The following is a 40902-nucleotide window of genomic DNA, read 5'->3' as shown; positions in this document are numbered from 1 at the left end:
CCGCCGAACCACCCGAAAGCACTGGGCGCCACTGGCCTTCGATACCGAGAGGCCGCGCAGGTGAACTCCGCGCTGCGGGCGGGGGAGCGGGCCGGATTGGCCCGCGCCATCACCCTCGTCGAATCCACCCGCAGCGACCATCGGGAGCTGGCCCAGCAGCTGCTGCTGCGGCTGACCCCCGACGCGGGGCGGGCGCTGTCCAATCGCGTGGGCATCACCGGTGTTCCGGGCGTGGGCAAGTCGACGTTCATCGACGCGCTCGGCATGTACCTGATCGGGCAGGGTCACCGGGTGGCGGTGCTCGCGGTGGACCCGTCCTCGACACTGACCGGCGGCTCGATCCTCGGCGACAAGACCCGCATGGAACGACTGTCGGTGCAGCGCGCCGCGTTCATCCGGCCCTCACCGACCGCGGGCACCCTCGGCGGCGTGGCGAAGGCGACCCGCGAGACCATCGTGCTGCTCGAGGCCGCGGGTTACGACGTGATCCTGGTGGAGACCGTCGGCGTCGGCCAGTCCGAGGTGACGGTCGCCAATATGGTCGACGTCTTCTGCTTCCTCACCCTGGCCCGCACCGGTGATCAGCTCCAAGGCATCAAGAAGGGCGTCCTCGAACTCGCCGACCTGGTGGCCGTGAACAAGGCCGACGGCCGGTACGAGCTCGAGGCCAAGGCCGCGGCCCGGGAACTGCAGGGCGCCATGCGGCTCGTGCACCCGCGCGAATCCCTGTGGCGGCCACCGGTTCTCACCATGTCGGGGCTCAACGGCACCGGCCTGGACACGTTCTGGGACACCGTGCTCACCCACCGCCGGGTGCTCACCGAGGCCGGCGAGTTCGCCGAGAAGCGCCGTCGCCAGCAGGTCGACTGGACGTGGACCATGGTCCACGACAACCTCCTGCGGCGGCTGTCCGACAACCCGAACGTGAAGGCCCTGCGCGCTCCGGTGGAGCAGCAGATCCGCGACGGCTCGCTCACCCCGGCGCTGGCCGCGGAACAGATCCTGCGGGCCTTCGACGAACGGGACTGACGGCCATGACCGTCCGGATCCGCCCCGGTCTCGGCTCCGACGCGGAGGCGGTCGCCACGCTGCACACGGCCAGCTGGCGCACCGCGTACGCGGGAATCATGCCCGCGGCGTATCTGGACGGGGCTCTAGCGGGCGACCACCGGAGGATGTGGCACGCCCGGCTCGCGGGCGATGCTACGCCGGGCAGTCTGTTCATCGCGGAATCCGGTTCCGGGCTCGCCGGATTCATCTATCTGGCCGCACAATCCGATGGCCGGATCCTCATCGACAACCTGCACGTCAGCCCGGCGTTGAAGCGCGGCGGCATCGGGACCCGGCTGCTGCGCCACGGATTCGAATGGGCCGCGGCCGAATTCCCCGGGCGTCCGGTCTACCTCGAAGTGCTGGAGGAGAATACGGCCGCCATCGCGTTCTACGAGCGTCATGGCGGGCGCGCTGGGACACCTCGCACCTTCCGTTTCCCGCAGGGCTTCGAGGTCCGGGACCTCGAGATCACCTGGCCCACCGGTGCGGCTGTCTAAACTCCCAGGGCGCCCGCGATGAGCGGCCACGAATCGTGCATGTCGTCCTGCCAGTACGGCCACGCGTGCGTCCCGTCGCGGTAGGCGACCTGCGCCGGAATCCCCAGCGCCGCCAGCCTGCCGACCAGCGAGTCCGTACAGCCGCGCACCACCGTCTCCATGATCCCGCCGACCGCCATGCGATCGGCCAGCGTGGCCGGGTTCCCGCCGATACTCGGATCCGCGAGGGAATCGTGCACGCCGGGTGCGCCATTGCCCGCCGAGATGTAGAGCGCCACCCCGCGCAGCCGGTCCGCGTTGATCACCGGATCGTGGGCGTCCCAGGCCGGATTGTTGTCCGGCCCCCACATATTGGCGGCGTTCGCGCTGAACAGGCCGAGTTCGGACCGCACGAAATTGCGGGCCACCGCGTCGGTGGTGCGCGGGCAACCGCTGTAGGCCCCGACGGCCTGGTACATGCCGGGCGCCTCGATGGCGAGATTCAGCGCCGAGGTCGCGGACATGGACGCGCCCGCGATGGCGTTGCGCCCGGTCATCTGGAAGCGCGATTCCAGCAGCGGCGGCAGTTCGTGGATCAGGAAGGTGGACCACTTGTTGCGGCCCAGCGTCGGGTCGTCGGAGATCCAGTCGGTGTAGAAGCTGGCCCGTCCGCCGATCGGGGTGATGACATTGACCGGTTTGTCGGCGAAGAACTGGGCGACATCGGTGCGATTGGACCAGGGGCCGCCGGATTCGCCGCCGTCGACCGCGTTCAGCAGGTACAGCGCGGGCGCCGGGCCGTCCGGGTGCGACACCCAGATCGGGATCGTGCGGCCCATGGCGGCGGAGTAGACGGTCACCTCGTATTGGCGGCCGCCGAGCGGTCGCACGTCGACGATGCCGGAACCCCCGCCCGGGTCGGCGTGCGCGGATGCTGGCACCAGGGCGGCAACTATGGCGATCAAGGCAACGAGGGAACGCGTCAGCCGATGCATGACAGCGAGTATCCCGCTGTTGACGTCGAATTTCTGGCATCAGCACGCGTGTTCGCCGCGAGCGGGTTTCGCCGCGGCGAAAAGGGGTAGAGATCGCGTGGTCCGATAGCCGCGGCTTCGCGGCTATCGGACCGCACACCCGGCTCGGTCAGATCATCATGCGCAGCGGGCCCTCGGGTTCCAGGCCCATGGTGGTCAATGTGGTCGAGTGGTAGATCGATCCGGGCGTGTGGATGGCGTGCTGCAATCCCACGTGCGTGTCACGCCAGAACCGCTGCATGACATTCTGCCGCCGCGCCGCGTTGCCGCCGGACCGCGCGAAGATCTGGTCGACCGCCGCCACCGCCCGCCAGGCGCAGCGAACCTGATTGCGGCGCACCACGGATCGGTCCTCGAAGGAGATGGGCTCGCCCGCGTCGGCGAGGTCGTAGAGGCGGCTGATGCCGTCGAGCAGCTGAGTGCGCGAGGCGGCGATATCGGCGGCGGCCTCGGAGATGGCCGACAGCACGATCGGGTCGTCCTTGATCATGGTGCCGGTGGCGGTGACGCGATTGCGCTGGTAGTCCAGGTGGGCCGCGAGCGCGCCCTCGGCGATGCCGATGACCGCGGCGGTGATGCCCAGCGGGAACATCGACCAGAACGGCAGCTTGTAGACGGTGTCGGTGCGGCCCGCCCGCTCGGCGGCCAGCTCGCCCTCGGCGACCGCTTCCATCTCGATGGTCCGGTAGGCCGGAATGAAGGCGCCGTCGACGATGATGTCCTTGGACCCGGTGCCCTGCAGCCCGATGACGTCCCAGGAGTCGTCGACGATGGTGTAGTCCTCGCGCGGCAGCACCACGTGCAGCACGGTCGGCGGCATCACCGGATTGCCCTCGGGGTCGGCGAGCAACGCGCCCAGGAAGATCCAGTCGCAGTGGTCGGTGCCGGAGGAGAAGGCCCAGCGCCCGTTCAGCGTGTACCCACCGTCGACCTGCTTCGCGACGCCCATCACCGCGTACGGCGAGGCGATCCACGCTTCGGGGTTCTCACCCCACACCTCGTCCTGCAGCCGGCGATCCATCAGCGCCATTTCCCACGGGTGCGCGCCGACCACGCCGGTCACCCATCCGGTCGAGCCGCAGTTCTTGGACACGGCCATGACCGCCTCGGCGTAGTCGCGCGGGTGCGCGGCCAGGCCGCCGTACTCGGTCGGCTGCAGCATCCGCATGATGCCGGTCTGGCGCAGCAGTTTCACGCTCTCGTCGGAGAGCTTTCCCAGGCGCTCGGTCTCGTCGGCGGTCGCCGCGAACTGTCCAGACAGTTCCTCGATCCGGCTCAGTACCTCATGCGTCATCACAACTCCCGCTGCATCGGCGTACCCCCTAGTGGAACGCGTTCTAGTGAAACTTAGTGCCATGCCGCCTGTGCGGGAAAGCATTTCGCGCCAATCGGGCCGGCGGGCCATTTACGAACCCGAAACACCACGGAAAACCAAGCGCCCGTTCGCGTTGGCACACTGTATACAAGAGGCGCCGGGAACGGCCCCATCGCCTCGGTCTCCTGCGGCACCTCCGTCGCGCGATCATCGAAATGGGTTGGAGCTGAGTGTCTTTGCATGCACCTGCCGCAAGCACGTCGCTCGCCGACGGACTGCGAACCGCGGTCTCGTGCGAGGTCGTGGATCCCACCGGCGCGGGGTACGACCGGCTCCGCCGGGTCTGGAACGCCGATATCGATCGTCGCCCCGCCGCGATCGTCCGCTGCACGAGCGCGGACGATGTCGCCGCGGCGGTGCGATGGGTTGTCGCTCAGGGCCTTTCGATCACCGTGCGCGGCGGCGGCCACAATCTCGCGGGAACCGCCGTGGCGGACGGCGCGGTACTCATCGACACCGCACTGCTCGACCACATCGCCTACGACCCGCGTACCGAGCGGGTCGAGGTGGGCGCCGGGTGCACCTGGGGGCCGGTGGACCGGGCGCTGGCACCGGCCGGGCGTGCCGTCCCCGCGGGGGTGGTCTCGCATACCGGCGTCGCGGGCCTGACCCTCGGCGGCGGCGTCGGCTATCTGGGCCGGATGTTCGGCGCCACCGTCGATTACGTCGAGGAAATGGACGTCGTCCTGGCCGACGGCCGCCTGCTGACGGTGACCCGGCAGCAGCATCCGGACTTGTTCTGGGCGCTGCGCGGCGCCGGGCACAACTACGGGATCGTCACCCGGTTCGTGTTCCGCACCGTGGCGGTGCCGGGACCGGTGACCATTCGCCAGCAGCTGTTCGCCGCCGAGCACCGCACGCCGATCTTGCGGTTGTTCCGGGACTTCGGCCCCGACGCGCCCGCCCATATCGGCACCTATCTCCGGCTCCTGCGGGCGCCCGAGTACTGGACGCAGCTGCCCGCGGAACACCGTGGCGCGCCGGTGATCTCGGTGGCGACCCTGCACTACGGCGACCCGGCCGCCGAACCCGCCGCCACCGCACCGATGTTCGCGGCGGCCCCGCCCATCTACGACAGCGTGCGCACCATCGAGCACGTCACGCTGCAGCACGCCACCGACGACGAATTCCGCTACGGCCTGGGGCACTACTGGAAGCACAGCGCCCTGCCCGGGCTCGACGACGAGGTCATCGACCTGATCCTGCGGCATTGCGACGCCTACCCGGGGGAGAGCCTGAACTCCAGCGCCTTCATCGCCCACCAGCTGCTGTGCCCATTCGAGCTGATCGCCGGCACCAGGCATCCGGCCGCCCGGGAGGACGACGCCACCGCGGGGATCGGCGGGCTGTTCTCGGTGAACATCGGGGCGGACTGGCTGTATCCCGGCGACAAGCCCGAATTGGTGCGCTGGGCCCGCGCTTTCGCCGACGACCTCGCCCCGCACGGCGGCGGCACCTATATCAACTTCACCTCCGTCGCCGGTGACGACGCGCTCGCGCGGGCGGTGTACGGCGCCAAATACGACCGGCTGGTCGCCGTCAAGCGAACCTACGACCCCACCGACGTCTTCCATCGCGGGCTGGTCGACCTGGCCGAAGGAGTGGATATCGATGACTGACCCGCGTCCCGCGATCGGCGCGGACACCAGTAAATATCCACGCGCGGCCGAGATGGGTGCGGTCGGCACCCTCGAGCACATGCGGGCCGCGGGCCTGCGGGGCGCGTTCTTCCGCTCACCGTTCGAGCTCAGCGCGACCCTCGATCCGGCGGAACTGGCCTCGGTGACCGCGGCCGCCGCGGAGCTGGGGATGTACGTGGAAGTCGGGGTGGCCAAATGCAATCCGTACGCCACCCCGGAAGCGCCGCGGATCCGCGCTTTCGGCGACGGCAGCTACCGCGACGGGATGATCCGCATCATCGAGGCCCTCGCCGCGGCGGGGATCACCGAATTGTGGACCGCCACCGCGAACTACCAGTTCACGCTGCCGGGCCTGTACGCCTGCGACCGATTCCGCACCGACGTGGACTGGTCCGATCAGCTGGCCGCTACCCAGAAGTACCTCCGGGGTCTCGCGCCCGTGCTGCGGGGGACCGGGGCGCACCTGAACATCGAAACCCACGAGGAGATCACCTCGTGGGAGACCGTGCGGCTGGTCGAGACGGCCGGGCCGGACGTCTTCGGCATCACCTTCGACTGCGCCAATGTCGTTGCCCGCGGCGAGGATCCGACCGCGGCCGCCGCGCGGGTCGCCCCGTATGTTCGCCAGACCCACCTTCGTGATGTGGTGCTGCTCGAGACCGAGGCCGGGTACAGCCGTTTCGTCGTGCCCGCCGGAGCGGGCTTCATCGACTGGCCCGCGCTGCTGGCCCCGCTGCTCGCGCACAACCCGGCCTTGAATCTGTCGATCGAGGGTGTCAGCGGGGCGCGCGCGGAGATGACCTTGTTCATTCACGACGAACGCTGGGTCGCCTCGCACACCGACCTGACCGCCGAGGAATTCGCGGCGTTGCGCGCGCAGGCCACCCGTTGTGCCGAGCGGGCCGCCGGCGGTACGGGTCCCACGCTGGCGGACTTGCGGAACCCGACCACCGAGGACGAGGAGTCGGTGTTCTTCGCCGACAGCGCTCGGGTGCTGCGCGCTGCCGCCTCGGCGTGTCAGGAGGCGAGCCGAGCATGACCGGATTCATCTCGGCCCGGCTGGCTCAGGCCCTGGTCTGCGTGTGGGGCATCGCCACGATCGTGTTCCTGCTGACCAAGATCATTCCTGGCGATCCGGCGCGCATCGCGGCCGGGCAGAACGCGACACCGGCGCAGGTCGAGCAGGCCCGCGTCGCGCTGGGCCTGGACCGGCCGTGGGCGCAGCAGTACCTGTCGTTCCTGACCCGCGCCCTGCACGGTGACTTCGGGCGCTCGGCGGTGACCCACCGGCCGGTGGCGGCAGATCTGGGCACATTGCTGCCCAACACCTTGCAACTGGTGGGTGTGGCGTTGCTGATCATCGTCGCGGCCGGGGTGCCGATCGGGGTGGTGGCCGCGGTCAACGCCGGGCGTCCGGTCGATACCGGGCTGCGGCTGCTGCTGACGGTGCTCGGCGGTGCGCCGGTGTTCTGGCTGGCCATCCTGCTGCAGTTCGGCGTCGCGGATAAAGCTGGCGTGCTGCCGATCTCGGGCGGCTCCGACATCGGGCTGACGCCCCGGCACCTGACCGGCTTCACCCTGCTCGACGCCCTGCTGAGCGGCAACGGCGCCGCGTTCGCGAGCGTGGCGCGCCACCTGATCCTGCCGGCGCTCGCGCTCGCGGCACCGTTTCTGGCGCATCTGGCCCGCAATGTGCGGACCAGCATGATCGGCGCGCTGAACACCGAATTCGTCACCTTCGCCTATGCCAAGGGGCTCAGCCGCCGCCGGGTGGTGCGCCATCACGCGCTGCGGGCGAGCCTGACCTCCTCGGTCACCCTGCTCGGTATGCAGCTGGGCTGGCTGATCGGATCAGCGCTGCTGGTGGAGACGGTGTTCGCCACACCCGGCATGGGCACCTACCTCAATCGCGCTGTGCTGAGCCAGGATACGTTCGCCATCCTCGGCGGCGTGCTGGTCGTCGGCGTCGTCGTCACCGGCGCGAGCCTGCTCGTCGACCTCGCCCAGATCCGGCTCGACCCGCGGGTGCGGTCGGCCCTGCTGCCGGAGGCGGTCCGATGACCCGCGTCGACACTCCCACCGCGCCCGCCGCGCCGCCGGTGACCCTGGGCGCCCAGCTGCTGGGGCGGCCCGCTCGGTCGGCACGAGCCTGGTGGGGCAACCGATCCGGACTGGTCGACCGTGCCGCGATGGCAGTGCTGCTGGTCATGGTGGCGCTCGCGGTGGTCGGCGCGGTCTGGACGCCCTACGACCCCTATCACGCCGACCCGCCGCGGGCGTTGCGGTCCCCGAGTCTCCAGCACCTGCTGGGCACCGACGAGCTCGGGCGCGATATGGCCTCCCGGATCCTGGCCGGGGCGTCCGAGACCCTGCTGGCCGCGGTGGGCGTGACGCTGGCGGCGACCGTCATCGGTGTGGCGGTCGCGGTCACGGCGGCCCTGGCGCCGCGCTGGCTCGACGCCTCCATCATGCGGATCTGCGAGATCGTGATGGCGGTTCCCACCTTGGTTCTCGCCCTCGGCATCGCCGCGGCGCTGGGCCCGTCCCAGCACGCGCTGGTCATCGCGATGGTGGTCACCCTGTGGCCCGGGGTCGCGCGCCTGGCCCGCACCACGGTCCGCACCACCATGTCCCAGGCCTACTTCGAGGGCGCCCGGCGCATGGGGGCACGGCGGCTGTGGCTGATTCGCCGCCATCTGCTGCCCAACTCGCTCGACCAGATCTATGTGGCGGCGGGCATGGAGGTCGGCGGCTCGATCGTGATCATGTCGGGCCTGGCGTTCATCGGTGTCGGCGCGCCGCCACCGGACGCCAACTGGGGCAACCTGGTCGCCGCCGGAGAGGCGTTCATGACCACGGCGTGGTGGATCGCCCTGTTTCCCGGTCTCCTGATCACCCTGTGCGCCATGGCTTTCGGCATCCTCGGGGACGCGTTGCGCGTCCGCCTCGACCCGGAGACGACATCGTGAGACCACGCGACATCGACCGCACCATCGCACCGCTACTGCGCGTCCAGGATCTGCGGGTCCGCGTACCGGCACCGAATGCGCTACCCGGAGCGGGCATTCCGCTCGTACACGGTGTCGATCTGGAGATCTGGCCGGGGGAGCGGGTCGGGCTGGTCGGCGAATCGGGTTCCGGCAAATCGATCACGGCCCGCTCGATCCTGCGCCTGGATCCACGGCTGGCGCTGAGCGGATCGATCCGGGTCGCCGGGCGTGAGGTGATCGGCGCGTCCGACGCGGAGGTCCGCGAGCTGCGCGGCCAGGTCGTGGCCATGGTGTTCCAGGATCCGATGTCGGCGTTGAACCCGGTGCTGACCGTCGGCGACCAGATCACGGAATCGCTGGTGCAGCGTGGTGTTTCGAACCGGCAGGCCACCGCGGAGGCGGCGCGGATGCTGGAGCGGCTCGGGGTGGCCGACGCCCGGCGGCGGCTGCGTGCCTACCCCTCCGAAGTCTCGGGCGGACAGCGGCAGCGGATGGTGCTGGCGGCGGCGCTGATCGGGCAGCCCGCGCTGCTCATCGCCGACGAGCCGACCACCGCCCTCGACGTCGAAGCGCAGGACCGGGTGCTGGATCTGATCGTGGAGCTGTCCGACGATCTGCGGCTCGCGGTCCTGCTCATCACCCACGACCTGGGCGTGGTGGCCGGCGCCACCGATCGGGTCTACGTCATGCGCGCGGGCCGCATGGTCGAGAACGCCCCCGTGGACGACCTTTTCGCGCGGCCGTCGGCCCCGTACACCCGGGCGCTGCTGGACGCGACCCCCACCCTGGACCGCGATCCCGGGATCCCGCTGGTCTCGGTGGCCGACCTCGGGCTGCCCGACGCCACCGACCCATCGAACGGAGCATCATGAGCCCACTGCTCGAGGTGAACGGAATCACGAAGGCCTTCGGCCGCGGCGCCCGGCGCCGGGAAGTGCTGCGCGCGGTGAGCTTCTCGGTGCCGGTCGGCGAGGTGGTCGGCCTGGTCGGCCAGTCCGGTTCGGGCAAGACCACGACGGTGCGCTGCGTCCTCGGGCTGGATCACCCCGATACCGGGACCGTGCGGTACGACGGCCTGGATGTCGCCACCGTGCGCGGAGACGCGCGGCGTCGGGTGCAGCGCGAGATCCAGATCGTCTCCCAGGACCCCTACACCAGCCTGAATCCGCGAATGACGGTGGGAGACATCGTCGCCGAGCCGCTGCGGATCGGCGGTCTGCGCGATCGGGACCGGCTGCGCACGGCGGCCGCCGATGCGCTGACCCGCGTCGGCCTGCCCGCCGACGCGCTCGCCCGCTATCCGCGCTCGTTCTCCGGCGGGCAGCGTCAGCGCATCGCGATCGCCCGCGCGATCAGCACCCGGCCGCGGCTGCTGATCTGCGACGAGGCGGTGTCGGCGCTCGACGTCTCGGTGCAGGCCGACATCCTGAACCTGATCGCGACCATGCGGCGGGAGCTCTCGCTGACCGTCTTGTTCGTCGCCCACGATCTGGCGGTGGTGCGCTACCTGTGCCAGCGGGTCGTGGTGCTGTCGGACGGTCGCGTCGTCGAGGACGGCGACCGCGACCAGGTGTACGACGCACCTGTCTCGCCGGATACGCGGCGGCTGCTGGCCGCCGTGCCCCGCCTGGACCCGGCCGCCGAACGCGCGCGGCGCGCCGCACGACAGCAGGCCCGGCGCGCCGATCGGGCCTGAACCCCGGACTCCGGCGTGTATTCGCCGACCCACCAACCCCTCTCGAGAACAGGCATCACCCCATGCGAAAAACCCCTTTACGAGTGCTCGTCGCAGCTCTCGCGCTCGGTTCCGCGGTGCTCTCGGCGGCGTGCGGAACCGACTCCGCGGCAACCGGATCCCGTGTGGTCATCGGAATCGCCGAAGCCCCACGCACCCTCGACCCGGTACAGGCCTCCGACATCCAGAACGACCTGGCCGTCACCGGCGTCTACGACACACTCGTCGCCTACGACGCGAGCGGCGCGCTGCAACCCCAGCTCGCCACCGCGTGGACCTACTCGCCCGACGGCAGGTCCCTCACCCTGACCCTGCGCGAAGGCGTGCGATTCCACAGCGGAAACCCCTTGACCGCAGCGGATGTCGTCTACACGCTGGAGCGGATCAAGCAGGTCGGCGCGGGCGTCGCCGGATACCTGCCCGACCTCGACTCGGCCACCGCCGCTGACGACACCCACGTCACCATCAAGCTCACCCAGCCCGACCTGCAATTCGCCGGTGTGCTGAGCAAGGTGTACATCCTGGACTCCCGGCTGGTCGAGAGCCATGCCGGCACTGATCACGCGCAGTCCTGGCTGGCCACCAACGACGCGGGCTCGGGCCCGTACGCCATCGACGCCTACACCGCCAACACCGAACTCGAGTTGACCCGGTCGGCCGGGTACCGGGAGTTCGACGGCGCTCGCCCCGAACACCTGACCTTCCGCTACATCACCGAATCGGCCACCCGCGCGGCCGAACTGCGGTCCGGCGGCATCGACCTCACCGCCCGGCTGGCCGCGGCCGACCTGCGTACGGTCAGCGCCGATCACCGGTTCACCGCGACCTCGCTGCCCACCCTCAACCAGACCATGGTGATGATGAACGCCTCCGGCGGCATCACCGCCGACAAGCGGGTCCGACAGGCCGTCCAGCTGGCCTACGACTATCGCGGGCACCTCGACACCGTGCTGGGCGGACAGGGGGCCGCGGCCACCGGCCTGGTCGCCCCCGCCGTCAACTGCCGCACCGAAACCGCCGCGGGACACCAGGATCTGGACCGCGCCCGCGCGCTGGTCGCTGAGTCCGGAGCCGTCGGGAAGTCGCTGACCATGGTGTATCAGGCCGAATTCCCCGAGCAGGCCGCCACCGCGACCCTGTTGCAGTCGAATCTGGCGCAGATCGGCCTGACGGTGAACCTGAAGCCGGTGACGTTCCCGCAGTACCTGCAGATGATCGCCACTCCCGCCACCGAACCCGATCTGGGTGTGCTGTGGGACAACCCGAACTATCCCGAAGTGGGCGCCTGGCTGGCGCAGCGGTTCGCCACCGCCGCGGTCGGCTCGAACAACTGGGCGCGCTACAGCAATCCGCGCGTGGACCAGTTGCTCGCCGACGGCGCCCGGGCCACCGACGCCGCCGCGGCCTGCACCGCGTTCCGTCAGGCTCAGCAGGCCATCCTCGACGACGGCGTGGCGATGAACATCGCCAACCCCGCGACCGTCGTGGTCACCGACGCGAAAGTCGCCGCGATGCCCAACGATCCGTCGTTCGTGATCTTCAACCCCAAGCTCGTCCGCCTCGCCCACTGATCGACCACCGCACCGAACAGGAGAATCCGTGACCGCCCCGGACACCGCGCCCGTCGTCAGGACGATGGAACTGCCCGACGAACTGATCCGCGACGCGATCGACGTCCATATCCACGCCGGGCCGTGGCTGCGGTCGTGCCCCGGCCGCCTGGATCCCTTCCAGATCGCCGAACAAGCCAAGGCCGCGGGCATGCGGGCGGTGATGTACCTCGATCACACCCTCGGCGTCAGCTCGGGGACGGCGCTGCTGACCGCCCGCCAGGTTCCCGGCATCGACGTATTCGGTGGCATCATCCTCACCTCCAACCTGGGCGGCATGAACCCGCGCGCGGTCAAGACCGCGCTGCACTACGGCGCGGGCGCGAAATTCGTGCACTTCGGCGCGCACTGCACGCATTTCATGGCCAGCCGGGAAGGCAGTTACGTGGACGGAAAGCCGGTGCCGTTCAAGGATCGCTACCCGAAGTTCGTCGAGCAGGAACTGTCGCGCGCCATCCGCATCCCGCTCGACGGCAGCGTTCCCGACGACCTGTCCGAGATCCTCGCGCTGATCGCCGAGCGGCCCGATGTGCACCTCAATACCGGGCACGTCTCCGCCGAGGAGGCGATCCGGCTGGCCGAGCTGGCCCTCGACGCCGGAATCCGCAAGATCGTCGTGGCCCACCCGTGCCGCGGCCGGCTCAGCACCGAACAACAGAAACAGCTGGCGGCCAAGGGAGTTCTGCTCGAGGGCGCGGTCTCGGACTGGATGTTCCACCGCGGCCTGCCGCGCACGAACTACTACGTCGAGCGGGAATGGGCCGACGAGATCGCCGGGATCGCCAACGCGCCGGAGTATTCCGGCATCGTCCCGTGGGCCCGGCAGATCCGCGATATCGGCGTCGAGCATTTCATCCTCGGCACCGACTACGGGATCGGCTCCCAGCCGACTCCGGCCGAAGGAATGCGCATGCTGATCAGCTCGCTGCTCGACCTGGAATTCACCCCGGCCGAAATCCAGCTGATGATCAGGGACAATCCCGAACGGCTGTTGGACCTGGAACCGCGGAGGTGAAGCCGCTGCTGCTGATCAATCCGAACACCAGCCACCGGATCACCGCCGGGATGCTCGCGATCGCGCGACGACACGCGCCCGCGGGGGTGCCCGTGGCGGGACACACTGTGCGCGAGGGCGTCCCGCTGATCGGTGACGAAGGTGAGCTCGCCACCGGCGCGGCCGCGGTCGCCGGGCTGGCCGCGACACTGGACCCGGACCGTTATGGCGGGTACATCGTCGGGGCGTTCGGCGACCCGGGACTCGCGGCGCTGCGTGACGCCACCGCGGTGCCGGTGACGGGCCTGGCCGAGGCGGCCCTGGCCGAGGCGGCCGCGGACGGGCGCCGTTTCGCGATCGTCACCACCACCCCGGCGCTGACGGCGTCGCTGCGCCGACTCGCCGACACCTATGGCGTCGGATCGCAGTTGACTGGAATTCGTTGTACGGCAGGGGAGTTCGCGGACCTGCTGGCCGCTCCCGATCGGCTCGAGGGCGCGTTGGCGCGCGCGTGCGAACGGGCCGTCCGCGAGGACGGCGCGGCCGCGATCGTCATCGGCGGCGGACCGCTCGGCGCCGCGGCCGCGGCGCTCGCGACGCGCTCGGCAACACCGATCGTCCAACCGGTCCCGGCGGCTGTCAGGATGGCGGTGGCCCGAGCGACCAACCAGGTGAAATGAACAGGGGAACAGGTGCGGAATCGGCGGACAGCTGCCACCCGGCTGGGCGACCGGGACAACTCGCTCGGCGAACAGGTCTACGAGGAGTTGCGGGCGCGGATCACCGACGGCCGCCTGGCGCCGGGCGAGCGCCTGGTCGAACTGGTGCTCGCCGAGGAGTTCGGGGTGTCGCGGGTGCCGGTCCGGGAAGCCCTGGGCAGGCTGGTGACCGAGGGCATCGCGACCGCGGTGCCGCGGCGCGGCGCGATCGTCACCAAGCTGACCCGAACCGATGTGAAGCATCTGTTCGACGTGCGAGAAGCGCTGGAGGTCTTGGCCTTCCGGCTGGCCGCCTCGATCGCCACCGACGCCGACATCGCGTGGCTGCGCGACATCGTGGCGCGGGCCGAGATCGCGACCGCCGGCGGTGACCACGCGGAGATCAGCCGGATCAATACCGAATTCCACGAGGCGGTCGTCGACATCGCCGCCAATCCACACCTGAAGACGACCCTGGAACCACTGATGGGCAGGCTGCGCATGATCCGCGGCAGCAGCCACGCCCACGACTGGCAGTTGCGCGAGCACACCGCTCTCATCGACGCCATCGCCGCGCACGACGTGGAGGGCGCCACCGCGGCCGCGCTCGCCCACGTGCGGGTGAGCCGGGAACGCACGCTGTCCGACCTCGACGACGATGGCGAAGGCAACGCGGAACCGTAGCTGTTCGGTTGCCGTTGCGTGCCGGCCATCTGGTCGGACGGCCCGAAACCGCACGGCTCAATCGCCCATCGCGATGTGATGGAGCAGACCGGCAGATAGATTGTGCACAATCTAATTGCCGGCTACCGTGTTGTACGTGACCGATGAGCAGGCGCTGGAGAACCAGCTGTGCTTCGCGCTGTACGCGGCGTCGCGGGCGATGACCGGGTTGTACCGGTCGAAGCTCGACGCGCTCGGCATCACCTATCCGCAATATCTGGTCCTGGCCGCGCTCTGGCAGCGGGACGAGCGAACTGTCGGCGACCTGTGCGCCGCGCTGGACCTGGACTCGGGCACGCTCTCACCCCTGCTGAAGCGGCTCGAGTCGGCTGGTTTCGTGGCCCGCCGGCGCTCCACGGCCGACGAACGCCGCGTCGAGATCAGCCTGACCGATCGCGGCCGCGCACTGCGCTCGGCCGCCTGCCACATCCCCGGACGCGCCGAGCGGATCTCCGGCATGTCCTCCACCGAACTGGCCGACCTGCGGACGACGCTGCAACGGCTCACCGCGGCCCTGGCCGCCCACCCCCGATCGAAGGAGAACCCCTGATGAACGCTCCCATGCGCGCGGTGGTCATCGAAGCATTCGGCGAGCCGAAGGACGTGCTGACCTCCTCGGAACGGCCGGTGCCCGAGCCCGGTCCGGGCGAGGTGCGGGTCGCGACCACGCTGGCCCCGATCCACAATCACGACCTGGCGATCATTCGCGGCATCTACGGCTACCGGCCGGAGCTGCCCGCCGTCCCCGGCACCGAGGCGGTCGGCCGCGTCGACGCCCTCGGCGCGGGCGTCACCGGCCTGGAAGTCGGTCAGCGCGTGACGGTCTCGGGTGTGCAGGGCGCGTGGGCGGAGTATTTCGTGGCGAAGGCGGGCGGTGTGGTGCCGGTGCCGGACTCGGTGTCCGACGCCACCGCGAGCCAGCTGCTGGCCATGCCGCTGAGCGCGCTCATGCTGCTCGAGGACCTGAATGTCGAGCCCGGGCAGTGGATCACGATCAATGCCGCCAATGGCGCGGTCGGGCGGCTGCTCAACCTGCTGGCGCGCGCCCGCGGTGTCGAGGTGCTCAATCTGGTGCGCAGCGAGGCCGCCGCGAAGTCCTTGCGGGAGCTGGGTTTCGAACCGGTGCTCGACACCGAGTCCGCGGACTGGGTCCAGCGGGCCGCCGAGGTCACCGGCGGTGAGCCGATCGTGCGCGCCGTCGACCAGGTCAGCGGGAAGGCCGCCAACGACCTGCTCACGGTGCTGGCGCCGCGCGGCGAACTCATCACCTTCGGTGCGCTGTCGGGGCAGCCGCTGGTGCTCAATCCCGGCCCGATCATCTTCAAACAGGCCGTGGTGAAGGGCTTCTGGGGTTCCAAGCGGGCCGAGGAGATCGGCGGCGAGGCGCGCCGCCGGCTCATCACCGAACTGGTCACCCTGGCCGCCCAGGGCGTGCTGGATCTGCCCGTCGAGACCGCCTACCCGCTCGAGCAGGCCGCCGAGGCCGCCGCGGCGAGCGAACGGCCGGGCCGCAACGCCAAGATCGCGCTCAGGGTCTCCGGCAGCTAGCCGCTTACCCGGCGATCAGCACCGCGGCCAGCGTGATCGCGCCCGGCACCGCCTGGGCGAACAGGATCCGCCGGCTCGCGGTGGCCGCGCCGTAGAGTCCGGCCACCACCACGCAGGCCGCGAAGAAGATCTTCGCGGCCTGGCCGACCGGATCGGCGGCGATCAGGCCCCAGATCAGGCCCGCGGCCAGGAAACCGTTGTAGAGGCCCTGATTGGCGGCCAGCACCTTGGTCTCCTGCGCGAATTCGGCGGTGGCGCCGAAGCTCGCGCGAACCCGCGGCGTGGTCCACAGGAACATCTCCATGACCAGGATGTAGACGTGCAACGCGGCGAGCAATCCGACGAGGATTTCCGCGACCAACCGCATGACCGGCCCGCCTTTCGTGAAGGTTCCTACCCGAGAGCGAAGACACGTGCCGCGTTATCGTGACAGACCGCGCGCAGCCAGTCGTCGCCGAGGTCCAGGCGCTCCAGCGCGAACAGCGCGTGCCCGTACGGGTAGGGGATGTTCGGGAAGTCGCTGCCGAACAGGATGCGGTCGCCCAGATCGCGCACGCGGGGGAGTTCGTCGGTGGGGAAGGGGTCCGCGGCCTCGAAGAAATCGGTGAAGTTCATGGTGGTGTCGAGAAGGACGCTGTCATGGGCCTGCGCGATGTCGAGGAACTCACGGTATTCGGGCGCGCCCATGTGCGCGATGATCAGCCGTAGTCGCGGGAACCGGTGCAGCAGGGCCGCGATGGGTTCGGGACCGGTGAATTCCCCGGCGGCGGGCCCGGATCCGCAGTGGATCACCACCGGCGTCCCCGCGTCCTGGATCAGGCCCCACACCTCGTCCAGCAGCGGATCCGCCGGGTGGTAGTGGCCGACCTGGATGTGCAGCTTGAAGATTCGCGTCCCCGACTCCAGCGCCGCGCGCACGTACTCGGGCGCGCCCGGCTCCGGATAGAAGGTCGAGGTGTGCAGGCAGTCCGGCGTGCGGGCGGCGAAATCGGCGGACCAGCCGTTGAGCCAGGCCGCCATGTCCGGTTTGTGTGGATAGATCATCGAGGTGAAGGCGCTGACCCCGAACCCGCGCAGCGTCTTCAGTCGCACCTGCTCCTCGTCGCGATAGGTGATCGGCCATTCACGATGACCGACCAGCGGCCCGGCCGTGTCGAAATAGCCCCACACCTTGCGCAGCACTCGCTCGGGCATGAAATGCGTATGCACGTCGATGATTCCGGGCAATCCGAGGCGCTCACGGAATCCGGTGACGTAGTCGAGGTCTGTTCCGCCGGTCACCGGTCGGTATCTCCTTCCGCGAACACCGTCCGCGCGTAATCGCCGACGCGGCCGATCAGCCGCTCGAAGAATTCCTCGGGCCCGGTCGCGACCACGATGTCCGCGTTGGGTTCCCGGCCCCACATCCCCGCCCAGTCGGCCACGGTGGTGGCGCGGGTGAGGGTTCCGGTCAACTCCACGTCGACCGTCGCGGGCTTGGTGACGGCCAGACTCGGGTCCAGTGCCACCGCCGCCGCGAACGGATCGTGCATATGCGCCAGATAGCCCTGGTCGTAGAGCTTGTGGAAGTCGAAGTAGAAGCGCACCGCGTCGGTGAGGAACCGCACCAGCGGATTGCTCGCCTTCGAACGAGCGTGTGGCGGATCGTCTTCGGTGACCAGCTCCACCGGCGTGCTGCCCGCCCGTTCGGCCAGCAGCGCCAGGTGCGGGGGCTTCATCTCGATGGTCTCGGTGATGTCGAGCGCGCAGACGATCGGGCGGCGGTCGGCGGGCGCGGCGGAGAAGGCGTCGAAGACCTCCTTGGCCGCCTCCGGGTCCACGTGCACGTTCCACTCGTTGGTGGGGGTGGTGTTGCCCGGATGATTGAACGCCCCGCCCATGATGACCAGCCGCCGGAGCAGCTGTGGCAGTTGCGGTTCCATGCGCAGCGCCAGGGCGAGATTGGTGAGCGGGCCGGTGCACAGTCCGACGATCTCGCCGGGGTACTCGCGGACCAGATCGACCCACAGCTGCGCGGCCGATCGACTCGACAGTGCCCGTTTGCCCGGCGGGAGCTCGGCGTATCCGACCCCCTGCGGGCCATGCGTGTCCTCGGTGGTGCGCAGCGGCACCGCCAGGGGTGTCAGCGCCCCTTGCGCCACTTCGATTTCCGGGGCCCGCGCGAGATCGAGGAGCGCCAGGTTGTTGGCGGCCACCCGGGGCGCGGGCACATTGCCCGCGGTGGAGGCGATTCCGACGATCTCGGCCTCGGGAGAGGCGAGCAGGTAGAGCAGGCCCAGCGCGTCATCGATGCCGGTGTCGTTGTCCATGAGGATCTTCTGCCGCACGGCTTCGAGGGTAGCGGGGTCGATGCCGGATGGCTCCGAGGCCCGGCCACACGTTTTATACGGGCGTCTGGAACGAATGTCTTAGACGCTGCTAGGGTGAGGTCATGGGAAATCGAGAAGACCTGCTGGCGGGTGCGCGCCAGGCCGTCCTCGAGCGCGGCCTGGCGAAGGTCACCGCCCGGGATATCGCGAGTGCCGCCGGTGTCAGCCTCGCCGCCATCGGCTATCACTTCGGCTCGAAGGACCAGTTGGTCACCGAGGCCATCACGGTGGGCGTCGGCACGCAGATCGGCGACGGCATGGACGCGGCCATTCGCGACGCGGGGGAGGGGCGCACCCTCTGGGAGTCGTTGGCCGCCACCTGGAACGGCTTCGTGGACGTGGTCCAGAACAATCGCGACGGGCTGCTGCTCAGCACCGAGAACGGTTTGCAGATCGCGCGCGATCCGGCACAGCAGGTCTTCATGGCCGAGGCGAGCGCGGAGGCGCACCGGGATATCGCGGCCTCGGTGCGAGCGGTGCATCCGGATTTGACCGACGACCAGGCCGCCGCGGTGGCGAAGCTGCTGTTCGTGCTGTTCCAGGGCCTGGCTGTGCAGATGATCGTCGCGCCCGGCGCCGATTGGCTCGACGGCGACGAATTGACCACCGCGGTGGCGGCGATCCGGGGCGAATGAGCTCAGCTGGGCGGTACGTGCCGCAGCCGGGTCACGGCGATGACGGCCAGCAGCAGCGCGGCCCCCGCCGCGATCGCCGAGGTCAGGTGCATGCCGGTGAGGAAGGCGTGTTTGGCCGCGTCGGCCACGGAGGCGCCCAGTCTGCCCGGCATGGTCCGGGCCACTTCGAGCGCGGCGCCGAGCGTGTCGCGCGCGGCGCGGGCATCGGGTTCCGGCATGCCGTAGGGCAGGCCGGCATTGAGCTGATTGCGATAGATGGCGATGCTGATGCTGCCGAGGATCGAGATCCCGAGCGCGCCACCGAATTCGGCCCCGGTCTCCGAGAGCCCGGACGCCGCCCCCGCCTGCTCCGGCGGCGCGGTGCCGACGATGAGCTCGGTGGTCACCCCGAAAACCGGTGCCAGACCGAACGACACCAGCAGCGACGCCACGATGGTGAGCTCCACGCCGCCCGAGGTGGTGATCCGGGTGAGCAGCAGCAGCCCGCAGGCGGCCATGGCCATGCCCGCGCCGATCATGTAGGCCGGCCGCACCACCTTCATGACCCGCGGCCCCAGCTGCGAGCCGACCATGAAGCCCAGGCCCGCGGGGATGGTGGCCAGCCCGGCGCGCAGCGGCGACATGCCCAGCACCAGCTGGAAATACTGGCCCACGAACAGGGCGTATCCGAAGGCCACGAAGATCGCGACCATATTGATGGTCAGGGCGGTCCGGAAGCTGCCTAGTCGGAACAGTCGTAGGTCCAGCATCGGCTCCGGCGTCGTGAGCTGGCGCCGAACGAAGACCACCCCGATCGTGAGCCCCCCGATCAGCGCGGCCACCGCGACCGGGCCGGGCCCGTCCTGGGCGGCCTGCTTCATGCCGAACACCACCAGCAGCACCGCCGCCGTGCACAGCGCGGCGCTCACCGGATCCAGGCGCCCGGCGTCGGGGTCGCGGAATTCGGGCAGCACTCGCGGCGCCAGCGCGATGAGCAGCAGCATGACCGGCACCGCGAGCAGGAACACCGAACCCCACCAGAAGTGTTCGAGCATCAGCCCGCCCGCCAGCGGGCCGATGGATCCGCCCACCGAGTAGGAGCCCACCCAGACCCCCACGGCGATCGACCGCTGCCCGGGATCGCGAAACATGGTGAATATCAACGAGAGCGTGGAGGGCGCGAGGGTGGCTCCGGCGACACCGAGCAGTGCCCGGCAGGCGATGAGCACCGGCGCGGACGGCGCGAAGGCCGCGATCACCGAGATCGCCGCGAAGGCGGCCGCGCCGACCATCAGCAACCGGCGGCGGCCGATGCGGTCGCCGATGGTGCCCATGGTGAGCAGCAGCCCCGCGACGAGAAATCCGTAAACGTCGATGATCCACAGCAATTGGGAACTGGTCGGCCGCAGTACCTCGCTGATCTGCGGCACCGCCAGGTGCAGGACCGTCAGGTCCATCGAGTAGACCAGGCACGCCAGTGCGAGCACCGACAGTCCGGCCCATTCCCGTCTCCCTACCTTGGTGGCGCCGACGTCGCCGGCGGCGGTGAGCAAGGGAGCAGGTGTGTCCACGGTGACGTCCTCCATCCGCATGTCGACACACAGGTCGACAATTTTGATGTCGGTTTCAGGGTCTCATTTATTAACGCCGGGCGTGGGATAAGTGCGGCGTGTCGAAAGTGCTGCATTGCAAGGCAATTCGACTATTTCGCGGATGTGCTTGCGGGTGTGTTTGCAGCAGCTTGTATACATTCGCCGAAGTTACGAACCGTCCGGTCGGGCTTTCCAGTCGGGGGCGCTCGATCCGTACGCTGGAGCGGGCCACGGATGGTCCGGATACTCGCTCAGCGCCGGGCCCATGGTACGTACCGCCGCGTGCGTCACCGCGTAGCGCGGATCCGGGACCAGTGCGTCCGCGTGGCCGGGTGTCCGGCCCGGTGCGGTGATCAGCCAGGATGCGGTGCGGGCCAGCGCGACCCGGACATCGCGGCCGCGACCGTCGGCCCGGCGCGCGCACAGCGCGTCCAGCACGCCCGCCGCCAGCAGGTACCCGCTGGCGTGGTCCAGCGCCTGGGCCGGGAGCGCGCCCACGACCGGTTCGGCGCGCGAATTATCCCGCGTGCCTTCGATCAGAGAAATTCCGGATGTGGCCTGCACGATGCTGTCGAAACCGCGCCGATCGCCCCACGGGCCGTGTTCACCCCACGCCGAAACTCGGCCGTGCACAATTCCGGGACGAATATCGCCGGGCCGCACTCCGAGCCGTTCCAAGCTGCCCGGTCGGTAACCGGAGATGATTATGTCTGCATTGCTGATCAATTCGCGAAATACCGGAAGTCCGGTGCGCAAATCGACTACAGTGGAGCGCTTCCCCTGACAGGTGTCCAGGAACTGCCAGTCGATCTCCGGCAACCCGGGCGGGTCGATCCGCAGCACATCGGCTCCCAGCAGGGCCAATGCCCGCGTCGCCACCGGACCGGCGATCACCCGGGTCAGATCCAGCACCCGGATCCCGCGCAGCGGAAGCAAGGCCGTTGCGGCGCAGGGCGAGTCGAGTGCGCCCTCGTCACTGCGGATGTCGACCGCGACCAGCGGGCCCGCCGCGCCCGCCCGGCCCGGCGGGCTGTCGGCCCACTCCTGCTCGGTACGCACCCGGAACGCTATGGCGGCGTGTTCGGCTGCCCGCTGTTCGATGTCGGCAGCGGTGAGCGTCGCGACGCGTCGGGTGAAATCCTCGCGCCCGGCCTCGGCGGGCAGATCCAGTGCTGACAACAAGCGCGTCCGATGGTGCGGGTAGTTGGCGTGCGTCCGCACCCAGGCGTCCGCGGCTTCGAAGAAGCCCGACAATTCCGCGAACATCCGTGGCTGCCGCCCATCGATCCGCAGCAGCCTGTCGCTCTGGAAGGCCGCCGCGACACGACCGGGATCGACGACGCTGTGCAGCGGGGTCACCCCGCAGGCGCCGCGCCACCGGTCCGCCGCACCGGCGAAGGCCGCGACCGCGCCCCCTGCCAGCGCCCAGACCGGCAGTGTCGCAGCCAGATTCGCGCCCGGATCCAGTGGCGGCACCGGCGTCCCGGTGACCCCGATCCCGGTCTCGTAATCGCGAACCAATGCGTCATAGGTGCCCACGGGCCGACTCTAACGCCGGGACCGCCTGTGAGCCCGACACGATGTCTCGGGGCATACTCGATCGGATGAGTGCCCATCGACTCCCCGGAACCGCGTGGCTGCGTGAACTGAAGCCCGATCCCGCCCCCGAGACCGTGCTGGTGTGCTTCCCGCCCGGCGGCGGCTCGGTCGGCGCCTACCGGCAACTGGCCCAACGCTTCGGCGCGGGCACCGCGGTGTTCGGCGTGCAGTACCCGGGCCGGCAGGACCGCCTGGGCGACCCGCCCGTCCCCGCGCTCACCGAACTGGCCGGGCACGCCGCCACCGACCTGCTGGCGTGGCCGAAGGACGTGCGCCTGGCCATCTTCGGGCACAGCATGGGCGCGACCGTCGCCTACGAGACCGCCCGCCGGGTCGAGGCGGGCGGGCGCGAGGTGACGCACCTGTTCGTATCGGGACGTCCCGCGCCGGTGCACGAGGAATCCGGACGCCTGCACGAAGGCCCCGACGAGGGCCTCATCGCCGAACTCGAACGGCTGTCGAACGATCCGGCCTCGGTGCGGATCCTGCGCGACGAACCGGGGCTGGCCGATCTGGTCCTCCCGGCGGTGCGCACCGACTATCGCGCGGTGGAAACCTACCGCCACGAGACCGGCGCGCCGCTGCGCACGCCGATCACCGCCCTGGTCAGCTCCTCGGACCCGACCACCTCGGCCGCCCAGGCCGGGCAGTGGCGCGACTTCACCGCCGCCCGTTTCGATCTCGCCACCTTCGAAGGCGGACACTTCTACCTCGACCTGCCCGAGAACATCGCCGCTCTCGCGAATTCGATCACCCGGGCGCTGACCACGGCGGCGTCCGGCGACTCGAACTGAGCCCCCGGACCGCCGCGGACCGCTGCCGCGCCATGCCGGCGGCGGGTCGGCCTGTCAGCCCAGGTATTCCGACTCGAGTACCCGGTCCTTGAGCAAGGACTGGTACTCGATGTGGGTGTCGTGTTCCACGGTGCGCCACGATGTGCCCTCGGCTTCGCGCATGTAGGTCAGGTAGTCCGGCGCGCCGGGGATACGCATGTTGTCGGCCACCACGATGGTGCCCGGGTGCAGCCAGCCAGCGTCGAGAATGTGCTTCAGGTCGGCGAGGTAGGCCGACTTGTCGTGGTCGACGAAGACGAAATCGACCGCGCCCTCGCCGATCCCGTGCTCCTCGGCGAGCGCGCGGATGGTCTCGCCGCCGTCGCCGATGGTGCCCACCACCACGGTCACCCGGTCCGCGAATCCGGCGTGCGCGATGATGGCGCGCGCCACCTCCGCATTGGCGGCGCTGAACTCCACCGAGATCAGCCGCGCGCCCGCGGGCAGCACCCGGGCGGTGCGGACCGCGCTGTAGCCGACATAGGTGCCCAGCTCCAGGGCCAGCGTCGGATTCGCCCGGCGCACCGCGGCATCCAGCAGCAGGCCCTTCTCGTCGCCGACGTTCACCAGATTGCTGCGGGTGCGCGCGAACCGGTCGATGGCGGCGAGCACGCTGTCCGGGTCGCCCTGCGCGGCGGTGGCGAGCACGTGATCGCGCACCGCCGCCTCGCGCCCGTCACCGAATTGCCCGGTGCGGGTGAAGGTCCCGATTCCCCACACCGTGCTGATCGCGGTACGCACCGGATACACCACCCGCTCCCGGAACATCGTCGCGATCGATGAGCCACCCATGAAAACCCCTTAAGTCACTTCGACAACAGCGCGATTATGCACGCCCCGAAGCGGATTCGCCCGCGGCGGCCGGATCGTCGGGGATCACGATGGTCCGTAGCAGTCGCCGTCTGCGGCCCGGCCCGGGGCCGTTGGCCAGCCGGGCCGCGATGATCCGGCCCAGGTCGGCGCCGAGGGCGGCGAATTCGTCGTCGTCGAGCCACAGCCCCGCCATCCGGTAACCCACCCCGTCGCGGACGTAGTCGATATCGCCGCGGTCGACGTAGCGGTCGAAATCGGCCATGACGCCGGCGATATAGGCCATGAAGGCGCGCCGATGGTCCTCGGGGCCCATGGCGTCCAGCTGCTCCGGAGTGAGCTGAGCGGCGGCCAGCCGCAGCCGGTAGGTGCGTTCGATGGTGCCCCGCACCCGGCGCTCGGCGACCACATCGAGGACCTCGGCGGCCACCAGCCGGGCGACGTGGCGATACAGGCTGCCTGCGGGCACATCGCCGAGCTCGGCGTTCAGTTCGCTGGTGGTGAGGGTCCGATCGCCCAGGAAGGCCTGCACGATGCGCAGCCGAACCGGATGGAGCAGAAGTTCGACGGAGTTCACCGCGTCGACACTAGCAGCGCAGGCTACCGTCCTTGATAATGTTCTCAGATCTGGTAACAATGGACGGGTCGAACGGGGAGAGGAATCGCGGTGTCCAACATTCCGGTGGCAGCACTGGTCCCGCTGATCGTGATCGCGGTCGGGTTCGTCGGCTTCTGCTGGTACGACCTGTCCCGGTCCCAGGTGAAGTACCTGCCCACATGGGCGTGGGCGATCATCTGCGTGGTCAGCATTCCCATCGGCGGGATCATCTACCTGACGGTGGGTCGCGAAAGTGGCGGCGCCCGTGGCTGAGCCGTACCTCGAGGTCACCGGCGTCTCGGTGCGCTTCGGCGACTTCACCGCCCTCGACGGCGTCGACTGGACCGTGGACGGACCCGGCGTCGTCGGACTGATCGGACTCAACGGGGCGGGCAAGACCACCCTCATTCGCGGCGTGCTGGGCCTGCAACCGGTCGGCGCGGGCGCGGTGCGGGTGCCGATCGGACTCGGCGCGGTCGGATACTGCCCGGACACACCGGGATTCGAACCGTGGCTGTCGGCGCGGGAGGTGCTCGCGCAGTCCCGCGCCATCGGCGCGGTCCGCGACACCGGTGGATGGCCGGACGACGCGGCGCTCGCGGCCGTCGACCTGGAACGGCATGCCCACCGCCGCGTCGGCGGATTCTCGCGAGGCATGCTGCAGCGCTTGGGCATCGCCGCCGCGCTGGTGCGCGCACCCGAGGTGCTGATCCTCGACGAACCCACCAGCGCACTCGATCCCGAGGGCCGCGCGGCCGTGCTGGCCCTGATGCGCGAACTCGGTGAACGAATGACCGTCGTGTTCTCCAGTCATCTGCTCGCCGACGTCGAGGACCTGGCCGACCGGCTGCTGGTCCTGCATCGGGGGAGGGTCGTCTTCGCGGGGGAGACCGGGGACTTCCTGAACCAGCACACCACCGCGCCGACCCTGCGCATCGCGATGAGGGACGGGCGGACCATCGAAGCCGAACACGCGGGGTGGGGTGCGGCATTGGCCGACGCCTCCGTGCACAGCGGCGAGCTCGCCGATATCCGGATCACGCGTCCCACTCTCACCGACGCGTTCTTCGCCGCGATAGGGGAGAAGGCATGAACAGCACCGTCTTACGCGTGGAGTGGTTGCGATGGGTGCGGACCCGGCGGCTCGTGGCGCTGGCCGCGGCGTTCGTACTCTTCGGCTGCGTCTCGCTGTTCGGCGCCAAGTATCTGCCCGACCTGATCGGGAACTCGGCCGACATCAAGCTGCTGCGGGTGCCGGACTGGCGGGACGGGTTGCAGCAGTATGTGAAGAACACCGGGCTGCTCGTGGCGGCCGTGGCCATGATCCTGGCCGCGCAGGCGTGCGCGATCTGCGATACCGATCCCGTCGGCATCTTCTACTTCAGCCGGGAGGTGTCGCCCGTGCGGCTGTATCTGCCGCGCCTGCTCGTCTCCGCCGCAGTCATCGCGGTGGCCGCGACCATCGGGGCGGCGGTCGCGCTCTACGAATGCTGGGCGCTGTTCGGATCCTATCCACTGGCGCCGGCGCTGGGTTCGCTTGCGGTGCAAGCCCTCGCGATCGTGCTGTTCGCGATGTTCACCGCGGCGCTGGCGGCGCGACTCGGGTCGGCGGGCGTCGCGGCCGCGGTCACCGCCGGGCTGTACGTGATCTGCCTGCTGCTGTCGACCGTCCCGGCCATGCAGCGGTACCTGCCCACCACCGCCCTGCAACCCGTCATCGAAGCCGGTGGCTGGTCTCCGGCCGACGCCGCGAAATCCCTGCTGGCCCTGGTGATCGCGACCGGCCTCGCCCTCGCCGCGGCCTTGACGACACCGATCCGCGCGATCAAGGCCCCGGTGTGACGGCCCGCCGCCGCGACAGCAGGTACAGGCCCACCCAGGACACGATCACGCACACCACCACCAGCACCCGCACCTCGGTCAACGCGCTACGGGGATAGAGCACCCCGGTGATGTAGTGGTCGATGAACCCACTGGGCGGCAACCCCGCCTCGCCCGCGCGGTGGCGCGCCCAGTTCTCCAGGTTCGTCAGCGGGCACTCGACCGTGAACAGCACGGTGCCGAACCCCCACCCGAAGGCGAGCAGGTGCAGCCAGATCGTGCGCGGCCAGCGCCAGGCGATGAACCCGCCCACCACGACATAGGCCACGAACGCGAAATGCACGACCGCGGTCGCGTCGGCCAGCAGCCGGTAGACCATGACCCCAGGATAGGTGCGGTCAGCCCAGGTACTCCGACTCCAGCACGAGATCTTTGAGCAGCGACTGGTATTCGACGTGGGTGTCGTGCTCGACGGTGTGCCATGCGACGCCCTCGGACTCGTGCATGTACCGCAGGTAGTCCGGCGCTCCCGGAACACGGACATTGTCGGCGACGACGAGACTGCCCGGGTGCAGCCAGCCGGCCTCCAGGATCGTCTTCAGGTCCGGCAGATAGGCCTTCTTGTCGTGGTCGAGGAAGACGAAATCGAGTGCGCCGGGACCGAATCCGTGCTCCTCCACCAGACGGCGCACGGTACCGCCACCGTCACCGATGGTGCCCACCACGACGGACACCCGATCGGCGAGCCCCGCGTGCGCGAGCAGCGTCCGCGCGATCGCGGCATTGTCGGGATTGAACTCCACCGACACCAGCCGCGCGTCCGGTGCCAGCGCCCGCCCGATCCGGACCGCGCTGTACCCGCAGTAACCACCCAGCTCGAGCGCCAGGGCGGGGACGGCTCGGCGTACCGCCGCGTCCAGGATCAGCCCCTTCTCGTCGCCGACGTTCACCAGCATGCTGCGGGTCCGCGCGAAGTCGTCGTACGCCGCGAGCACACTGTCCGGATCGCCGGCGTTCCCATGAGCCAGCACGAACTGCCGCGCCGCCTCCTCTCGCCCGTCGCCGACCTGTCCCGTGCGGGCGAAAGTCGGCCCGCCCAACGCGAATCGGATCACCGACCACCGCAGGAACGGCAACCGCTCCCGCAGTCCGTCAACCACAGACTTAGCGCTCATGAGGTCACCCATCCTGGTGGGGGAGTGCATCGATTATGACCCTGCGATGTGGACGCCGGGGTAGGGGACAGCGAGCGGATGAAGAGGCGAAACCCGCAGGGTAGGGAGGTTCCCGCGTCCAATTCTGACGACCGTCGGACCCGCTCGAAAGCTGATCTCGATAGATCACACATGTGTTTACGTAGATATGCGCATCTAAACATGAATCCTCGTTCCTTGGAGAAAGGTCAAGAAACAGCCCCCTCACCTTCTAAAAACAGCAAGGAGGAGAGGGGGCTGGGTCGGTGGGGGACCGGCTACCAGTTGGAGGGTTCGTAGTCCTTGAGGAAGCAGCCGTACAAGTCGTCACCGGCTTCGCCGCGGACGATGGGGTCGTAGACGCGGGCCGCGCCGTCGACCAGGTCGAGGGGTGCGTGGAAGCCTTCCTCGGCGAGGCGGACCTTGGTGTAGTGCGGTCGCTCGTCGGTGATCCAGCCGGTGTCGACGGCGGTCATGAGGATCTTGTCGGATTCGAACATCTCGCGGGCGCTGGTGCGGGTCAGCATGTTCAGCGCGGCCTTGGCCATATTGGTGTGCGGGTGGCCCGCGCCCTTGTAGCCGCGGGCGAAGACGCCCTCCATGGCCGAGACGTTGACGACGTACTTGCGGCGGGCGGGCGCGGCGGCCATGGCCGGGCGTAGTCGGGAGATGAGGATGAACGGCGCGACCGAGTTGCACAGCTGCACCTCGAGCAGCTCGGTGGCGTCGACCTCGCCGACGTTCTGCACCCAGCTGTTGGTGTGCGCGAGGTCGGGCACCAGTCCGCCGGCGTCGATGGCGACGCCGGCCGAAATGCGTTCGGGGGTGGCCGATCCCGCGACCAGGGCGAGGTCGGTGATGTCGGCGGCGGTGAGGTTCGGGGTGAGCGATGCGGTGAGCGCGGTCGGGTGCGCCTGCATGGTCTTGCCGAAGCTGATCACGTCGGGCAGCTCGCCCGCGGGCAGCGGTCCGTTCTCGGCTTCGACGAGGGCGCTGTAGGCGCCGACCGAGCGGCGGACGGTCTGGGCCGCGTTGTTGATGAGGATGTCGAGCGGACCGTGGGCGGCGACGTCGTCGGCGAGGGCGACGACCTGGGCCGGATCGCGCAGGTCGATGCCGACGATGCGGAGCCGGTGCAGCCAGTCGGCGCTGTCGGGCTGGGCGGCGAAGCGGCGGATGGCGTCGTTGGGGAAGCGGGTGGTGATGGTGGTGTGGGCGCCGTCGCGCAGCAGGCGCAGGGCGATGTACATGCCGATCTTGGCGCGGCCGCCGGTGAGCAGGGCGCGTTTGCCGGTGAGGTCGGTGCCGGCGTCGCGTTTGGCGTGGCTCTTGGCGGCGCAGTCGGGGCAGAGTTGGTGGTAGAAGGCGTCCACGCGGGTATAGCGCTGTTTGCATATGTAGCAGGGGCGCGGTCGCAGCAGGGTTCCGGCGCTGCCGCCGTCGGTGGTGGAGCTGATCGGGATCCCGGCGGTTTCGTCGTCGATGCGGTTGGGTGAGCCGGTGGCGGTGGCGGCCACGACTTCCTTGTCGGCGGCGGAGATGGCGTCGCGGGTGGCGATGCGCTTGTTGCGCTTGAATTTCTTGAACATGTGCCCGACGGCGCGCTGGACGGTGACGGAGTCCGGGTGGTCCTTGTCGAGCTGTCCGGCTTGTTCCAGGACGCGCAGGCAGGTGGCCAGGTCGGCGGGGTCGATGGCCGGGGTGTCGGTCGGGGTGGTCTGCTCGGCCATCGGAGCTGCGGTGATCCTTCGTGTACGGGGTGGTGGACCGAGCCATTCTCCCAGAGCGCCGCGGGTGCGGGTCGCCCGGCCGTGGGCGGGGCCGGGCGTGGTGGGCGGTGGCGTGCTCAGGTGGCGGCGGTGCCGAGGGGTTCGAGTCGGTCGGCGTGGTGGTCGTGGCCGAGTTCGCGGGCGCGTTCGGTGAGGCGGGTGAGCACGGGTGCGGGGATGTCGGCGCGGCGTCGAATGAGGGTGTGCCACACGACTTCCGGGGTGTCGGTGGTGAGGGCGGCGTCGATGAGTGGCAGGGCTTGGGGCCAGAGGTCGTGGGCCGCGGTGGCGTCGATGATGGCGGTGAGGGTGTGTTCGTCGTGGACGTCGGGGCGTGCGGCGAATCGGCGCAGGCTGTCGGGGCTCATGGCGCTGGTGATGGGTAGCAGGGTGGTCCAGGCGTCGAGTTCGGTGACGGCGGTGATGAGGCTGTCGAGGACGTCGTCGCCGAGTTCGGCGGTGATGTCGCCGATCCAGGCGCGGTTGTGGGGTGCGATGTTGTCGAGCAGGTCGATGCCTTCGGCCCACATCTGCTGGTCGTGGGCGGCGCGGATGATGCCGGGGACGCGGTCGGCGACGATGTGCAGGACGCGGTCGATGGCGGTTTTGTCTTCGAGGAGGAAGCCGATGCGCAGTAGGTCGGGGTCGCTCATGACGGGGGCGGCGGCGCGCAGGGCGGGTTCGGGGATGACGTGGACGAAGCGGCCCATGGTGATGTGGTCGCCGTGGGACAGGAGTTGGCGGGCGACGTCGGTGACCATGGTGGCGGGTACGGCGGCGATGATGGCGGCGGTGCGGCGGGGGTCGAGTTGGACGGCGGCCGCGGCGAGGAAGGCCGGGGTGAGGTTCTTGGCGATGTCGACGGCGCGGCGGGGTTCGACGGCGCCGGCGACGGCGGCGCAGAGGATGGGTCCGAAGGCGCGTTCGGCGATTTTGGAGCTGATGGCGACGGGGACGATGGCGCTGGCGGTGGCGATGGCCTTCATGCGTTTGGCGTCGCGGTCGAAGAGCAGGTCGGTGACGCGTTCGCGGTATTCGCGCAGGGCGGCGGGTGGGAGGTCGACGAGGAAGTCGAGTTCGGTGGGGTCGTCGAGGCCCAGGACGCGGGCGAGTTTGGTGGTTTCGGCGACGCCGGCGAGGTGGTCGCTCATAGACCCAGTGCTTTCTTGACGGCGGGGCGCATGAGGCGCGGGACGAAGTCGAGGGAGGACCCGAGGGCGGCGTCGAGGGTGGTGCGGCGGTGGGTCTTGGCGGCCTCGAGGAGGCGGTGGAGTTCGGCCAGGTCGGTGTCGGGGAGCTGGTCGAAGGCTGCGGGCAGGGGTGCGCGCAGGGTGTCGCCGAGTTGGCGGGCGGGGTCGGACATCGTCGTCTTTCCGGTTGTGCGTACTGCCGGTACGGGTTTCGATACTGGCAGTACGTTCGGTCCGAAATCAAGAGGGATTGTCGTGTGGACCTGGCGTACCGGCGGTACATGTATGCTGCGCGGGTGGTTCGTAGCAGTGCCGGGGGGACTCGGCTGGTGTCGCGTGAGGACATTGTGGACGCGGCGATCCGGGTGATCGATCGGGCGGGTCCGCGTCCGAGCATGGATGACATCGCGCGTGAGGCGGGGATCACCAAGCCGCGGCTGTATCGGCAGTTCGCGGACAAGGGGGACTTGTTCACCGAGATCGCGGCGCGGATGTCGCGGCGGGCGTTCGCGGCGGCGGGGGCGGACATGACGGTGATGTTGCAGCCGCCGCAGGCGGCGCTGACCCGGGTGTTCTCCGAGTACGCGCGGGGAATTCTGGAGCACCCCAACGTTTTCCGCTATCTGGGGCAGGCTCCGGTGGTTCAGCAGTCCGGGTCGGGGGTGTTGCAGCTGGATCTGGGTCGCGAGGCGGCGGTGCGGTTGGAGAAGCTGGCGCGGTCGGTGGCCGAGGCGGTGCCTTTGGAGACCGACGGGCTGGATTATCTGTCGCGGGCGTTGACCGGTGCGGTGGTGTCGATCACCGATCTGTGGTTGTCGGGTTCGGATGAGCCGTCCGCGGCGCAGACCGCGGAGTTCGTGGCGCGGGCGACGGAGTTGGTGTGGGGGTTGATCGATGGTTTTCTGCGGCGTCAGGGGATCGCGGCGGATCCGGACGTGCCGATCTTCACGACGTTCGCGCAGGTGAATCAGTCTCGTGCGACCGATTATTGACAGTTGTTGACACAACGCCAATAGCCGTGCACGCTGAGGGGCGAGGCGCTCTCGCGCCCCCACTCAGGCAAACGAAGGATCTGCGATGGCACGCCCCGCATGGAGCGACGACGAGGTCGAGGCGGTACGGACTCTGGCGACCACCTTCTTCGAGAAGGAGGTGATCCCGCACACCGAGAGGTTCGTCGAACAGGGCCACCCCGACCGCGCCCTCTACAACCGGGCCGGCGAACTGGGCCTGCTGTGCGCGGCCATTCCGGCCGAATACGGCGGTGGCGGCGGCACTTTCGCCCACGAGGCGGCCATCATCGAGGCCCAGACCCATGCCGGGGACGGCTCCCTGGGCATGTCGGTGCACTCCTCGATCATCGCGCCCTACATTCACGAATTCGGTTCCGAGGAACTCAAACAGCGCGTGCTGCCCAAGGCGGCCGGCGGCGAGATGGTGCTCTCCATCGGCATGACCGAACCGGGCACCGGCTCGGATCTGCAGAACATCAAGACTCGCGCGGTGCGTGAGGGCGACGAGTACGTCATCACCGGCTCGAAGATCTTCATCTCCAACGGCTGGCTGTGCGACGGCATCATCATCGCCTGCAAGACCGACCCCACCCAGGGCGCGGCCGGGGTCTCGCTGATCTTCGCCGAGGTCTCCGACGAGACCCCCGGTTTCAAGCGCGGCCGCATCCTGTCCAAGATCGGCGGCAAGGCCCAGGACACCGCCGAGTTGTTCTTCGACGGCCTGCGGGTGCCCGCGTCGAACCTGCTCGGGCAGGCCGAGGGCCAGGGCTTCTATCAGATGATGCAGATGCTGGCCCAGGAACGTCTGGTCACCGCCATCCTCGCGGTCGCCATGACCGAGAAGGCCGTGCAGCTGACCGTCGATTACACCAAGGGTCGTGAGGCGTTCGGCAAACCGCTCTACGCCATGCAGAACACCCGGTTCGAGCTGGCCGAGTGCGCGACGATCGCCAAGGTCGGGCGCGTGTTCCTCGACGACTGCATCAGCAAGCACCTGCGCGGGGAGCTCGATATCCCCACCGCGGCCATGTCGAAATACTGGTTGACCGATCAACTCGGTAATGTGGTGGATCGCTGCCTGCAGTTCTTCGGCGGCTACGGATACATGACCGAATACCCGATCTCGCAGTTGTACACCGGCGCTCGGGTCCTGCGAATCCTCGCGGGAGCCAACGAGGTGATGAAGGATCTCATTGCCCGCTCACTCTGACCCCACCGCGCCGCCAAGGCCCGGCGGTAACTCTGATGCCACCGCGCCGCCAAGGCCCGGCGGTAACTCTGACGCCACCGCGCCACCAAGGCCCGGCGGTAACACCGACTCCTCGGTCGATGACGGCGCCACGCGCCGTCGTCGCCTCGAGCCCGACGAACGTCGCGCGCAGATTCTGTCCTGCGCGATCGACATGTTCGGCGAGCGCCCCTACGCGGCGGTGTCCACCGCCGAGCTGGCCCAGCGGGCCGGGGTGGCGCGCGGGCTGATCAACCACTACTTCGGCAACAAGCGCGACCTGTACCTGGCGGTGGTGCGCCGCATGGTCACGCTGCCGCGGCCGGAGAAGATGGCGGTGCCCGCCGGTTCGCTGCGGGAACGGGTGGACGCCAGTGTGGCGTGGCTGCTCGACACCATCGGTGAGCACGGCAGTACCTGGGTGAAAGTCACCGGTCACGAAGGCGTGGGCGATGATCCGGAGGTGCAGCGCATCCTCGACGAGGCCGACTACGCCGCCGCCGACCGCATGGTGGCGATGATGGGTCTCGACGATTCGCTGCATTCGGCCGAATTGCGGGCGCTGGTGCGCTGTTACGGCGGTCTGGTCAAGGCCGCCGGGCGCGAATGGATCGTGCGTGGCAGCCTGACCCGCGAGCAGGTGCACCATCTGCTCGCCGACGCGCTCACCACACTGGTGGCCGAGACGTTCCCGAAGGTCGACGCGAACCCCTAGACGCTCGCGAGCTCCTCGACCTGCCACTGCACGCCCCGCGTGGCGAGATAGCCGAGGAAGCTCGCGGCGTCGAAAGCCTGCGCGGGCGCGAGAGTTCCGGCCGGGGCGCCGTCGAGGGCCAGGCGGCGCGCGGCCTCGGCGGCGATGACCGCGGTGGCCGCGTACGGGTCGAACCCGCTCACCCAGCCCCGCGCCCGGCTGCCGTCGACGCCGGTCGCCTCGGCCAGGATCAACCAGCGCGAGGCGGCCAAGGCGTCGGCGTCGGGGATCTCCGGAATCGTCTCGGCGACTTCACCACCCAGGCCCGCGAAGATCTCACCCATCTCGGTGCGGATCACCCCGCGCACGATCGGGGTGTCGAGGTGCCGCGGGATGGTGTAGACGCCCGGCAAGGCCAGCGGCGTCACCGCCACCGGTTCCTGTTCGCCGGGTTCGACGAGGGAGGTGGCCGCTTCGTGCGCCGATTGCCAGGTCCGGTCGCGGTATTCGATCTGCTCGAGTACCGCGATGGCGGCCATCGAACGGGCCGTGCCGCGCGAGGCAGCGCCCGGGCGGCGCAGATCGGCGATGCGGACCTGCCGCAGCGGGGCGTCGAGGCGGGCCGCGGTGAGCGCGGCGATCAGATCCCCGGGCACGCCGTCGTCGGTGACGGCCGGAACGACCGCGACCCCAGCCTGTTTCGCGGGCTCGTCATAGGTGGACAGGATGGTGTGCAGGTAGCCGGGCTCGCCGGTGGTGTCGATGTAGTGGCGGCGGGCGGCGATCGCGGCCCGCACCACCGGCTCGCCCCACCGGGTGAACGGTCCGGCGGCATTGATCACCGCGTCGCTGTCGGCGAAAGCGGCGGCCAGGGCGGCGGTGTCGTTGAGGGCCGCCACCCGGATCTCGGCGTCGGGAACCCCGGTGCGGGCGGCGACGGCCCGCAAGCGGGTCTCGTCGCGGCCGACCAGGATGGGGGACAGGTCGCGGCGCGCGAGTTCGGCGACGATGAGCAACCGGTGAAACCGCTCGCGCCGTGCACGGCAATACGCATGGGGGACAACTCCATCGGGGAAGGGATTGGGCCGGAATCGGCTCGCAACCCACGCTAGGCAGCCCCGCCCGGACGATCCATGCTCGAAAGTCTGGTCCCGATATCCGATCGTCCGGAACTGGGTCGGTCACCGGTACGGTGGGATTCGTGGACATCCTCAGTGACGCGGTCGCCGCGATGCGGCTGGGCACACCGCATTCCAACCGCACCGTGCAGCGCGGCAGCTGGCGTAGCCACTTTCCCGCCGCGGGCAACAGCGCCGGTTTCCATGTGGTGCTGCAAGGTTCGTGCTGGCTGCTGCCCGACAACGGCGACCCGATTCATCTTCAGGTCGGTGATGTCGCGTTCATGCCGCGCAGCCGCGGGCACGCCATCGCCGACCGCCCCGACAGCGAGCCTGGTTCGGCCACGGCCGCGATCGAGACCGTATTGCTGTGTGGCGCTTACTCTCTCGACGACACCCGCCCCCACCCGGCGTTGGCCGAACTGCCCGATGTGATCCACCTGCCCGCCCGCGTCGGCCACCACAGCCCGCTGCGCGCCGCGATCGACCTGCTCGGTCACGAACTCGGCACCCCCGGCGGTTCCGGCGCCATCGCGCCACTGCTCGAGGTCCTGCTGTTGTTCATGCTGCGCGCCTGGCACGAGGCGCATCCCGCCGACTCAGGGTGGGTTGCCGCACTACGAGATCCGGATATCCATGCCGCGCTCGCCGCCATGCACTCCGAGCCCGGCGCGCCGTGGACTGTGCAGTCGCTGGCCGCCCGCGCGGGATTGTCGCGGTCGGTGTTCGCGCAACGTTTCACCGCCACCCTGGGCACCGGTCCGCTGACCTACCTGACATGGTGGCGCATGACGTGCGCGGCGAAGCTGCTGCGCGACACCGATGTACTGCTGCGGGTGGTCGCCGAAAAGTCCGGGTACACCTCCGAATACGCGTTCGCGAAGGCATTCAAGCGAGAATTCGGGGTGGCACCCGGACGATTCCGCGTTCAGGGGCGGCCCGCGGCCGCCTAGGGCAGCAGCACCAGCCGCCCGCGCACGCCACCCTTCTCGAAGCGGGCGTGCGCCTCGGCGGCCTGGGCCAGGGGATAGGTTTCGGCGACCCGCAGGGTCAGGGTGCCCGCCTCGACCAGGTTCACCAGTTCGGCCAGGCGGCGGCCGTCGGGGGCCTGCTGCACGGTCGTCACGGTGATATCGCGCTCGGCGGCCGGAGCGAACGGCGCCAGCACCGCCACGAACGCACCACCGTCGCGCACCACCGGCAGCAGCGACTCGCCGATCGGCGCGGCGTCGATGACCGCATCGACACTGCCCGCGCCCACACGCTGCGCCAGATCGTCTCCGCGCGCGACGAATTCGCTGGCACCGAGGCGACGCACCAGATCCTCGTCCCCGGCTCCGGCGACTGCGATCACCTTCGCGCCCAGGGCGGTGGCCAGCTGCACGGCGTAGCCGCCGACACCACCGGCCGCGCCGGTGACCAGCACCGTCTTGCCCGCCGCCGCTCCGGCGCGGGAGACGGCCAGATCGGCGGTGATCGCGTTGAGTGGCAGGGTCGAGGCGGAGGTGAGATCGACATTGGTCGGTGCGGCTGCGACCAGATCGGCCGAGATCACGAGGTGGTCGGTGTAGCTGCCGGCGAAGGTGGCCAGCCATGGGATCAACCCGATGACCGGTTGCCCGACCTGCGCGGCGTCGACCCCCGCGCCCACCGCCTCGATGTGGCCGGCGAACTCGATCCCGGGCACCCAGTACTCCTGGGCGGGCAACAGTGCCGACAACGCTCCGGCGCGCGCGGCGATGTCGATCGGATTGACCGGGGACGCAGCGACTTTCACCAGCACCTCGCCGGGCCCGGGCGCCGGGGTGGGTGTCTGGATGACCTCGAGGACCTCCGGCCCGCCGAAACGGGAAAAGGCAACAGCAACCATGGAAATGCTCCTGAGACTGCGAAGGGATGAAGGTCCACCGGTGGAACGCGGCCGCCTCGATGAATCGGTCGGTGCGGGGCGTGGTCTCACCGTATGACGGGCCGGACGTCCGCGGCCAGTAGGCACCTGAAAGTACCCAGGCCACCACCGGGTGAGCGGTCGTGGCAAGCATTCAGCGCGCCGGGAATCCGACGGTGCGTGCCGGGAATCCGGGACGGGAATAGAATTGGCCGCGAGCAAATGGGAATACCCGCGCGCGCCTGCATCGCTGTCGCCATGGTGACGACCACCACCGCCGCTCAACGCCGGGAAAAGGCCAAGGTCGACTACAACGCCTTCCTCGCGGCCTGCCCCACCAACAAGCTCCTCGACACTCTCGGCGACAAATGGGTGTGCCTGATCCTGGCCGCCCTCGCCGACGGGCCGTGCCGCTACGGCGAGCTCGGCGCCACCGTCGCCGCGGTCAGCAACAAGATGCTCACCCAGACCCTGCGCACCCTCGAACGCGACGGGTTGGTGGCGCGGGAGATGACCGCGCAAGTGCCGGTGCGCGTGGACTATTCGCTCACCCCGCTCGGGATGAGCCTGCTGCCGATCCTGTCCCAGCTCCAGCAGTGGGCCGAAGGGCACATGGACGATGTGCTGCTCGCCCGCGCCGAATTCGATCACCGCAGCGGGAATGCCGATTGATCGCGGCATGTTGCGAGCCGATATGGCATTCGACAACGTGGGAAAGTTCGGTGTGTGGCAGCCGTATCCGCAATTCACGCCCGAATCGGCGCGTGAACTCGAGGAACTGGGCTACGGCACGATCTGGCTGGGCAGCTCCCCGCCCGCCGACTTCGACGGCTACGAGCAGCTGCTCGCCGCCACCGAATCACTGGTGATCGCCACCAGCATCGTCAATGTGTGGGCCTCGGCGCCCGAGGCCGCCGCTGATACCTACCTGCGGCTGGAGGAGAAATTCCCCGGCCGCTTCCTGCTCGGCATCGGCGCGGGCCACCGCGAACAGACCGCCGACTACACCAAACCCTATGACGCGCTGGTCAACTACCTCGACGTGCTCGACGCCCGCGGCGTCCCCCAGCACGGGCGCGCCCTGGCGGCATTGGGCCCGCGGGTGGCGCGACTGGCCCGCGACCGCAGCGCCGGAGCCCTGCCGTACCTGACGGTCCCCGAACACACCGCCGAAGTGCGCGCGATCCTCGGCCCTGACGCCCTGCTGGCGGTCGAGCACAAGGTGGTCCTCGACGACGACCCGACCCGCGCCCGCATCCAGGGCCGCGACCGCGCCGGCTTCTACCTGGGGTTGAGCAACTACACCAACAACCTGCGCCGCTTCGGATTCGACGACACCGACCTGACCGTCCCCGGCAGCGACCGGTACATCGACGCGGTCGTCGCCCACGGCACCGCCGCCCGCATCGCCGACCGATTGCACGAGCACCTGCGCGCCGGAGCCGACCACGTCGGCATCCAGGTCGTCGGCGACGACGTCCCCGCAACCCTGCGCGCTCTCGCCCCGGCCCTGGGGCTGGACCGGAACTGACCCCGATTCCGGGCGGCACGCATCACGCCTGCCGCCCGGAATCAGCCGGCCTCACCGGTTTTCGAGCCCGTTCACGGCCTTATCCAGTCGGGAAGCTCGGGTTTTGGCCGTCTTGGTCCGCACCACGTCCAACACGATCAGATACTGGCCGGTGCGGTCGAGCGCCTCGAACGCGGCCCGGGCTCGCGGCCGCTCAGCCAGGACCGCCGCCAAATCCGGTGGCACCGTGAAGTTCGCCTGCGACGGATACGCCGCCGCCCACCGCCCGTCCGCGCGCGCCGCCTCCACCTGTGCCAGCCCCGGCCCGCGCATTCGCCCCGCCGCGCTCAACGCCGCCACCTTGTCCACATTGACCTGCGACCAGAAACTGCCCGCCCGGCGCGGCACATACTTCTGCAGGTAATACTGCGCGTCGAGTCCCTTGCGCTGCCCGGAGATCCACCCCCAGCACAACCCCACGTCCACCGCCTCGTCCTCGGTCAGCGACGCGATCCGCGTGCCCTTCTTCGCCATCCGAATCCACACCCCTTCCGGGCGCCCGTGATTGACCTCGAGCCACGCGTCGAAGGCGTCCGCGTCGTGGAAGAACACCGAATCCATACCGCCACTGTGACAGCAGGCACCGACACCAATCGCCAAGCCACGCCGAACAATTGTCCCAGACACATCTTGTGGGGTGGTGGTCGTGCCGCTACCGTAATTCGATGACGACCTCGCGATCCGCCGCCGCTGCCGGACTGCCTACCGGGGTGCACGGCACCGCCGACCCCCGATTCGATTCCGCCATACGAACATTCGCCCGCGTCCTGGCCGGACGCCACGGCAACGGCGGCGCGCTGGCGGTGTATCAGGACGGCGAACTGGTCGTCGACATCCACGCCGGCGCCGCCGACGCGCACGGCACGCCCTGGACCGCCGACACCGGCGCCATGGTGTACTCCGCGTCCAAGGGTGTCTCGGCCACCGTGCTCGCGCGCCTCGCCGATCGCGGCCTGCTCGACTACGACGCCCCCGTCGCCGAGTACTGGCCCGAGTTCGCCGCCAACGGCAAAGCCCGCATCACCGTCACCGAACTGCTCAGCCACCGCGCCGGACTCTCGGGGCTGCCCGCGCTCACCCCCGACGAAGTCCTCGACCACGAACTCATGGAACAGCGCCTCGCGGCCGCGAAACCCGATCACCTGCTGGGCAAACCGATCTACCACGCGCTCACCATCGGCTGGCTCATGGCCGGGCTGGCCCGCGCCATCACCGGCCACGACATGACCCGCCTCTACCGCAGCGAGGTCGCCGAACCCCTCGGCGTCGACGGCATCCACCTGGGCCGCCCGCCCGCCGGGTCCCGCACCCGCCCCGCCGACCTGGTCGGATCGCTGAAAAACCTTGCCGAGCACACCATCCCGGGCCCGATCGCCACCGCGGTCCCGCAACTGCCACGCCTGCTGCGGTCCCCGATCTCCTCCCTCTACGTCCCCGGCCTGGAAGCGATCTTCCGCGGCGACCGCCCCGCCATCCTCGATACCGCCCTGCCCGCCGGCAACGCCGTGTGCACCGCCCCCGCCCTGGCCAAGATGTACAGCGCCCTGGCGGGCGGCGGCACCGTCGACGGCCGCACCTACCTGTCACCGGAAACCGTTCGCGGCCTGCAACGCATCCGCACCTACCAACTCGACCGTGCCCTGGTCATCCCGTTCTGGCACGTCGGCTATCACAGCTTCCCGTCCCCGCACGCCCCCCGCGGCTACGGGCACATGGGCTTGCTCGGGCCGATGGGCTGGGCCGACCCCGACTCCGGCATCGCCGTCGGATTCGTCCACAACCGCATGTCCCTGGCCTGGAGCCCGCTCGACCAAACCCTGTTCGTCGGCCTGCTGCACCTGATCCTGCGCGGCGCCCGCCAACCCGCCGTCCGCATCGACCAGCGCACCGCCGGAGCCGCCTGAGACCCGCGCCGCAGCGGCCGCGCGAGCCCGAAACCACTCGGCCGCCACCGAATCCGATCTTGTCCCGAACGTGGAACGAGTTCTAGATTTGTCGGATGTGGGGAGAATCTGACACCAAACTGGCCATCCGCAACGTCCGCGTCTTCGACGGCCGCGCGATCGGGGAACCGGCCACCGTCGTCCTCGACGGCGACCGCATCGGCACCGATGCCGACGGCGCGGACACCTTCGACGCCGAGGGCGCCATCCTTATCCCCGGCCTCATCGACGCCCACGTCCACCTCGACAGCCCCGCGGCGCTGGATGTCTATGCCGCCCACGGCGTCACGACCGTCCTGGACATGGGATCTCTCGACACCGGCCTGATCGAGCAGGCGCGCGCCCGCACCGCCACGACCGCCGTACGCTGCGCCGGAGCGCCGATCATCGGTTCCGCAGGCGTGCACGCCCACGTCCCCGGCATCGCCGACGTCGGCGTCATCGGTCACCCCGATGACGCCGAAACCATGGTGGCGCAACGTATCTCGGCCGGTAGCGACTACATCAAGCTGATCCTGGAAGCGCCCGGCGACGGGGGCCCCGACGTCGACACCGCCAAGGCCGTCGTGGCCGCCGCCCACGCTCGCGACCTGATCGTCGTCGCCCACACCTCCACCCCCGGCGCGTATGCCATGGCCATCGACGCCGGAGTCGACGCCCTGACCCACGTGCCCATCGCGGGCCGGGTGCCCACCGCCGACATCGACCGCCTCGCGACCGGCGCCCACCTGGTCATCCCCACCCTCGCCATGATGGAAGGCGTCGCCGAAATCTACGGCGTCGCACAGCACTTCACCGCCACCCTGGCTACCGTCGGCGCCCTGCACGCCGCGGGCGTCCCGATCCTGGCGGGCACCGACGCCAACCAGATGCCCGGCATCCCCTTCCACCCGCCCCACGGCGCGAGCCTGCACCACGAACTCGAACTCCTCGTCCGCGCCGGCCTCACCCCCGCCGCCGCCCTCAACGCCGCCACCACCGCGCCCGCCCGCCACTTCGGCCTCACCGACCGCGGCACCATCGCCCCCGGCTTCCGCGCAGACCTGCTCCTGCTCGACGCCGACCCCCTCGCCGACATCACCGCCACCCGCGCCATCCGCAAGATCTGGTGCGCGGGCACCGAACACACGCCCGCGCAGACACTCTCGGCCTGAGGCGGGCCCGCCACCAGCCGCCGCCGCGCC

44 protein-coding genes are annotated in these 40902 nt (G+C 69.7%); 27 read left to right on the top strand and 17 right to left on the bottom strand.

The features are described 5' to 3' along the window. Nucleotides 1-21: 21 nt before the first annotated feature. Nucleotides 22-1029 carry a methylmalonyl Co-A mutase-associated GTPase MeaB gene (gene meaB, locus ACWELJ_RS17030; protein ID WP_452367082.1) on the top strand — a complete coding sequence of 336 codons (1008 nt, stop codon included), beginning with the start codon at nucleotides 22-24 and terminating at the stop codon, nucleotides 1027-1029. Nucleotides 1030-1034: 5 nt separating this feature from the next. After that, nucleotides 1035-1550 (top strand): N-acetyltransferase family protein, encoded by a 516-nt coding sequence (locus tag ACWELJ_RS17025; protein ID WP_452367078.1) that lies wholly within the window; start codon nucleotides 1035-1037, stop codon nucleotides 1548-1550. On the opposite strand, the gene ACWELJ_RS17020 is transcribed toward ACWELJ_RS17025, so the two are convergent. Both ACWELJ_RS17020 and ACWELJ_RS17015 read right to left on the bottom strand, forming a co-directional pair. After that, the gene (locus ACWELJ_RS17020; RefSeq protein ID WP_452367077.1) at nucleotides 1547-2524 is read right to left on the bottom strand and encodes an alpha/beta hydrolase; all 978 of its coding nucleotides are present in this window, start codon (nucleotides 2522-2524) and stop codon (nucleotides 1547-1549) included. The genes ACWELJ_RS17025 and ACWELJ_RS17020 overlap by 4 nt on opposite strands. Before the next feature lie 148 nt (nucleotides 2525-2672). Beyond that, nucleotides 2673-3857, bottom strand: coding sequence for an acyl-CoA dehydrogenase family protein (locus ACWELJ_RS17015; protein ID WP_452367076.1), 1185 nt, complete (start codon nucleotides 3855-3857; stop codon nucleotides 2673-2675). Between the two features lie 323 nt (nucleotides 3858-4180). On the opposite strand from ACWELJ_RS17015, the gene ACWELJ_RS17010 reads away from it, so the two are divergent. From ACWELJ_RS17010 to ACWELJ_RS16955, 12 genes are all read left to right on the top strand, one after another. Further along, the gene (locus ACWELJ_RS17010) at nucleotides 4181-5557 is read left to right on the top strand and encodes an FAD-binding oxidoreductase (protein ID WP_452367075.1); all 1377 of its coding nucleotides are present in this window, start codon (nucleotides 4181-4183) and stop codon (nucleotides 5555-5557) included. Continuing rightward, entirely contained in the window at nucleotides 5550-6617 is a 1068-nt protein-coding gene (locus ACWELJ_RS17005; protein ID WP_452367074.1) for a sugar phosphate isomerase/epimerase family protein, read from the top strand. The genes ACWELJ_RS17010 and ACWELJ_RS17005 overlap by 8 nt, the downstream gene beginning before the upstream one ends. Further along, nucleotides 6614-7639: an ABC transporter permease gene (locus ACWELJ_RS17000; protein ID WP_452367073.1), complete on the top strand. Its 1026-nt coding sequence runs from the start codon at nucleotides 6614-6616 to the stop codon at nucleotides 7637-7639. Before ACWELJ_RS17005 ends, ACWELJ_RS17000 begins: the two co-directional genes overlap by 4 nt. After that, entirely contained in the window at nucleotides 7636-8547 is a 912-nt protein-coding gene (locus tag ACWELJ_RS16995) for an ABC transporter permease (RefSeq protein WP_452367072.1), read from the top strand. Before ACWELJ_RS17000 ends, ACWELJ_RS16995 begins: the two co-directional genes overlap by 4 nt. Next, a complete protein-coding gene (locus tag ACWELJ_RS16990; protein WP_452367071.1) occupies nucleotides 8544-9440 on the top strand; it encodes an ABC transporter ATP-binding protein in 897 nt (298 codons plus the stop codon). Before ACWELJ_RS16995 ends, ACWELJ_RS16990 begins: the two co-directional genes overlap by 4 nt. Beyond that, a complete protein-coding gene (locus ACWELJ_RS16985) occupies nucleotides 9437-10264 on the top strand; it encodes an ATP-binding cassette domain-containing protein (protein ID WP_452367070.1) in 828 nt (275 codons plus the stop codon). Before ACWELJ_RS16990 ends, ACWELJ_RS16985 begins: the two co-directional genes overlap by 4 nt. Before the next feature lie 83 nt (nucleotides 10265-10347). Beyond that, entirely contained in the window at nucleotides 10348-11874 is a 1527-nt protein-coding gene (locus tag ACWELJ_RS16980; protein WP_452367069.1) for an ABC transporter substrate-binding protein, read from the top strand. A 28-nt stretch (nucleotides 11875-11902) separates the two neighbouring features. After that, the gene (locus tag ACWELJ_RS16975) at nucleotides 11903-12928 is read left to right on the top strand and encodes a DUF6282 family protein (protein WP_452367068.1); all 1026 of its coding nucleotides are present in this window, start codon (nucleotides 11903-11905) and stop codon (nucleotides 12926-12928) included. Continuing rightward, nucleotides 12925-13587, top strand: coding sequence for an aspartate/glutamate racemase family protein (locus tag ACWELJ_RS16970; protein WP_452367067.1), 663 nt, complete (start codon nucleotides 12925-12927; stop codon nucleotides 13585-13587). Before ACWELJ_RS16975 ends, ACWELJ_RS16970 begins: the two co-directional genes overlap by 4 nt. Before the next feature lie 12 nt (nucleotides 13588-13599). Beyond that, the gene (locus tag ACWELJ_RS16965; protein ID WP_452367066.1) at nucleotides 13600-14289 is read left to right on the top strand and encodes a GntR family transcriptional regulator; all 690 of its coding nucleotides are present in this window, start codon (nucleotides 13600-13602) and stop codon (nucleotides 14287-14289) included. Nucleotides 14290-14425: 136 nt separating this feature from the next. Then, nucleotides 14426-14878: a MarR family winged helix-turn-helix transcriptional regulator gene (locus ACWELJ_RS16960; protein WP_452367065.1), complete on the top strand. Its 453-nt coding sequence runs from the start codon at nucleotides 14426-14428 to the stop codon at nucleotides 14876-14878. Then, the gene (locus ACWELJ_RS16955) at nucleotides 14878-15876 is read left to right on the top strand and encodes a zinc-binding dehydrogenase (protein ID WP_452367064.1); all 999 of its coding nucleotides are present in this window, start codon (nucleotides 14878-14880) and stop codon (nucleotides 15874-15876) included. Before ACWELJ_RS16960 ends, ACWELJ_RS16955 begins: the two co-directional genes overlap by 1 nt. Nucleotides 15877-15880: 4 nt before the next feature. Here the strand turns inward: ACWELJ_RS16955 and ACWELJ_RS16950 are convergent, their stop codons facing one another. The 3 genes from ACWELJ_RS16950 to ACWELJ_RS16940 are packed head-to-tail and all read right to left on the bottom strand — an operon-like array spanning nucleotide 15881 to nucleotide 18185. Beyond that, entirely contained in the window at nucleotides 15881-16243 is a 363-nt protein-coding gene (locus ACWELJ_RS16950; RefSeq protein WP_452367063.1) for a DUF1304 domain-containing protein, read from the bottom strand. Nucleotides 16244-16269: 26 nt separating this feature from the next. Beyond that, nucleotides 16270-17157: an amidohydrolase family protein gene (locus ACWELJ_RS16945; protein ID WP_452367062.1), complete on the bottom strand. Its 888-nt coding sequence runs from the start codon at nucleotides 17155-17157 to the stop codon at nucleotides 16270-16272. Continuing rightward, nucleotides 17154-18185 carry a nucleoside hydrolase gene (locus ACWELJ_RS16940; protein ID WP_452367081.1) on the bottom strand — a complete coding sequence of 344 codons (1032 nt, stop codon included), beginning with the start codon at nucleotides 18183-18185 and terminating at the stop codon, nucleotides 17154-17156. Before ACWELJ_RS16940 ends, ACWELJ_RS16945 begins: the two co-directional genes overlap by 4 nt. Nucleotides 18186-18307: 122 nt before the next feature. On the opposite strand from ACWELJ_RS16940, the gene ACWELJ_RS16935 reads away from it, so the two are divergent. Next, nucleotides 18308-18880, top strand: a complete 573-nt coding sequence (locus ACWELJ_RS16935; RefSeq protein ID WP_452367061.1) for a TetR/AcrR family transcriptional regulator — start codon at nucleotides 18308-18310, stop codon at nucleotides 18878-18880. Between the two features lie 2 nt (nucleotides 18881-18882). Here ACWELJ_RS16935 and ACWELJ_RS16930 read toward each other — a convergent pair whose 3' ends face one another. Together ACWELJ_RS16930 and ACWELJ_RS16925 are read right to left on the bottom strand one after the other, a co-directional pair. Beyond that, a complete protein-coding gene (locus ACWELJ_RS16930) occupies nucleotides 18883-20451 on the bottom strand; it encodes an MFS transporter (RefSeq protein ID WP_452367060.1) in 1569 nt (522 codons plus the stop codon). Nucleotides 20452-20619: 168 nt separating this feature from the next. Then, nucleotides 20620-21990, bottom strand: a complete 1371-nt coding sequence (locus ACWELJ_RS16925; protein WP_452367059.1) for a CoA transferase — start codon at nucleotides 21988-21990, stop codon at nucleotides 20620-20622. A gap of 65 nt (nucleotides 21991-22055) precedes the next feature. Here ACWELJ_RS16925 and ACWELJ_RS16920 point away from each other — a divergent pair, with 65 nt between their 5' ends. Continuing rightward, entirely contained in the window at nucleotides 22056-22844 is a 789-nt protein-coding gene (locus ACWELJ_RS16920; RefSeq protein WP_452367058.1) for a thioesterase II family protein, read from the top strand. A gap of 54 nt (nucleotides 22845-22898) precedes the next feature. On the opposite strand, the gene ACWELJ_RS16915 is transcribed toward ACWELJ_RS16920, so the two are convergent. Both ACWELJ_RS16915 and ACWELJ_RS16910 read right to left on the bottom strand, forming a co-directional pair. Continuing rightward, on the bottom strand, nucleotides 22899-23651 hold the full coding sequence (locus tag ACWELJ_RS16915) for an O-methyltransferase (RefSeq protein ID WP_452367080.1): 753 nt from the start codon (nucleotides 23649-23651) through the stop codon (nucleotides 22899-22901). A gap of 58 nt (nucleotides 23652-23709) precedes the next feature. Continuing rightward, complete coding sequence (locus tag ACWELJ_RS16910; protein ID WP_452367057.1) at nucleotides 23710-24270, bottom strand: helix-turn-helix domain-containing protein; 561 nt, start codon at nucleotides 24268-24270, stop codon at nucleotides 23710-23712. Nucleotides 24271-24360: 90 nt separating this feature from the next. Between ACWELJ_RS16910 and ACWELJ_RS16905 the strand changes: the two genes are divergently transcribed. Genes ACWELJ_RS16905 through ACWELJ_RS16895 form a run of 3 tightly spaced genes read left to right on the top strand, consistent with a single transcriptional unit; the run spans nucleotide 24361 to nucleotide 26133 of the window. Then, nucleotides 24361-24564 (top strand): hypothetical protein, encoded by a 204-nt coding sequence (locus ACWELJ_RS16905; protein ID WP_452367056.1) that lies wholly within the window; start codon nucleotides 24361-24363, stop codon nucleotides 24562-24564. After that, nucleotides 24557-25384: an ABC transporter ATP-binding protein gene (locus ACWELJ_RS16900; protein WP_452367055.1), complete on the top strand. Its 828-nt coding sequence runs from the start codon at nucleotides 24557-24559 to the stop codon at nucleotides 25382-25384. Before ACWELJ_RS16905 ends, ACWELJ_RS16900 begins: the two co-directional genes overlap by 8 nt. Next, complete coding sequence (locus ACWELJ_RS16895) at nucleotides 25381-26133, top strand: hypothetical protein (RefSeq protein WP_452367054.1); 753 nt, start codon at nucleotides 25381-25383, stop codon at nucleotides 26131-26133. Before ACWELJ_RS16900 ends, ACWELJ_RS16895 begins: the two co-directional genes overlap by 4 nt. Here the strand turns inward: ACWELJ_RS16895 and ACWELJ_RS16890 are convergent. The 5 genes from ACWELJ_RS16890 to ACWELJ_RS16870 all read right to left on the bottom strand — a co-directional run bounded on the left by ACWELJ_RS16890 (nucleotide 26117) and on the right by ACWELJ_RS16870 (nucleotide 30437). After that, entirely contained in the window at nucleotides 26117-26491 is a 375-nt protein-coding gene (locus ACWELJ_RS16890) for a DUF2784 domain-containing protein (protein ID WP_452367053.1), read from the bottom strand. The two genes, ACWELJ_RS16895 and ACWELJ_RS16890, sit on opposite strands and share 17 nt — an antisense overlap. A 19-nt stretch (nucleotides 26492-26510) precedes the next feature. Then, on the bottom strand, nucleotides 26511-27287 hold the full coding sequence (locus ACWELJ_RS16885; RefSeq protein ID WP_452367052.1) for an O-methyltransferase: 777 nt from the start codon (nucleotides 27285-27287) through the stop codon (nucleotides 26511-26513). A gap of 296 nt (nucleotides 27288-27583) precedes the next feature. Further along, nucleotides 27584-29035: an SDR family NAD(P)-dependent oxidoreductase gene (locus ACWELJ_RS16880; RefSeq protein WP_452367051.1), complete on the bottom strand. Its 1452-nt coding sequence runs from the start codon at nucleotides 29033-29035 to the stop codon at nucleotides 27584-27586. Between the two features lie 116 nt (nucleotides 29036-29151). Beyond that, on the bottom strand, nucleotides 29152-30225 hold the full coding sequence (locus tag ACWELJ_RS16875; RefSeq protein ID WP_452367050.1) for a hypothetical protein: 1074 nt from the start codon (nucleotides 30223-30225) through the stop codon (nucleotides 29152-29154). Continuing rightward, nucleotides 30222-30437 carry a hypothetical protein gene (locus tag ACWELJ_RS16870; protein ID WP_452367049.1) on the bottom strand — a complete coding sequence of 72 codons (216 nt, stop codon included), beginning with the start codon at nucleotides 30435-30437 and terminating at the stop codon, nucleotides 30222-30224. Before ACWELJ_RS16870 ends, ACWELJ_RS16875 begins: the two co-directional genes overlap by 4 nt. Here ACWELJ_RS16870 and ACWELJ_RS16865 point away from each other — a divergent pair. The 3 genes from ACWELJ_RS16865 (at nucleotide 30417) to ACWELJ_RS16855 (ending at nucleotide 33220) form a co-directional block, all read left to right on the top strand. After that, nucleotides 30417-31256, top strand: a complete 840-nt coding sequence (locus ACWELJ_RS16865; RefSeq protein WP_452367048.1) for a TetR/AcrR family transcriptional regulator — start codon at nucleotides 30417-30419, stop codon at nucleotides 31254-31256. The genes ACWELJ_RS16870 and ACWELJ_RS16865 overlap by 21 nt on opposite strands. An 85-nt stretch (nucleotides 31257-31341) precedes the next feature. Beyond that, nucleotides 31342-32487: an acyl-CoA dehydrogenase family protein gene (locus ACWELJ_RS16860; protein WP_452367047.1), complete on the top strand. Its 1146-nt coding sequence runs from the start codon at nucleotides 31342-31344 to the stop codon at nucleotides 32485-32487. A 172-nt stretch (nucleotides 32488-32659) separates the two neighbouring features. Continuing rightward, nucleotides 32660-33220: a TetR/AcrR family transcriptional regulator gene (locus ACWELJ_RS16855; protein ID WP_357277145.1), complete on the top strand. Its 561-nt coding sequence runs from the start codon at nucleotides 32660-32662 to the stop codon at nucleotides 33218-33220. Here the strand turns inward: ACWELJ_RS16855 and ACWELJ_RS16850 are convergent. After that, on the bottom strand, nucleotides 33217-34215 hold the full coding sequence (locus ACWELJ_RS16850) for a saccharopine dehydrogenase NADP-binding domain-containing protein (RefSeq protein ID WP_452367046.1): 999 nt from the start codon (nucleotides 34213-34215) through the stop codon (nucleotides 33217-33219). The two genes, ACWELJ_RS16855 and ACWELJ_RS16850, sit on opposite strands and share 4 nt — an antisense overlap. 185 nt (nucleotides 34216-34400) lie before the next feature. Here ACWELJ_RS16850 and ACWELJ_RS16845 point away from each other — a divergent pair, with 185 nt between their 5' ends. Further along, on the top strand, nucleotides 34401-35270 hold the full coding sequence (locus ACWELJ_RS16845) for an AraC family transcriptional regulator (RefSeq protein WP_452367045.1): 870 nt from the start codon (nucleotides 34401-34403) through the stop codon (nucleotides 35268-35270). Here the strand turns inward: ACWELJ_RS16845 and ACWELJ_RS16840 are convergent. Further along, the gene (locus ACWELJ_RS16840) at nucleotides 35267-36187 is read right to left on the bottom strand and encodes an NADP-dependent oxidoreductase (protein WP_452367044.1); all 921 of its coding nucleotides are present in this window, start codon (nucleotides 36185-36187) and stop codon (nucleotides 35267-35269) included. The two genes, ACWELJ_RS16845 and ACWELJ_RS16840, sit on opposite strands and share 4 nt — an antisense overlap. Nucleotides 36188-36466: 279 nt before the next feature. Here ACWELJ_RS16840 and ACWELJ_RS16835 point away from each other — a divergent pair, with 279 nt between their 5' ends. Then, nucleotides 36467-36877, top strand: coding sequence for a winged helix-turn-helix transcriptional regulator (locus ACWELJ_RS16835; protein WP_452367079.1), 411 nt, complete (start codon nucleotides 36467-36469; stop codon nucleotides 36875-36877). Nucleotides 36878-36899: 22 nt separating this feature from the next. Continuing rightward, complete coding sequence (locus tag ACWELJ_RS16830) at nucleotides 36900-37736, top strand: LLM class F420-dependent oxidoreductase (protein WP_452367043.1); 837 nt, start codon at nucleotides 36900-36902, stop codon at nucleotides 37734-37736. Between the two features lie 51 nt (nucleotides 37737-37787). On the opposite strand, the gene ACWELJ_RS16825 is transcribed toward ACWELJ_RS16830, so the two are convergent. Further along, nucleotides 37788-38336: a YdeI/OmpD-associated family protein gene (locus ACWELJ_RS16825; protein ID WP_452367042.1), complete on the bottom strand. Its 549-nt coding sequence runs from the start codon at nucleotides 38334-38336 to the stop codon at nucleotides 37788-37790. Nucleotides 38337-38440: 104 nt separating this feature from the next. On the opposite strand from ACWELJ_RS16825, the gene ACWELJ_RS16820 reads away from it, so the two are divergent. Both ACWELJ_RS16820 and ACWELJ_RS16815 read left to right on the top strand, forming a co-directional pair. Next, complete coding sequence (locus ACWELJ_RS16820) at nucleotides 38441-39679, top strand: serine hydrolase domain-containing protein (protein ID WP_452367041.1); 1239 nt, start codon at nucleotides 38441-38443, stop codon at nucleotides 39677-39679. A 95-nt stretch (nucleotides 39680-39774) separates the two neighbouring features. After that, on the top strand, nucleotides 39775-40872 hold the full coding sequence (locus ACWELJ_RS16815; protein WP_452367040.1) for an amidohydrolase family protein: 1098 nt from the start codon (nucleotides 39775-39777) through the stop codon (nucleotides 40870-40872). The last annotated feature ends 30 nt before the right edge of the window (nucleotides 40873-40902 follow it).

This window comes from Nocardia sp. NPDC004582 (genome assembly GCF_053602115.1).
This window is presented reverse-complemented; position numbering and strand designations above follow the sequence as displayed.

Coding starts and splice junctions, on each gene's coding strand:
- ACWELJ_RS16920 (WP_452367058.1), top strand. CDS start 22,056: ATGAGTGCCCATCGACTCCCCGGAACCGCGTGGCTGCGTGAACTGAAG.
- ACWELJ_RS16935 (WP_452367061.1), top strand. CDS start 18,308: ATGGGAAATCGAGAAGACCTGCTGGCGGGTGCGCGCCAGGCCGTCCTC.
- ACWELJ_RS16815 (WP_452367040.1), top strand. CDS start 39,775: ATGTGGGGAGAATCTGACACCAAACTGGCCATCCGCAACGTCCGCGTC.
- ACWELJ_RS16895 (WP_452367054.1), top strand. CDS start 25,381: ATGAACAGCACCGTCTTACGCGTGGAGTGGTTGCGATGGGTGCGGACC.
- ACWELJ_RS16955 (WP_452367064.1), top strand. CDS start 14,878: ATGAACGCTCCCATGCGCGCGGTGGTCATCGAAGCATTCGGCGAGCCG.
- ACWELJ_RS17020 (WP_452367077.1), bottom strand. CDS start 2,524: ATGCATCGGCTGACGCGTTCCCTCGTTGCCTTGATCGCCATAGTTGCC.
- ACWELJ_RS16825 (WP_452367042.1), bottom strand. CDS start 38,336: ATGGATTCGGTGTTCTTCCACGACGCGGACGCCTTCGACGCGTGGCTC.
- ACWELJ_RS16840 (WP_452367044.1), bottom strand. CDS start 36,187: ATGGTTGCTGTTGCCTTTTCCCGTTTCGGCGGGCCGGAGGTCCTCGAG.
- ACWELJ_RS16915 (WP_452367080.1), bottom strand. CDS start 23,651: ATGTTCCGGGAGCGGGTGGTGTATCCGGTGCGTACCGCGATCAGCACG.
- ACWELJ_RS16890 (WP_452367053.1), bottom strand. CDS start 26,491: ATGGTCTACCGGCTGCTGGCCGACGCGACCGCGGTCGTGCATTTCGCG.
- ACWELJ_RS16860 (WP_452367047.1), top strand. CDS start 31,342: ATGGCACGCCCCGCATGGAGCGACGACGAGGTCGAGGCGGTACGGACT.
- ACWELJ_RS16885 (WP_452367052.1), bottom strand. CDS start 27,287: ATGAGCGCTAAGTCTGTGGTTGACGGACTGCGGGAGCGGTTGCCGTTC.
- ACWELJ_RS16995 (WP_452367072.1), top strand. CDS start 7,636: ATGACCCGCGTCGACACTCCCACCGCGCCCGCCGCGCCGCCGGTGACC.
- ACWELJ_RS16985 (WP_452367070.1), top strand. CDS start 9,437: ATGAGCCCACTGCTCGAGGTGAACGGAATCACGAAGGCCTTCGGCCGC.
- ACWELJ_RS16950 (WP_452367063.1), bottom strand. CDS start 16,243: ATGCGGTTGGTCGCGGAAATCCTCGTCGGATTGCTCGCCGCGTTGCAC.
- ACWELJ_RS17015 (WP_452367076.1), bottom strand. CDS start 3,857: ATGACGCATGAGGTACTGAGCCGGATCGAGGAACTGTCTGGACAGTTC.
- ACWELJ_RS17000 (WP_452367073.1), top strand. CDS start 6,614: ATGACCGGATTCATCTCGGCCCGGCTGGCTCAGGCCCTGGTCTGCGTG.
- ACWELJ_RS16870 (WP_452367049.1), bottom strand. CDS start 30,437: ATGTCCGACCCCGCCCGCCAACTCGGCGACACCCTGCGCGCACCCCTG.
- ACWELJ_RS17025 (WP_452367078.1), top strand. CDS start 1,035: ATGACCGTCCGGATCCGCCCCGGTCTCGGCTCCGACGCGGAGGCGGTC.
- ACWELJ_RS16930 (WP_452367060.1), bottom strand. CDS start 20,451: ATGCGGATGGAGGACGTCACCGTGGACACACCTGCTCCCTTGCTCACC.
- ACWELJ_RS16875 (WP_452367050.1), bottom strand. CDS start 30,225: ATGAGCGACCACCTCGCCGGCGTCGCCGAAACCACCAAACTCGCCCGC.
- ACWELJ_RS16880 (WP_452367051.1), bottom strand. CDS start 29,035: ATGGCCGAGCAGACCACCCCGACCGACACCCCGGCCATCGACCCCGCC.
- ACWELJ_RS16940 (WP_452367081.1), bottom strand. CDS start 18,185: ATGGACAACGACACCGGCATCGATGACGCGCTGGGCCTGCTCTACCTG.
- ACWELJ_RS17005 (WP_452367074.1), top strand. CDS start 5,550: ATGACTGACCCGCGTCCCGCGATCGGCGCGGACACCAGTAAATATCCA.
- ACWELJ_RS16820 (WP_452367041.1), top strand. CDS start 38,441: ATGACGACCTCGCGATCCGCCGCCGCTGCCGGACTGCCTACCGGGGTG.
- ACWELJ_RS16830 (WP_452367043.1), top strand. CDS start 36,900: ATGGCATTCGACAACGTGGGAAAGTTCGGTGTGTGGCAGCCGTATCCG.